At 38.5% G+C, this 57,671-nt stretch carries 36 protein-coding genes (2 of these 36 cut by a window edge); 13 read left to right on the forward strand and 23 right to left on the reverse strand.

Translation table 11 applies throughout. The annotated features are described in order from the left end of the window. Nucleotides 1-1,187, forward strand: partial view of a T9SS type A sorting domain-containing protein gene (locus IPI15_RS17645; protein WP_287405087.1) — the 3' portion only. Its footprint begins 814 nt before the window's first position; the window shows 1,187 of its 2,001 coding nt (coding positions 815-2,001); the start codon falls outside the window, past its left edge; the stop codon is at nucleotides 1,185-1,187. A gap of 51 nt (nucleotides 1,188-1,238) precedes the next feature. Here IPI15_RS17645 and IPI15_RS17650 read toward each other — a convergent pair whose 3' ends face one another. Together IPI15_RS17650 and IPI15_RS17655 are read right to left on the reverse strand one after the other, a co-directional pair. Further along, nucleotides 1,239-1,850 (reverse strand): response regulator, encoded by a 612-nt coding sequence (locus IPI15_RS17650; protein WP_287405089.1) that lies wholly within the window; start codon nucleotides 1,848-1,850, stop codon nucleotides 1,239-1,241. 56 nt (nucleotides 1,851-1,906) lie between these two features. Continuing rightward, a complete protein-coding gene (locus tag IPI15_RS17655; protein WP_287405090.1) occupies nucleotides 1,907-3,877 on the reverse strand; it encodes a sensor histidine kinase in 1,971 nt (656 codons plus the stop codon). 482 nt (nucleotides 3,878-4,359) lie between these two features. Between IPI15_RS17655 and IPI15_RS17660 the strand changes: the two genes are divergently transcribed. From IPI15_RS17660 to IPI15_RS17685, 6 genes are all read left to right on the forward strand, one after another. Next, nucleotides 4,360-13,401: a BspA family leucine-rich repeat surface protein gene (locus IPI15_RS17660; RefSeq protein ID WP_287421636.1), complete on the forward strand. Its 9,042-nt coding sequence runs from the start codon at nucleotides 4,360-4,362 to the stop codon at nucleotides 13,399-13,401. Nucleotides 13,402-13,578: 177 nt separating this feature from the next. Continuing rightward, a complete protein-coding gene (locus IPI15_RS17665) occupies nucleotides 13,579-15,351 on the forward strand; it encodes a hypothetical protein (protein ID WP_287405094.1) in 1,773 nt (590 codons plus the stop codon). Nucleotides 15,352-15,503: 152 nt separating this feature from the next. After that, nucleotides 15,504-15,680, forward strand: a complete 177-nt coding sequence (locus IPI15_RS17670; protein ID WP_287405096.1) for a hypothetical protein — start codon at nucleotides 15,504-15,506, stop codon at nucleotides 15,678-15,680. 37 nt (nucleotides 15,681-15,717) lie between these two features. Further along, complete coding sequence (locus IPI15_RS17675; RefSeq protein ID WP_287405097.1) at nucleotides 15,718-16,284, forward strand: RICIN domain-containing protein; 567 nt, start codon at nucleotides 15,718-15,720, stop codon at nucleotides 16,282-16,284. A 55-nt stretch (nucleotides 16,285-16,339) separates the two neighbouring features. After that, nucleotides 16,340-21,373, forward strand: a complete 5,034-nt coding sequence (locus IPI15_RS17680; RefSeq protein WP_287421637.1) for a PKD-like domain-containing protein — start codon at nucleotides 16,340-16,342, stop codon at nucleotides 21,371-21,373. Nucleotides 21,374-21,734: 361 nt separating this feature from the next. Next, nucleotides 21,735-22,682, forward strand: a complete 948-nt coding sequence (locus IPI15_RS17685) for a YihY/virulence factor BrkB family protein (protein WP_287405100.1) — start codon at nucleotides 21,735-21,737, stop codon at nucleotides 22,680-22,682. Nucleotides 22,683-22,836: 154 nt separating this feature from the next. Here IPI15_RS17685 and IPI15_RS17690 read toward each other — a convergent pair whose 3' ends face one another. The 9 genes from IPI15_RS17690 to IPI15_RS17730 form a co-directional block, all read right to left on the reverse strand. Continuing rightward, nucleotides 22,837-24,543: a DUF885 family protein gene (locus IPI15_RS17690; RefSeq protein WP_287405102.1), complete on the reverse strand. Its 1,707-nt coding sequence runs from the start codon at nucleotides 24,541-24,543 to the stop codon at nucleotides 22,837-22,839. Nucleotides 24,544-24,682: 139 nt separating this feature from the next. Further along, a complete protein-coding gene (locus IPI15_RS17695; protein ID WP_287405104.1) occupies nucleotides 24,683-26,332 on the reverse strand; it encodes a tetratricopeptide repeat protein in 1,650 nt (549 codons plus the stop codon). A gap of 43 nt (nucleotides 26,333-26,375) precedes the next feature. Continuing rightward, nucleotides 26,376-27,290: a PstS family phosphate ABC transporter substrate-binding protein gene (locus IPI15_RS17700; protein ID WP_287405106.1), complete on the reverse strand. Its 915-nt coding sequence runs from the start codon at nucleotides 27,288-27,290 to the stop codon at nucleotides 26,376-26,378. 1 nt (nucleotide 27,291) lies between these two features. Then, complete coding sequence (locus IPI15_RS17705) at nucleotides 27,292-27,528, reverse strand: hypothetical protein (RefSeq protein ID WP_287405108.1); 237 nt, start codon at nucleotides 27,526-27,528, stop codon at nucleotides 27,292-27,294. Nucleotides 27,529-27,610: 82 nt separating this feature from the next. Further along, the gene (locus tag IPI15_RS17710) at nucleotides 27,611-28,450 is read right to left on the reverse strand and encodes an energy transducer TonB (RefSeq protein WP_287405109.1); all 840 of its coding nucleotides are present in this window, start codon (nucleotides 28,448-28,450) and stop codon (nucleotides 27,611-27,613) included. 73 nt (nucleotides 28,451-28,523) lie between these two features. Continuing rightward, nucleotides 28,524-29,081 carry an ExbD/TolR family protein gene (locus tag IPI15_RS17715; RefSeq protein ID WP_287405110.1) on the reverse strand — a complete coding sequence of 186 codons (558 nt, stop codon included), beginning with the start codon at nucleotides 29,079-29,081 and terminating at the stop codon, nucleotides 28,524-28,526. A gap of 30 nt (nucleotides 29,082-29,111) precedes the next feature. Beyond that, nucleotides 29,112-29,744 (reverse strand): ExbD/TolR family protein, encoded by a 633-nt coding sequence (locus tag IPI15_RS17720; protein WP_287405112.1) that lies wholly within the window; start codon nucleotides 29,742-29,744, stop codon nucleotides 29,112-29,114. A 61-nt stretch (nucleotides 29,745-29,805) separates the two neighbouring features. Continuing rightward, entirely contained in the window at nucleotides 29,806-30,618 is an 813-nt protein-coding gene (locus IPI15_RS17725) for a MotA/TolQ/ExbB proton channel family protein (protein ID WP_287405113.1), read from the reverse strand. Between the two features lie 423 nt (nucleotides 30,619-31,041). Then, on the reverse strand, nucleotides 31,042-31,770 hold the full coding sequence (locus IPI15_RS17730; RefSeq protein WP_287405115.1) for a M48 family metallopeptidase: 729 nt from the start codon (nucleotides 31,768-31,770) through the stop codon (nucleotides 31,042-31,044). Between the two features lie 530 nt (nucleotides 31,771-32,300). Between IPI15_RS17730 and IPI15_RS17735 the strand changes: the two genes are divergently transcribed. After that, complete coding sequence (locus IPI15_RS17735) at nucleotides 32,301-33,947, forward strand: patatin-like phospholipase family protein (protein WP_287405117.1); 1,647 nt, start codon at nucleotides 32,301-32,303, stop codon at nucleotides 33,945-33,947. Nucleotides 33,948-35,168: 1,221 nt separating this feature from the next. On the opposite strand, the gene IPI15_RS17740 is transcribed toward IPI15_RS17735, so the two are convergent. The 11 genes from IPI15_RS17740 to IPI15_RS17790 all read right to left on the reverse strand — a co-directional run bounded on the left by IPI15_RS17740 (nucleotide 35,169) and on the right by IPI15_RS17790 (nucleotide 48,958). Continuing rightward, nucleotides 35,169-37,694 (reverse strand): TonB-dependent receptor, encoded by a 2,526-nt coding sequence (locus IPI15_RS17740; RefSeq protein ID WP_287405119.1) that lies wholly within the window; start codon nucleotides 37,692-37,694, stop codon nucleotides 35,169-35,171. Between the two features lie 33 nt (nucleotides 37,695-37,727). Then, nucleotides 37,728-38,402, reverse strand: coding sequence for a ribulose-phosphate 3-epimerase (rpe, locus tag IPI15_RS17745; protein ID WP_287405121.1), 675 nt, complete (start codon nucleotides 38,400-38,402; stop codon nucleotides 37,728-37,730). A gap of 446 nt (nucleotides 38,403-38,848) precedes the next feature. Continuing rightward, on the reverse strand, nucleotides 38,849-39,250 hold the full coding sequence (locus tag IPI15_RS17750; RefSeq protein ID WP_287405123.1) for a hypothetical protein: 402 nt from the start codon (nucleotides 39,248-39,250) through the stop codon (nucleotides 38,849-38,851). Between the two features lie 4 nt (nucleotides 39,251-39,254). Beyond that, complete coding sequence (locus IPI15_RS17755) at nucleotides 39,255-39,671, reverse strand: EamA family transporter (RefSeq protein WP_287405125.1); 417 nt, start codon at nucleotides 39,669-39,671, stop codon at nucleotides 39,255-39,257. 30 nt (nucleotides 39,672-39,701) lie between these two features. After that, nucleotides 39,702-40,289, reverse strand: a complete 588-nt coding sequence (locus IPI15_RS17760) for a hypothetical protein (RefSeq protein WP_287405127.1) — start codon at nucleotides 40,287-40,289, stop codon at nucleotides 39,702-39,704. Further along, complete coding sequence (locus IPI15_RS17765; RefSeq protein WP_287405129.1) at nucleotides 40,286-41,344, reverse strand: ATP-grasp domain-containing protein; 1,059 nt, start codon at nucleotides 41,342-41,344, stop codon at nucleotides 40,286-40,288. Before IPI15_RS17765 ends, IPI15_RS17760 begins: the two co-directional genes overlap by 4 nt. Before the next feature lie 30 nt (nucleotides 41,345-41,374). Then, nucleotides 41,375-42,094 carry an NRDE family protein gene (locus IPI15_RS17770; protein ID WP_287421638.1) on the reverse strand — a complete coding sequence of 240 codons (720 nt, stop codon included), beginning with the start codon at nucleotides 42,092-42,094 and terminating at the stop codon, nucleotides 41,375-41,377. Continuing rightward, complete coding sequence (locus tag IPI15_RS17775; protein ID WP_287405132.1) at nucleotides 42,066-42,560, reverse strand: hypothetical protein; 495 nt, start codon at nucleotides 42,558-42,560, stop codon at nucleotides 42,066-42,068. The genes IPI15_RS17770 and IPI15_RS17775 overlap by 29 nt, the downstream gene beginning before the upstream one ends. A gap of 265 nt (nucleotides 42,561-42,825) precedes the next feature. After that, nucleotides 42,826-43,254 (reverse strand): type II 3-dehydroquinate dehydratase, encoded by a 429-nt coding sequence (locus IPI15_RS17780; protein ID WP_287405133.1) that lies wholly within the window; start codon nucleotides 43,252-43,254, stop codon nucleotides 42,826-42,828. A gap of 1 nt (nucleotide 43,255) precedes the next feature. Continuing rightward, on the reverse strand, nucleotides 43,256-45,454 hold the full coding sequence (locus IPI15_RS17785; RefSeq protein ID WP_287405135.1) for a RecQ family ATP-dependent DNA helicase: 2,199 nt from the start codon (nucleotides 45,452-45,454) through the stop codon (nucleotides 43,256-43,258). Nucleotides 45,455-45,691: 237 nt separating this feature from the next. Beyond that, nucleotides 45,692-48,958, reverse strand: coding sequence for a S41 family peptidase (locus tag IPI15_RS17790; RefSeq protein ID WP_287405136.1), 3,267 nt, complete (start codon nucleotides 48,956-48,958; stop codon nucleotides 45,692-45,694). A gap of 492 nt (nucleotides 48,959-49,450) precedes the next feature. On the opposite strand from IPI15_RS17790, the gene IPI15_RS17795 reads away from it, so the two are divergent. The 4 genes from IPI15_RS17795 to IPI15_RS17810 all read left to right on the forward strand — a co-directional run bounded on the left by IPI15_RS17795 (nucleotide 49,451) and on the right by IPI15_RS17810 (nucleotide 55,785). Beyond that, nucleotides 49,451-49,879, forward strand: coding sequence for a hypothetical protein (locus IPI15_RS17795; RefSeq protein WP_287405137.1), 429 nt, complete (start codon nucleotides 49,451-49,453; stop codon nucleotides 49,877-49,879). A gap of 12 nt (nucleotides 49,880-49,891) precedes the next feature. Beyond that, entirely contained in the window at nucleotides 49,892-51,289 is a 1,398-nt protein-coding gene (locus IPI15_RS17800; protein WP_287421639.1) for a T9SS type A sorting domain-containing protein, read from the forward strand. Between the two features lie 335 nt (nucleotides 51,290-51,624). Further along, nucleotides 51,625-55,212 carry a T9SS type A sorting domain-containing protein gene (locus IPI15_RS17805; protein ID WP_287421640.1) on the forward strand — a complete coding sequence of 1,196 codons (3,588 nt, stop codon included), beginning with the start codon at nucleotides 51,625-51,627 and terminating at the stop codon, nucleotides 55,210-55,212. Nucleotides 55,213-55,290: 78 nt separating this feature from the next. Continuing rightward, nucleotides 55,291-55,785: a hypothetical protein gene (locus IPI15_RS17810; protein WP_287405141.1), complete on the forward strand. Its 495-nt coding sequence runs from the start codon at nucleotides 55,291-55,293 to the stop codon at nucleotides 55,783-55,785. 161 nt (nucleotides 55,786-55,946) lie between these two features. Here IPI15_RS17810 and IPI15_RS17815 read toward each other — a convergent pair whose 3' ends face one another. Next, on the reverse strand, nucleotides 55,947-56,744 hold the full coding sequence (locus tag IPI15_RS17815) for an FkbM family methyltransferase (protein ID WP_287405143.1): 798 nt from the start codon (nucleotides 56,742-56,744) through the stop codon (nucleotides 55,947-55,949). Nucleotides 56,745-57,183: 439 nt separating this feature from the next. Between IPI15_RS17815 and IPI15_RS17820 the strand changes: the two genes are divergently transcribed. Further along, nucleotides 57,184-57,671 carry the 5' portion of an alpha/beta fold hydrolase gene (locus tag IPI15_RS17820; RefSeq protein ID WP_287405661.1) on the forward strand. Its footprint extends 241 nt past the window's final position, so only the first 488 of its 729 coding nucleotides appear in the window; its start codon is at nucleotides 57,184-57,186; its stop codon lies beyond the right edge, outside the window.

The following is a 57,671-nucleotide window of genomic DNA, read 5'->3' on the forward strand; positions in this document are numbered from 1 at the left end:
AAAACATCTACAGGACTAGGGCTTTATTTATTCATGCCGATCACTCCATATTTATTGGAGGTGAGCATGGTCAAATTTTTAAGACAAAAAAGCCAACAATACCACTTTCAGTTAAAAATGGAAGAGTTGGTTTCTTAGATTATGTCGTAGCTCAAGGTGATAGAATTGTGGCTATGTCCTCATTTGGAGTGGTTGTATATTCAAATGATGGCGGAGAAAACTGGGCAGAAAAACAATTAACAAATGATAATATTGGAGGATTGATATTTGTGGGCGATCGACTTATGGGAATGGACAACCATGGTCTCATTGAGTTTGATGAAAATTTTGATGTGACAATTAAGGCAGCATTGGACCATTGGGCATCTGACATGGAATATTCACAGGTAATGAATACATTGTATTTAACAACAGCTAATACATTGATGATGACTTCCGACGAGGGATCTACACTACAAACCATCTTTGAAACAGATAATGACCTTTCCTCAGTCAGTGTTGACGATGATGGAATCGTGTATGTTGCTACAAATAAAGGAGAGATATTTTACAGTAAAAACAATGGTTCCTCCTGGAATTTACTTTATCAGTTGGCAGATGAAATTAATATTAATGACATCCAGTTTGATGATGTCAACAATGGATATCTTATAACAGCCAATTATTGCGGATATCTTACTGATGAAGGTGCAACATATAAGAAAGGTAACGGACCGAGTTACATATCGAATATAGTTAAAAGAAAAGACGGGCACATCATTATACGATCGAATACAAGTGATATTAGTGCATACGGTTTTATACCAAACTCTGCAGCTTACAAAACATTGGCTGAAGATTGTTTTGCCGCATCTACAAATGCATGTTTTGATGAAACATCAAAATATTTATACATCATAGGTTCCGGCTTGACTATAAAGAGAACTGAATTGGCTTCATTGGCGGTAAAAGATCATGATCTTGGAGTCATTTCTACACAGCTTTATCCCAACCCTTCGAATGGAATGATCTTTACGGACAAGATAGCTTTAGGAACAAAGATAAGATTTATGAATGCAGGAGGAAGTGTTTGCAAAATTCTAGTAAATAGCAAAAATGCAGATTTAACGGCTTTGGCAAAAGGGGTATATCTTGCCCAATGGGTTGAAGGAAATGTAGTGAAAAACCAAAAACTAATTATTCAATAATGCCATATATGTTTGGGAAAGGGTTTTTAAAGATACCTTTTCCCCAAATATTTATTTTTGATTAACTAGTAATTTCAATACAGCTTGAGAGCGATTGTGGACGTCCAACTTTTGAAATATATTTTGCAAATGAGTTTTCACAGTATTAATAGAAATAAAATGCATTTGTGCGAGAGAAATATTAGTAAAACCTTTAGCCATGTCAAACAAAATTTCATATTCCTTGGAGGTAATTGGTTCTGTAATAGTGGAGTTTAATTCTTCTAAAGTGCGATAAGGACTTTGATTATGTGCTTTAAGTCGGTGTAAAATAATTCCAACTGAAGCTATAATGTCTCTTGTTTTGTATGGTTTTATAATGTAACCTTCGGGGAGTAGTTCCTGAGCAGCACTTAACGTTTGTTCATCGGAAAATGCTGTAATAAACATAAACGGAATTTGATATTTATCTTTTAAGGTGCGGGCGATGTCCAACCCTGAGTCTTTATGGTCCAGTTCTATATCGAGTAAGGCTAAATCTATCGTATGCTCTTTTATGATGTCATAAGCATCTACACTGTCATATGCCTGCCCCGCTATCGTATATCCCTGAGAGACCAATATGGCGGCGAGATCCGCATTGATCAGTGGTTCATCCTCTACTATGAGTATTCTTTGGGACATAAAAGTACTTGATAGATTATTTACTAAATATTTAATATTACTAAATAAAAAATAGTTTAAGCCGCCAATTTTTTTCCTTTAACTGTAATAAATTTGAGATAAAAAGCTGCTCCATTGCTGTCATCCAGCACAAGTTGACCTTTTAATTTCTTGGCAAACGCAGAGATCATATTGTTACCAAAACTGTTTGATGTGGCAAATTGTTCTTTATTGAACAAAAGTCCATTATCTTTTACTAAAAGAGATATTTCGTTGCCATTTTTTTTCAAAGCTATGTGAATTTTAGGATTCGGACTATTCGGAACACCATGTTTGAATGCATTCGAAATTAATTCGTTCGTTATTAAACCCAAAGGCACCATCTCATCCACATCGAGCATAAAATTATCAATATCTAAGGTAACATCCACATTTTTTTCCTGGGCATTGTATGAATAAATTAACTGGTCTATGAGCTCACTAAAATATTCATTCGTCCCGATGGCCGTCAGATTCTCTTTGGTGTATAAATGCTGATGTATTAAGGCCATGGAATTAACCCTATCTTTTCCTTCATTTATTGCTTTCAGCGCATTTTTGTCATCTATATAATTACCTTGCAAGCTTAATAAACTGCATACCACCTGAAGGTTATTTTTGACACGGTGGTGTATTTCTTTAAGTAAAATATCTTTTTCTCCCAATGTTTTTGATAGTTGGTGATTATTTACTTCAAGCAAACCGTTGGTTTTTTTAAGCCTGGTCATTAAATAAATGGTAGCGATGAAAAATAAAAATAGAAGTGCCAATAATCCTGTCAATATCCATTTATCACGAGTTGCTTTTTTGAGATCATTGGTTTTTATTTCATCCATTTTATTCAGAAAAGCAATTTTATCCTCCTTGATTTTGGTCTCATAACGCGTCTCAATATCGCGGAGATAATTGACCTTATCTGCATTTGAAAGTGAATCTTTGACCACCATATAACTTTCAAGTGCTAACAATGCCTGATCACTGGATTTGTTTTTTTTATTCAATAAATATTTCTGATACAGATACTCAGATTTGGACAAATCATTAAAATCCGAGGTATCGATTTTGTTGTGAAATTTTAGTGCGTTTTCACTGTCTTTTTTTTCAGTATAGAGATAGGATAATTTCTGATTGATGTTCGGTATAAAATCCGGTAACTGCAAAAGATTTGGGTTGTTTTTCAATTTTAAATAACTTTTTATTTTTTCATCCACAGTGCCGCCAAATTCCATTGGTAAACCGTGAATACTTGGCTCTTTGCCTTTCTTTTTATAGAGCTCACAATATTCATCAAGGTATTGGTCGTACAAATCACTTTTGTTCAATTTAGAAGTAATTGACAACAAGCTGTATAATACAACTCCATGTTCACTTAATTTCCCTTCTACCTTAGTTATTGAATAAGCCTTATGAGAATATTTGTAAGCCTGGGTCAAATCATTTTGTTGTTCAAACATGTCCGATAAACTCTCATATAAAATCCAATTGTTGGTGGCATCGTGCTTGTCATTCCATGATTTAGACAAAGCGAAATAAAACATCATTGAATCCACCTTTCCCCACTTTTGATAATATCTGGTCAACTTGAAGAGCAGTTCACCATACAAAAGGCTTTCGGTAGAAGTAGATTTTTTTAGGCCAAGCAAACTCAGATTCACAGCTTCCCGATATTGTTTGTTCGCATTTTTTATGTTGCTTAATTCCAGGTAAAATTTAGGGATTTTTTCAAAGTAATTGAGTTCTTCAGCCAACTTGAGGCCATCAATTATCAATTTTTCTGTTCCTTTCATATCATAACTCCTGAAAACCAGCTTGCTGTACATGATGATTGAATCACATTTTGCTTTAGATGGTGTAATGTTTTCAAGTTTTTTTTGTGCCTGATCGAAAGTCATTCTTGCCATTTGTCCATTTAAAATTAATGGCAGGATGATAATGGACAGGATGATCCACATTTTTTGAACAAAGCCTAAGCGACGATTTAATATTTTATATAAGGATGTATCTATCATTAATTTCTATATAAAGGAGCTAATTTATCTAGCAAGTTACAAAATTATATTTCTATTTAAAATCCATTCCGGTTTAACCACTCGTGAATCTTTCTCTTTAAGTATCCTCCTGCATAAGATGTAATATCAGAAACACTCTGGAATGGATTATTTCTATTTATTATTCATCCAATTTTACATATCCAAAATGACGAAATCATGATTCCCCAAACCCCAAACCCCAAACCCCAAACCCCAAACCTCAAACCCCAAACCTCAAACCTCAAACCATCAAACACCCCAAATATCATACTAATAGGTGAGAAATATTTTTGTGTGCAAACATAATTTTGAGACTGCACAAAAAATGTCAAGAGATGGATCTTATTTTTTATCAATTTTTATCAATAAGAAAAACATTAACCGATAATTCGCTGCAGGCATCATTCTTTCATATTATTCGCAAAACTTTAAATCTTATAACTAACTCAAAAATCAGCAACATGAAAAGAATTATTAAAAACTCTTTATGGTTATTCTGTGCTATTGTTTTATTAGCAACAAGCAAATCATATGGTCAAAACTTTACAACTAAGTGGTTATTTCCGGTAGCGACTTCATCGATCACTTTCGATGCGTTCACCACAGGTGCAGTAACATATACATGGGTGGCAATTCCATCAGGTAATTCCGGAAATGGATCTTTTACTAGTTTGGTTGGTGGGTCGGTCACACTTTCAGGATTGTCCATTATGGCCAATGATGAGGTAACTTTATCCATGACTCCAGGCAGCCTTAGGACATTTCACCACATAGTAAATTCATTTGATCTAATATCCGTAGAAGATTGGGGAGGTGTCGAATGGAGCAGTATGAGTAATATGTTTAGAAATTGTGAAAATTTGACAAATTTGCCTGTTACTGCGCCAAACTTATCGAATGTCTTCAGTTTATCTCAAATGTTTTATACTGCTTTATCCTTCAACCAGGACATTGGTAATTGGAATACATCACATGTTACAAACATGGATAATATGTTTTATGGTGCTACTGCCTTCAATCAAGATATAGGCAATTGGAACACAACCAACGTTTTGATTATGAGGGGCTTGTTTTTTGGTGCTACTGCCTTCAATCAGGATATAGGCAATTGGAACACATCAAATGTTACAAACATGGATAATATGTTTTTTGGTGCTACTGCCTTCAATCAGGATATAGGCAATTGGATCACATCAAATGTTACAAACATGAATAACATGTTTTATGGTGCTTCTGCTTTCAACCAAGATTTAGGAAGTTGGACATTATATCCCACTGTGTTGTTAGTACAAATGTTGAGTAGTTCAGGATTGGACTGCGCTAATTATTCTGCTACACTCAATGGGTGGAGAGCCAATAATCCAACTGTTATGTCTAGAGTTCTAGGGGGAACAGGTATGCAATATGGCACGAATGCAGCAGCAGCCCATTCGGAACTTATATCTATACAAGGCTGGACCATAAATGGCGATGCACCTTCTGGTGTAGATTGTGGGTCGGTCAATGGCCAATCGTTTACAACCAAGTGGTCATTCCCGACAGCGACCACATCGATTGCTTTCGAAGCACTCACTACAGGGAATGTTGGATATACCTGGTCTGCAAGTCCGTCCGGCAATTCCGGAAGTGGGACTTTTACTAGTTTGGTTGATGGATCAGTCACGCTTTCAGGATTGTCCATTATAGCAAATGATGAAGTAGCTTTATCCATGACACCTGATAATCTAAGGAGATTTCATACCATAGCCGAGGCAAGTAGTCTAAAATCAGTCGAAGATTGGGGAGCAGTCGAATGGTCAAGTATGAGTCGTATGTTTCAAGGTTGTACTAATTTGACCCAATTACCCTTAGCCCCGCCTGATCTATCTAATGTGACAGATATGTCATATATGTTTTCAAATGCTCCTAATTTTAATCAAAATTTAGACAATTGGAATACTTCAAATGTCAATGATATGAGTTTTTTATTTTCCTATTGTACTTTATTCAATGGCCAAATAGATAATTGGGCTACAGAAAATGTCACTAATATGCAAGGCATGTTTTTTTTAAATGAAAATTTTAATCAAAATATAGGTAGCTGGAATACTGTAAGTGTCACAAATATGTATGCCATGTTTGGATTAGCGACATCATTCAATCAAAATATAGGTAATTGGAATACGTCAAATGTTAATGCGATGGGTACCATGTTTTATGGTGCCTCAAACTTCAATCAGGATATAGGTAATTGGAATACGTCTAATGTTACTACAATGGTAGACATGTTCGCATATGCTTCCATCTTTAATCAAGATATAGCCAGCTGGAATACATCGAATGTTGACAATATGTATGAAATGTTTACCCAAGCATCTAATTTCAATCAGAATATAGGAGATTGGACATTAAATCCTGCGGTGACTTTGGTAGACATGTTGAGTAATTCAGGCATGAATTGTTATAATTATTCTTCGACAATTAATGGTTGGAGAGCCAACAATCCAACAGTGACGTCTAGAGTACTTGGTGCAACTGGTTTGCAATATGGCACCAATGCAGCTACTGCCCATGCGGAACTCATATCCAATCAAGGCTGGACGATAACCGGGGACAATGCCAGTGGAGTATCTTGTGAATTAATCCTATGTGATGTTAATGCTACTGCTTCAGCATTACCGAACCCACTATGTGTCGGCTCTACCTTAAATTTGAGTGCCGGAGGAGGGGAAACTTATCTATGGTCCGGGCCAGATGGATTCACCTCAGTTGAGCAAAATCCGATAATATCCAATGTGCAAACTGACAATTCAGGTGATTATTTTGTCACTGTAACTGATATCAATCAATGCACCGACTTCGCTAGTGTGACAGTAACAGTGAATCCTGTCGCCGATGTTAATCCTATAGACAATCAGGTGCTTTGTAATAATGAATTGACCCAACCTGTAACATTTTCCGGATCAGTGCCGGGCACCGTTTATACCTGGGTAAATAATACACCTTCGATAGGCCTACCCGTGTCCGGTATCGGCGACATTTCCACCTTTACAGCAATAAACACAGGCAGCACCCCTGTCACTGCTACAGTTACTGTATATCCTTCATTTGGAGCTGGTGGTAGTTTTGCTTATATTACAAGCACCTATGATGACAATGTGTCGGTGATCAATACTACATCCAATTCAGTTATAGCAACGATTGCGGTGGGAAATTATCCGATCGGAGCTTCAGTGACCCCTGATGGAAGTAAAGTTTATGTGGCGAATACTGACTCAGACGACGTGTCGGTGATCAATACCGCCACTAATACAGTAACAGCAACGATTGCGGTAGGAAATGGTCCTGCCGGAATTTCAGTTAGCCCGGATGGTACGAAGGTCTATGTGGCAAATTTTTCTTCTCACACTATGTCTGTGATCAATACTGCCACCAATTTGGTTACAGCTACGATTCCTGTAGGACTTAATCCATACGGAATTGCGGTAAGCCCCGACGGAACAAAGGTTTATACGGCAAATTATAGTTCTGATAATGTGTCTGTGATCAATACTGCCACGAATATGGTTATTGCCACGATTCCGGCAGGAGATACTCCATTCGGAGTTTCAGTACATCCTGACGGAACGAAAGTTTATGTGTCAAATAGAAATTCCAGCGATGTAACTGTCATTAATGCAGCCACTAATACAGTAATAACATCTATTGCCGTGGCAAATGGTCCAAATGGGGTATCTGTGAGCCCTGACGGAACGAAAGCTTATGTGGCAAATTATTTTTCTGATGAAGTGACTGTGATTAATACAGTCACTAATAGTGTTACTGCAACGATTGAGGTGGGAAATGGCCCAATCGGAGTTTCTGTGAGTCCTGACGGTACGAAGGTTTATGTGGTAAATACGAGTGATGACGATGTGTCTGTAATCAATACCGCCACCAATTTGGTAATAGCAACAGTGGCAGTTGGAGAAAACCCGCAGGTTGTTGGGAATTTCATAACAGCCGGGGATGAGAATTGCAACGAAGTTCCAAAAACTTTTACAATAACAGTTAACCCAACACCGGTCGGCTCAGCTTATCCTCAAACTGTCTGTAGTGGATCCGTTGCAAATGTGGCCTTGGTCTCGACTGTTGGTGGTACTTCATTTACCTGGACAGCTGCGATACAAACTTCACCGGTGGGTGGTACGATTACAGGATTCAGTGATTGCAGTTCTGCTTGTGGCACTGCGATTGTGCATACGCTGACAAATACCGGCACGTCCTCCGGAGTAGTTCGATATACCATAACTCCATCAGCCGGTGGATGCATAGGAATTCCATTTACAGTAGACGTGACCGTAAATCTTGGATTCGACATCAACCCTATTGACAACCAGGTGTTGTGTAATAATGAATCGACCCAACCTGTAACATTTTCCGGATCAGCACCCGGCACTATTTATAATTGGGTAAATAATACACCTTCTATTGGACTGCCCGCTTCAGGAACTGGGGATATTTCATCATTTACAGCAATAAACACAAGCAACACACCATTATCGGCCACAATTACAGTATCGACAGAAGGACAAGTTGAAACGTTTGCATATATCCCAAATAATGTATCGAATGATGTATCAGTTATAAATGTTGCTACAAACACTGTGGTGGCTACAATACCGGTTGGAGATAGCCCTATAGGAGTAGCTATTAGCCCAGACGGTACAAAAGTTTATGTAACCAATAACTTTTCGAATTTTGTTACTGTTATCAACACAGCTACAAATTCTGTAATAGGCACCATTAATGTTGGCGATTATCCGAGTGGCATAGCTGTGAGTCCCGATGGTTCACAAATTTATGTAACATATATCTATTCCAATTTTATATCTATTTTCAATACCATTTCAAATGCTCTAACGGCGACAGTCGCTGTTGGTGTTAGCCCGATTGGTGTAATAGTGAGCCCTGATGGAACAAAGGCTTATGTAACCAATTCCAATTCAGACAGTTTATCAGTAATTAGTACATCAACTAATTCAATATTAGCAACAATTGCAGTTGGCGATACTCCAGTTGGTGTTTGTAATAGCATGGACGGTACATTAGTTTATGTTGCAAATCAAATTTCAGATAATGTATCTGTTATCAATACCAATACAAATACTGTAACGGCTACAATCAATGTAGGAGATAGCCCGGTTGGCATTTGCACAAGCTCTGATGGAACATTAGTTTATGTGTCTAATAGAAATTCTGCTAATGTTTCTGTAATTAGTACGGCTACCAATACTGTCATTGCCACCATCCCTGTTGGCCTGAGTCCTTTTGGAATATCAGCGAGTCCTGACGGAACGAAAGTATATGTTTCTAATTTGGGTTCTGATAATGTTTCTGCAATTAGTACAGCTACCAATACTGTCATTGCCACTATTCCTGTCGGTGTTTACCCTTATAGCTTCGGCAATTTCATAGGAAATGTTTCGGCTTCATTTTGTCCCGGCACACCTCAGACCTTTACTATCACTGTCAATCCTACTCCTACCGGCTCAGCATCTCCGCAAACGATCTGCAGTGGAACAACCTCAAGTGTGGACTTAAATTCGACTGTCGGCGGTACCACATTTAGCTGGACAGCAGCAATACAAACATCACCTTTGGGTGGCACGATCACAGGTTTTAGTAATTGTAGCTCAGGATGTGGTACTTCAATTGTGCAAACCTTGACAAATTCGGGTACTTCATCAGGTACAGTTCGATATACAGTAACACCAACAGCTGGCGGGTGCACAGGAACTCCATTTACAGTGGATGTAACCGTTGGTCTTGGTGCTGATGTCGATCCGATAGCCAATCAAGTAGTTTGCAACGGCTACACTACCGTACCGGTTATTTTTACCGGATCAGTGCCGGGAGCTACTTATAACTGGGTTAATACTACTCCTTCTATAGGACTGCCGGCTTCTGGCACAGGTGATATCTCATCATTTACAGCATTAAATACAGGTAATTCGCCGGTAACAGCTGCGATAACTGTAACACCAGTAGTGAACGGTATTGAGATGGCTTATATTCCTAACTATCAAGGTGGTACCGTTTCAGTTATGAATATCTCAACAGGTACTGTAGTGGCTACGATACCTGTAGGAACGCTCCCATATGGCGTATCTGTAAGCCCTGATGGATCGAAAGTTTATATAACTAATTCCAACACGGACGATGTATCTGTTATCAATACATCGACAAATACAGTCATTGCTACGATCCCTGTGGGAAATAATCCCAAAGGTATTACTGTGAGCCCTGATGGTTTGAGAGTTTATGTCACAAATGATGTTACTGATGATGTGACGGTCATTAATACCATAACAAATACAGTAATTTCTACAATTCCAGTCGGGGAGAATCCTTTGGGAGTCGCCTTGAGTCCGGACGGGACGATATTGTATGTGGGTAATCGACATGATAATAATTTATCTGTAATAAATACAACAACAAATACGCTTATCACAAATATTTATGTTGGATTAATGCCTTCAGGGATTGCAGTCAGTCCTAATGGATCCAAAGTATATGTGGCTAAGAACTTCGCGGATAATGTATCAGTTATTGATGCATCTTCAAATACTGTCATTGTTAATATACCCGTTGGATATAGTCCCAAAGGTGTAGCTATTAGCCCTGATGGCACTAAAGTTTATGTGGTTAGTGGATCTGGTTCGGTTTCAGTTATAAACACTGCCACAAATATGGTAATTAACACCATTCCTGTAGGTTTGAGTCCAAATGGAGTCTCTTTGAACGGAGATGGAAGTCAACTTTTAGTAGTCAATAAAACTTCGGACAACGTTTCCATAATTAATACTGCTACTAATAGTGTGTCCGGAACTGTATTTGTCGGAAATGGTCCGGAGAGTTTTGGTAATTTTATCACGAGCGTTTCAAGTGCTTCTTGTCCTGGAATACCTACCACTTTCACGATTACTGTCAATCCTTCCCCTTCCTATACATTCTCTGTCGATGGTACAAACTATTCAGATGGAGATACGATCTTCGCATGTGACCTTCAAATGTTGGAATATGCGATTTCATCACAAGAAACACTGAGTTATACCATCAGAAAAATATCTAATAATAACTTGGTAAATGAGGGAACAACAAACGATGTCTTCAATTATCAGGCTACCCTTGCAAAAGCAGGATATTTTGAGATTAGTGTAGTAAATAATTCAGGATGTACGGCTATAGATACCTTATATTTATCAGTGGACGCACTTCCAATAGCGATAGCAACTGCTACACCAAATCCAATTTGCACAGGCGCTACTTTGCAATTAAATGCAACAGGTGGAGCAACCTATGCATGGAGTGGGCCCGATTCGTTTAGTTCAAACTTACAAAACCCAACCAGAGCCAACTTTACAATTGCTCAAGGTGGAGTTTATACAGTTACGGTCACTAGTTCCGGGGGTTGTACATCCACAGCTACAGTTAATGTAACTGTCAATCCGACACCAAATGCAATCGCCACACCGGCAGCTCAAACGATCTGTTCGGCAACAGCTATCGCAACAATCGTCCTTACAGGTTCTGTAACTGGAACGACCTATGCATGGACGAGAAACAATACAGCTACAGTAACAGGCATCGCAGCAAGCGGATCAGGAAACATCTCGGGAACTTTGACTAATACTACAAGTGCGCCTATCATAGTGACCTTTACGATCACACCAACAGCCAACGGTTGTCCTGGAGATCCAATTACTGCAACAGTGTTAGTCAATCCAACACCTACGGCAGTAGCCTCTCCTTCTGCACAGACGATCTGTTCCGGAGAACCTATTACTACGATCGTCTTGTCGGGACCGGTAAGCGGAACTACATTCGCATGGACTAGAAACAATACAGCAACAGTCACTGGTATGGCTGGTTCCGGAAGTGGCAATATATCAGGATGGCTAACCAACACGACGACTGCTCCCATCACGGTAACCTTTACGATCACGCCTTCAGCGAATGGTTGTATAGGAGCGCCGATCACAGCAACCGTTCTGGTTAATCCGACTCCTGTAGGCACAATATCAATAGCTCCAAATCCTGGTTGTGTTGGTTCTAGCGTGCAATTTTCTGCTACCGGTGGCGTATTTTACAACTGGTCAGGGCCACAAGGATGGACTAGCGCACAGCAAAATCCAAGTATCTTACTATCAACTTACCAACAGGCAGGCGTTTACTCCGTAACGATCACCAATGCTCAAGGGTGTTTTGTGGTTCTTACTGACAAGCTGGATGTCTTATATCCACCAGTAGCGACAGCTACTTACGAACAGTCTACGGCCTGCACAGGAAGTACACTTTTACTACATGGCACAGGAGCAGGATCATATGCATGGTCAGGACCAGCAGGATTTACTAGCAATAAACAGGATCCTGAGATACTAAATGTAACAGCTGCCAATACTGGATTATACACGCTTATCGTTACCAGTCCGAATGGATGTACAGCTGCAACCACACTTAATATAACGATCAACAATCTTCCATCTCTTTCTGCCAATCCGATATTGACACAAACATGTGAAGGATCTACGATTCAATTGTTTGCTGCGGGTAGTGGAAGTTTTGTATGGAATGGTCCTGCGACATATACGTCAACCGATCAGAATCCTGTCATCGTCAATATTCCGATCCATTTGTCAGGTACATACACTGTTAATTTGACAGCAAGTACAGGATGTGTTTCTACAGCATCAGTCACTGTTAAAGTATATGACCAGATCCATGCTATTGCAACTGCATCTGAAGATACGATCTGTCAGGGACAGAGCTTACAATTGCACGCTGAAGGTGGTAGTACTTATCTATGGAATGGACCTAATGGATTTAACTCCACAGAGTCGGACCCGAGGATAGACCTCATCACTCCTGCTGCTTCCGGCAAATATTATGTCTACATCAGTAACGAAGGTGGATGTTGGGGATATGCTGAATTAACGATCGTCGTCAGACCGGCCGCCAATTTCATTGCTTATGCCACACCGAATCCTGTCAACGAGAACAGCCCTGTGCAGTTTATCGCCAGCAGCAATGGTGTAGCTTATTCATGGTCAGGACCACTTGGATTTACCAGCAATGTTCAGAATCCTTTCATCAAGAAAGTAACGCGCTACATGGCAGGTGTGTACACCGTGACCATCACCAATGAAAATGGCTGTCCAAGCATCGTCAACGTAGTTCTAAGAGTAATCTACACGAACAAAGGTGGAAATACCATCGATGGCGATGGATTAACTACCAGATCAGAAGTAACGGGCACGGTCTATCCGAACCCAACCAATGACTTGTTGTACTTCGACACGCAAAGCTCTGAATCGATAGAATATGTCATCTATGATGTCAACGGCAAGATGCAGGTAGTTCAAAAAACGACGTCAGACAGATACATCTCTACCTCACAGCTACCGAGTGGCGTCTATCAAATCAGTTGGAAGGCGAAGGATAGCGAAGAGTGGATCGTGAGTAAGTTTGTAAAGATCAGGTAAATTCAATTAGCTGAATTAATAAATGACCGGGATGTGATACTACATTCCGGTCTTTTTTTTGTAGGTCATATATTTTTATTTCTTCATTAAATTATAGCTCCCTAATGTGGAATTTCTTCTTTTAATTGCTAATAAAAAAAATATTTTGTAATGTTGTTGAATTAAAATTATTGATCAGTGAGACACTGTATCTTGTTTCTTTTATTCATTTACTGCATTAAACTGCATGCTCAATCCGACGAGCAGGTCCGTCAAATCTATGACCATTTAGCTCAAAAGGAAGTTTATTATGACTCAGGGATACTGATTTATTTGGAAGATTTGAATTTAATAGATAGCGCGGGAACAAAAAAGGTGTTTTTTGACAAACTATATGATTTAATAAAAAAAGAGCCAAATGCACAGGTCATGATCCTGGCTTTGTCTTTAGATAATTACCATTCGGCAAACAGACTAAATGTATATGGAGGAAATTTTGATGATTTATCGAAATTAAACAAGGCATTAAAAATTGCTATTTCTCAAGAGGATGAATTATTGTTGTCAGCGTTTTTCAGTATTTATGGCATCACTTTGGAATTGATAAAGCAGCCTCAGATAGCCTTGTTTTATTTTACTAAAGAGCACCAAATTTTGAAAAGATACAAAAATCAGTATAAATCACTCTATGAAAAGAATTGCTTCAACCTGACCAAGGTACTGTATCAAATATCTGAATATCAACATAGTATTGAGTTTGGTAAATTAGGATTAAAACTATCGGAACAAAGACCGACTTTCTTCAAAGATCTGCAAAAAGTCTATTTACTGGATCTAATAGGAGCATCTTACAAAAATCTGGGAAAGGCAGACAGTTCAATTATTTATTATCAAATATTAGCTGACCAATTAAAAAAATCCCCTGATTTAGATATTTATCAGCAGCAACTTTGGAATTCGATCGTCAATGGAAATATCGGAGAAAATCTGTTAAATCTTGGAAAATTTGATGAAGCCGCACCTTTGGTCAGGGCCTATTATAATTTTAACCAAAAAAACAAAGACATCTATAACATTTTCCTTTCTACTAATTTATTAGCAAGACTTCAAAATATCAAAGGAAATATTCAGGAGGCAAAAAGACTTTTTAAATCTGTGCTATCAGACCCGGCTGCACTTAGGAAGTCAGATCTTGTGATTAAAGCTTGCGACGGCCTGTCCTCAGTTTATGTAAAAGTTGGGAACATTGACAGTGCTTTATATTTTCAAAAAATGTCTTTACAAGAAGCTTCTAAGGTTAGTAAGATAATCTATCAGTCCGGTCTGGATGCCGCTGAATCAAAGATTGAATTTGAAAAAGTGCAAAATGAACTGGATCACTCGAAAAAAATAATTTCCCAGGTCAAAATATCACGCAACCTTGCAATACTTTCTTTGATCCTCGCAACTTTCCTGATAATTACATTTTATGTATTAAACAGGAATAAATGGCGGTATAAAATTGAAGAGCAAAACCTACTTCAACAAATGGCCGAGCAAAAAATCAATGACTCCAAAGCACTATTGGATAACATGACTCACAGCCTGATCGAAAAAAGTAATATGGTAGAGCAACTTGCGCATCAAATACAAATCGTTGAAAATGCGGAGAGTTCATATAATCTAAAGGAACAACTCACTGATATTGCCATCACCAGCGACGTGGGGTGGGATCGTTTTTTCCATAGTTTTGCCACTGTAAACCCTAGTTTTTTAGGAAAGTTAGAACGCATGACGGGAAGTTTGAGCCCGGCAGAACTAAGACTGACGGTATTGATCAAAGTAGGATTAAACAATTCACAGCTCGCATCTTCCCTTGGAATTAGTTCGGGTAGCGTGGTAAAAAGTAAATATCGCCTTAAGCAAAAGTTGAATTTAAGTACCAATGATTCTTTAGAAAGCTTTTTACACGAACTATCTTCTTCAAAATAGTTATAATACAAACTCGAAATAATTTTTAGTTATATTTTAATTTATTAAAATTGAAATATATAAACTATTGATTTAGTGCAATGTGGATAATCTATGTCCGCATAATGTCCACCTTCCCAAATCTTACATAAAGAATTGTCCTCCAAATGTCCATGCCTGAAATTTGGCATTTGGGTGGTGTCGCCCATAATTTTGGACAAAATCTTAACAATGAAAGAACGATATCAATCGGTCAGTTTCTGGAGGACAATTTTGACAATAGTGATCATCTTAGGTCTGTTGGTCGTCATCGTGTTCTTGTTTTTTCAGTTGCAAATCGAGCAGAGTAAGATTTATTAATGCACATTTTTTTTAAAAAAAATTATCATGAGACGAAACGCAACAATCCACATTCAAAACAACACAGGCTATGATCTTCTACTTGTTAGTTCAATGATTGAACATGGAAATTTTCAACATGGTGGGAAACTTTATTTAAAGGAATCTCCTAAAAGCGCTGACATTGATGAGATATTCAGTATAGCGAGTGTGCACAAATGCTTGGATGTTTCAGGAGCCGGTACAGAAAATGGTACCAATGTCATCATCCATCAATCAAATAATGGCACCAACCAAAAATGGAAATTAAGTGATGCAGGTGAAGGCTATTTTTATTTTGAGCCTCTAAATGCCAATGGTATGGTGCTTGATGTTTACGAAAACAAAACACAAGATGGTTCAAAGATAGCCATAAATGAAAAAAATGATGGTGATAATCAAAAATGGAAAATTTTATCCACCATTATTGATTCTGGCTTATTTATTATCTCTCCTAAAAGTGCTCCCGATTCTTGCCTGGGCATAAGTGGAGGAAAAATGGATAATGGAACCCCCATCATTTTACAAAGTAAAAATAAGGGCAGTAATCAGCTTTGGTATTTCACGAAAATATAAAGTGACAATAATGCACAATTATAATTATTAACTATTCACAATTAAATCTTTTTTCATGAAAAATATCATTAAAACAGTAATAATACTGCTATCCTTAGCTTTTATTTCAAATAATTCGTTTGCGCAGCCTTTTTATAAAATTCCTGGAACTAATACGGGAAATTTTTCGGCAGGTGGCATTAACATTGCTGTGACAAAAATTAATCCGGCTAGTCCTGGAATGTGTGGACTAGATGCTGCTATAACATACAGAGTTATTTCTACAAATGGTTCCTTCATCTTTAACTTTAATATGCCAATTAGTGGCATCAAATTGTATGGCACAACAAATAGTGCCGGATCTCAAGTACAAATTATTGTCAACGGAACTCCTTATGTATTACAGCCTTCTAATTTATCCTCATATCAAAGTTGTGATGCTAATTATCCGGCGGGGTTTATTTCAGCAGGTTATTTCATGGGTGCTGCAGGAATGTTGACTATATTTGAGCCTGGTATAACACAAATAGAGGTTAAAAATATAGGTTCAGTGCCATGGTATTTTAATGCTGATATATTACCATTAACAACCACTTCAAATACACCCCTCTGCTCCGGAGAAACATTAAATCTTACCGCCGACTTTGGCGCAGTAAGTGGGGCAAGCTATAGTTGGTCCGGACCTAATAGCTTTACTTCCACACAGCAAAATCCTGATATAAGTAATGTGACCACTGCTGCAAGTGGAACTTATACAGTGACCGCAACTGATGGTACCACTATCTCTACCCAGACCCAGGTTGTAGTAGTCAATCCAACTCCCGATGCAGTAGCTACTCCATCGACCCAATCTATTTGTAGCGGTAGTTTGATTGCATCAATTGGATTAACGGGTTCCGTCTCCGGAACGACCTTTAACTGGACAAGAAACAATACAGCAAGCGTCACCGGCATCGTAGCTTCCGGCAGTGGTGACATCTCCGGCACTCTGACAAATACAACCAATGCACCTGTCACTGTGACCTTTACAATCACACCGACAGCCAATGGTTGTGCAGGCACCTCTATTACAGCAACTGTAGTAGTTAAACCTAAACCAACGATAAATCCTGTTTCCAACCAAACATTATGCAATGGCAGCAATACAGAAGCTGTAAGCTTTACAGGCCCTGTAGCCAATACAGCATATAACTGGACGAGCAGTAATCCCGCCATTGGCCTTTCCGCAAGTGGCACGGGCAATATCCCGGCTTTTACAGCAGTAAATACCGGTACGGTGCCCATAACATCTACGATAACAGTAACCCCTTTTACTGCCGGTATGGCTTATATACCTAACTATGTTTCAGACAATGTATCGGTAATCAATACGGCCACCAATGCGGTGGTGGCAACCATTGCGGTCGGCAACCAACCTTATGGTGTAAGCAACAGCCCCGATGGCAGCAGGGTGTATGTGACCAAAGTTGGTTCAGACAATGTATCGGTAATAAATACAGCCAGCAATGCAGTGGTGGCAACTATTGTGGTCGGCGATTCGCCTTATGGCGTAAGCACCAGCCCTGATGGCAGCAGGGTGTATGTGGCCAACGCTGTTTCAGGCAATGTTTCGGTAATAAATACAGCCACTAATACGGTGGTGGCAACTATTGTGGTCGGCGATTCGCCTTATGGCGTAAGCACCAGCCCTGATGGCAGCAGGGTGTATGTGACCAACGCTGTTTCAAACAATGTTTCGGTAATAAATACAGCCACCAATGCAGTGGTGGCAACCATTGCGGTCGGCAACCAACCTTATGGCGTAAGCACCAGCCCCGATGGCAGCAGGGTGTATGTGACTAACTTTGGTTCAGACAATGTATCAGTAACAAATACAGCCACCAATACAGTGATGGCTAACATTCCGGTTGGCTATAACTCCTTTGGCGTAAGCACCAGCCCTGATGGCAGCAGGGTGTATGTAGCCAATCCTGGTTCAAACTATTTATCAGTAATCAATACGGCTACAAATACAGTGGTGGCAACCATTGCGGTCGGCAATTTCCCCATTGGCGTAAGCACCAGCCCTGATGGCAGCAGGGTGTATGTGGCCAATTATCAAAGTCACAATGTATCAGTAATAAATACGGCCACCAATGCAGTGGCAAACATTGGGGTAGGCACCAGGCCAGTCGCATTTGGTAACTTTGTAACAGCCTCTGGCTGTACCGGCACACCTATTTCTTTTACCATCACAGTTAATCCTACTCCTACTGCGATCGCGACACCATCCAACCAAACTATTTGTTCAGAAGCTGTTATCTCACCGATATCTTTGACAGGAGCTGTAACAGGTACTGCGTATGCATGGACTAGAGATAATACAGCATCTGTCACCGGCATTGCAGCCTCAGGGAGCGGTGACATCACTGGATCACTTACCAATACAACCAATGCACCTGTCACCGTGACCTTTACAATCACGCCGACAGCCAATGGTTGTCCGGGAGCTGCAATAACTGCAACAGTTTTGGTCAATCCAAATCCGAATGCAGTGGCCACACCTCCAAACCAGACGATCTGTTCTGCAGCTTCTATTTCAACGATTGTAATTTCGGGCGCAGTAAGCGGCACGACATATGATTGGACGCGTGACAATACAAGCTCAGTAACCGGCATCGCAGCCAGTGGTACCGGTGAAATCTCAGGAGCACTAACGAACACAACCAATGCGCCAATCACCGTTACTTTCACGATCACACCGACAGCGAATAGTTGTGTAGGAGCATCTATCACCGCAACGGTCCTTGTAAACCCAACTCCAAATGCTGTGGCCACACCTCCAAGCCAGACTATTTGTTCAGCTGCAAGTATCAGCCCGATTGTGCTGACAGGAGCAGTCACAGGCACCTCCTACGCATGGACACGCAATAATACAGCGACCGTCACAGGTATCGCTACAAGCGGATCAGGCAATATCTTGGGCACACTTACCAACACTACCTCCGTCCCCGTCACCGTGACCTTTACGATCACACCGACGGCCAACGGATGTGGTGGTGCTCCGATCACTGCAACAGTTTTGGTCAATCCAACTCCGAATGCAGTGGCGACACCGGCATCTCAAACGATCTGTTCTGCAACTGCAATAAGCACCATTGAATTAACAGGTTATGTCACTGGAACCACATATGCATGGACACGCAACAATACTGCAACTGTCACAGGTATCGCTGCAAGTGGATCCGGTAACATCTCAGGTACTTTGACCAATACTACATTCGCACCTATCACCGTGACCTTTACGATCACACCGACTGCCAATGGTTGCACAGGCCCTGCCATCACAGCAACGGTACTCGTCAATCCAACTCCGAATGCAGTAGCCACACCATCCTCCCAATCGATCTGTACCTTCAATTATATTACACCGATCATACTAACAGGAAATGTAGCGGGAACTACCTTTAACTGGAACCGTAACAATACGGCCACTGTGACAGGTATCCTTGGATCAGGGAGTGGCAATATAAGCGGTATCCTGATCAATACAGGCATAGTACCGGTCACTGTGACCTTTACGATCACACCGACAGCCAATGGTTGTCCGGGACCTGCGATCACAGCCACTGTCATCGTCAATCCGACACCGGTAGGTACGATTAGCATCGCACCAAATCCTGCTTGTGTAGGAAGCACCGTACAATTGAATGCTATAGGTGGAGCGTTTTACGACTGGTCAGGCCCACAGGGTTGGACGAGCAATCAGCAAAACCCGACGATCCTGCTTACTAGCCACCAACAGGGTGGAACATATACCGTGACGATCACCAATGCAGCCGGATGTCCGTTGGTATTGAAAGATACATTACAGGTTAACTATCCTCCTATAGCAGAGGCTACCTATGAGCAGAACACAGCATGCACAGGCAGCACACTACTTCTACATGGCTCAGGAGCGGGAAGTTATGCATGGACAGGGCCTAATGGATTTTCAAGCAACCAAAAGCATCCACAGATAGAACATGTGACCTTGGCCAACAGTGGAATATACACATTTACGGTAACCAGTCCGAATGGATGTACGGCCACCACAACACTGAACATTACTATCAATACACCACCGGCACTATCAGCCAATCCTACATTGACACAGACGTGCGAAGGTTCTAAGATCCAGTTGTTTGCCACGGGAAGTGGAGACTTTGTATGGACAGGTCCTGCGACATATACGTCGACTGAACAGAACCCGGTCATTCAAAACATTCCGATGCATATGAGCGGAACCTATACGGTTCAACTTACTGCAAGTACAGGATGTACTTCCATATCATCTATCGAGGTGAAAGTTTATGATCAGATACATGCTGTTGCTACAGCCTCAGAGGACACGATCTGTGAAGGGCAGAGCTTACAGCTGCATGCAGAGGGAGGAAGTACTTATCAGTGGAATGGACCGAACGGCTTCACCAGCAACGAACAGGGCCTGAGGATCGACAATATCACACCGGCCGCTTCGGGAACCTATTACGTGTTTATCAGCAATGAAGGTGGATGCTTTGGTTACGCAGAACTTACCATCGTGGTAAAACCATCAGCAAAATCCTTTGCCTATGCCACACCAAATCCTTTCAACGAAAACAGCCCTGTGCAGTTTATCGCAAGCAGCAATGGTGTAGCTTATTCATGGTCAGGACCGTTAGGTTTTACAAGTAACCAACAGAATCCTTTCATCAAGAAAGTAACGCGCTACATGGCAGGTGTCTACACCGTGACCATCACGAATGAAAATGGCTGTCCGAGCATTGTCAAAGTCATCCTAAGGGTATTGTATACAAACAAAGGTGGAAATACCATCGATGGTGATGGCGATGGATTAACTACCAGATCAGAAGTAACGGGCACGGTCTATCCGAACCCGACCAATGACCTATTGTACTTCGACACACAAAGCAATGAAGCGATAGAATATGTAATCTACGATGTCAATGGTAAGATGCAGGTAGTTCAGAAGATGACCTCCGACAGATACATTTCTACGTCAAATCTTGCAAGCGGTGTGTATCAAATCAGGTGGAAGTCCAAAGACATTGATAAGTGGATCGTGAGTAAGTTTGTGAAGATCAGGTAAGAGTTATTAATAATAACTCAAGTTTCGGTAGTAAAACTAGATTAAATTTAAGAATAATTAGAATCTTAATAAAATGTTAGATGGTAGAAGCTTGTCCGCCAAACAAGGCGGGGTAGATTTTAGATGGCTTTTCCTCAATTAATGGTAATTTTTATCTTATAAATCAGATAAGAGGAGAAATATTAATCAATTAACTAAATACCTTCTACCATCAGCCATCTACCATTGTTGGTCAACTACCGAAACTTGAAATAATAATTTAAATCCGGACCATTGTTGAAGTGGTCCGGATTTTTTATTTGGAGCGAAACGATGACCTTTCCCTTTTTTTTAATAATTTTAGCAATAATAATTGGAACAAATGGGCAGCTTTTTCGAAACTCCTTTTTTTAAGATCGCGAAGAATACACTTTTCGACTTCATTGACGACAAAGGGTTAAAGCTGAGTGCAGCACTAGCTTACTACACCATATTTGCACTCGCACCTTTACTTTTATTGGTCATATCTCTGGTAGGAATTTTCTATGGAAAAGCAGCGATCGAAGGACGAGTTTTCGTCGAACTAAATGGCTTAATAGGGGTCACTGCAGCGCTACAGATCCAGGAAATGATCAAATCCATCCAACTATCTGATCAATCAACTATGGCGTTTACCATAGGTCTAATTACTTTATTAATCGGTGCGACCAGTATTTTCGTAGAGATTCAGGATTCAATTAATATTATCTGGCGTGTAAAAGCCAAGCCCAAAAAAGGCTGGCTTAAACTCATCATTGACCGTCTACTTTCTTCGTCGATGATCATAAGTCTTGGTTTTCTATTGGTTGTTTCACTCCTTGTTAATGGTGCTTTGCTTGCAATGATGGATAGATTATCAAATGTATTTCCTGAATTAACAGTATTACTCGCCAATGTGCTGAATACTGTCATCAGCTTTGTGGTCATCACGATCCTCTTTGGAACAATATTTAAAGTGCTGCCGGATGCGAAGATCATGTGGAGAGACGTACGCATGGGGGCATTTTTTACAGCCTGTTTATTCCTGTTGGGCAGATTTGTTATCGGAATCTATATCTCTCGCACTGGCGCAGGCTCTATGTTTGGAGTCGCAGGATCTATAATCGTGGTCATGGTATGGATCTATTATACTGCTGCCATCCTTTATATGGGTGCAGAGTTCACCAAAGTATATGCAGAATATAAAGGACGTCACATCAAGCCTGCAGAATATGCTGTCTATGTAGAACATAAAGAAATAGAAAAGGAAGTCAAGGAATTGCCGCCACAACATGAGGATTTGCATGAATAGGAAATTATAATTCTATTTAATAGGAATAGAATTGTCCACTTTGAAAATGAGTATTTAGATAAAGTGAACTTTTGGCAGAATGAAGTCTAGTTTCTAATATATGCCTGAATTAACTTGTTTTCATTTACCACAATTATCTTCAATAATTACACTCCTATTTTCCATAGAATTTCCATCCAGAATTATAATCTTTTTTGATGGGAAGATCTAGTAGTATATTCCTCAACATCTCGATCGGCATGGCATTTTGCTGCATCACCGCATCATTGAATTGCTTGACAGTCATCTTACCACCCTTTGTCATTTCATTTTTCAGGGACATAAACTCTAATCCACCCAACATATAGGCAACTTGATACAAAGGACCGTATCCGCCTGCAAATGATCTCCTGACTTCTGCTTCCGCATTGGCTCGTTCATGACCGACTCTGTCCACAAGAAAATCTATACATTGCTGTGGCGTCCACTTACCCATGTGGTAGTTCAAAGAAAAGATGATCCTGGCGCAACGGTGCATTCTCCAATACAACATTCCGATTCGATCCTCAGGACCCCTTGCAAAGCCTTCATCCCACAATAATAGCTCCCAATACAGCGCCCAACCTTCTGTCCAGAATGGCGTATCATACCTTCGATAGGTATTCACCCGTTCATTCATAAAATGCTGTAAATAATGTCCCGGCAATACTTCATGATGCACGACAGCACGACAAAAATGTGGATTATTGCCCCTCATACTCATCAACTTTGCATCATAATCCATGGTATTCGTAGGGTAGGAGATGGCAAATTCCTCTCCGCCATAGAAAAAAGGATTGTATAATTGCTGCTGCGGTGACATCATAGCTATCCGCCAAGTCTCATTCGCAAGATCAGGTAAGGTGATGAGGTCTTTATTTTTTATAAATTCTATGGATTGATTGTATAATTTCACCATTTCTGCCGCCTGGCTTCCTGGAGGAACAGCGCTTTGTTTCACTTTTTCCTGAGCAGCTTTCCAATCATTGCCAAAACCCATATCAGTAGCAACTTTTAATAATTCTTTGTCGCACCAGGCAAATTCTTTATTGGCTATGGCGATCAACTCCTCTGGTGTGTAATTAATGATTTCGTATTTTAATTGCCTTATCAATTCATCTTTGCCGATAGGAAATCCCACGATTCCAGTGCTATCCTTCACTGGTGCATTTTTCTCTGCAGTGACGGTAAATGTTTTAGCATAATCTTTCAATGCAATATCCAGCTCCTTATAAAGATCCGGAACCCACCAGGTATACATTGGGTCGTAGCCCGAATAGAAACGATTGGTATTCTTTAAGGCGTCAATTAGACCATCAATGATGTTGTTAGCGATTCTTGCCTGAGGTACATTAATACTTTTACTAAGATCAGCTTTTGACTTTAATACTTTTATGTCTTTGATAGCTTTTGAGAAATTGGAAGCGACCAATTGTGCATTTAGCATTCCAGCCCTTCGCTTGCACTTTTCAAGTGAATAAATACTATCTGCGAAGGGAAACCAATCATTCATGCTGCGATAGTCAATACTCTCTTTGTCAGAATCTTCAATATCGCCATTCAGGTTTCTTTTGAATAAAGCATAATCAGCCTTGCAGCCCTGTGGCAATTGTTTAAAATCTATTTTAGCCAATTTCTCAAGATAAGACTGGGCTAACGTCTTAAAGCGTTGATTTCTTTCAGGTGAAAAACCAAAGATGTACACATTATTGAGCGCATCAATATCTGCATAATAATTACTAATGATCTTAGGCATTTCCAGACAAGGGACATAAGGAGTTTCCTGAGCGCTGGCTGTGACTAGAGAAACAAAGAAGAAAATTAATATTGGCCATTTTTTCATAGAAAAATATTTTTTTCATCAAAATATGACGAAACTGGCTCAATATAAATATTTTTTAATGCACTCAAAGCTTCATCTATGGACAAAAAAAAGGAGCGTTAGTTTCCTAACGCTCCTCATGCTGTTTTTAGAATTTAATCTAACCTTTCTTGGTAGATTTTTTAGGTGGGTTCGTAGTTACATCAGTTAGGAAGTTAAACAACTTCATCACTTGTTCATTATTCGCATCGATCTCCAGAGCCTGGTCATTATAGGACTGCGCCTTAACGTAATCTTGTTTTATATTGATGTTATAAACCGTAAGCCAATTAAGTGCTTCGAGTATATCTTTACCATTCTTAGCTTTATCAATATTTCCTTTTGTAATTACCATTTCGTAAAGTGGCACAGCCATTGCTCCTTTATTAATTGTATCAAGTAAAGCTGCATTTCTGGCCAACCAAAGATGTCCTGCTAGCTCGTCTGGCAATTTATTGATTATTCCTTGTGCCGCTTCCATTCCTCTGACATAATTTCCTCCAAGATAATCTGCTCTTGTTGCATAAAAATAATCAGCTGCAAGGTTGGTAGATTTAGCTCTGGCGAAATAGAAGAATCCCGCTTCATCATATCTCTTCTGATTGTACAAAGAGTCAGCTATTTCTTTAATAACTCCTTCTTTGGTTGAATCCATTTGGAAAGCCATTAGATAACTAGATCTGGACATACTGTCGTACTTAGCCATAGATAAACTGTCAGAGCCCAACTTATCTTGTATTTTACCAAGATAGATGTAGTCTTCTGCAAGAATTTTCAAAGTATCATGATTGCTGAAGAAATTAGTCAAAAGTTGCTCAGCCTTATCATATTTTCCTGTCTCATAATAAGAATAACCCAATAATCTGTTGATACCTACATATTTACTATCCTTATCTGCAGCCTTCACTTGATTCATTACTTGGACTCCTTTTTCATAGTCTTTTGCAAAATATAGTATGTTTGAATATTGAATATTCTCGATCAATGTTGGCTTAGTTGAAGCAATATATTTACCATAATTTTCCTTTGCTTCTTCATATTTACCGGCATCATAATAGTATTTACCAAGATCTTTATATGCCAACATATAATTAGGATCTGTCTCAATAGCCTTTCTCAATTCAGGAACTCCAAATTCATAGTTTCTTGCTCTTATGTAAGTCGTACCGATCTTATAATGTGGCACCGCACTGGTCTTGTCCAATTCCATTGCATATTCGTAATTGGTCACAGCATTACCTGCATCATTTTTAGCACTATATGCATCACCAAGAATCATTCTGGTGGATGCATTGTTCAAAGAATAATCATCAATAGCAGTTTTTATATAAAATATTGCCTTAACCGGATTTTTCTTTTGGCCGAACAAGAAATACTCACCTACGGTTCTGTATAAAAACCCTTTAGCTTTTTTCCCTTTTCTGATGGCCTTATCTATTGCAGAGGTAAGATCCTCAGCATTGGCACCTGCAGCTAATTGCTGAATCACGTCTGCAGTTTTGCCATAAGGACCATTTGCATCTGCGACTTTTATACCTTCCAATACTTTAGCTGCCTCTGTATAATTTTCTGCTGCATTCAGGAGATTATAAAGTGAAAATTGATTACCCAGATTTGCAGGATCCGCACTAACTACTTTCTGTGCCATTTCTACTGCATCTTCCGCTTTGCCATATGACAATAACTTGTATGCGGACTCTATATCCTGAGCTCCCATGGAGAAAACCAGCAACATAAATGCGCTGAATAATTGAATTTTTTTATACATCATTTTTCGATTAATTTATGGTTATCAATTTGTATTATAAGGGTCTTTAGTTTGTATTAACTTCTATCAAACGGATAGGAGAATTGGCAGGCACTAGTCCATCTTTCAGGATTATTCGTTGTCCTTTATCTGATCCTACAAAAGTAGCGAATCCACTTCCCAGTCCATTGTAAGCCTCATCCACTATCAAAGTAGTAAACCTCAACAATGGATAATTTCTGGAAGCCACATAAGCCTGGTAAGGTTTGTATGCTTTATCAAATGCTCCTTTCGAAATGCCCAATGGTTTGATCGTGGCAGGAAACTGTTGATTGGCATCTGCATCAAAACTACTGATCAGATTAACACCAATGAAACCTATACTTTTCTCATGACTACCCACATATTCCAATACTTCTTGTTGATTCTTCAATGCAAAAATAGATTTGCTCATCGGGCTACCTTTCAGCACTGAGTCCTGCAGAAAGCTAATGATACCACTTCCGGGATTGTCTATTACTACTTCTATATTCTTTCCATCCGGCCAGGTAGTCAACTTTCCTGATAGGATGTCTTTTAACTGAACCAGATCAAGTACATCCGTTTTGTTTTTTGGATTGGCTATGACTGCAATTGCGTCTGTAGCTATACGAATCGACTTGGGATCATATTTTCTTGCTTTATATTTTGAAAGTTCTTTTTCATTTAATTCCCTTCCAATTACAATGGCTCTTGCACTGTCTGTTAGCAATTGTTGAACTGCATATGCTTCTGGAACATAATCCACAGTGATCTCAACATCCTTATATTCAGATTTGAAAACTGTAATCTCACTGTCAACCATAGTCTTGTATGTTTCGTCCACGGCAATATGAATCTTACCTTTTGTCGGCGTATCACGGTTTGCTGTTTTATCAGCTTCCTTGCAACTGTTCAGAAACAGTGCAGTTAAAACCAGTACCAAAACATTCAAGAATTTCATTTCAATTTAATTTTGAGTCGGATTTGAACTTTAGATAGACTCTTATGAGTCTGAATAATCCATATACGACAAGAAGGCCTCCAAAGATTTTGAGCATTGGTCCTTCATCACCCGGTATTGTAACAAAGTTTGTAAGTATACCAATTCCCAAGCCTGTAAAAAATATTCCTATAATTAATGCCAGGACTGTTCCTAACAGCTGGTAGGAAGTAGTCAATGGATTATTTCTGTCTTTCAAATTACGACTTTTACTAAAAACAAAATAGCAACTGGTTTGAATCCCACATTGCTATTTCTTATTATTTATTTAACAAAATACGTTATTCTTCCAACTTAAATGTTACCGGAAGTGTATATTGTACCCTAACGGATTTACCGTTCTGACGACCTGGCTTCCAATTTGGCATTTTTTTGACCACTCTATTAGCTTCATCTCCGGCTCCACCACCTACAGCATCTCTTACAACTCTAACGGAACTGATAGAACCATCTTTCTCAACTGTAAACTGCATGATTACCTTTCCTTGCAAACCATTATTTCTTGCTTCAGAAGGATATTTAAGGTTTTCGCCGATCCATTTGTACATAGCACCTTGTCCTCCCGGAAATTCTGGTTGTTGCTCAACCACAGTGAAGACTTTATTATCATCTTCTACTTTAACTGCGACCACTTTTTCCTTTTGTTCTACCAATCCTATGGCATCAGATTTAATATCAATATTTACTTTAGCATTTGGATCTCCTTCTACTGTTTTAACACCGGGATCTTTTTCTTCAAGATCTTTTACATCTGTCACTGCAGTCTCATTAGCTACTACTTCTTTGATCACAGGTGGAACATACTGAACAGATGCTCTTTCCGGTGGTGGTGGAGGTGTAGGAGGCGGTGGTGGAGGTGGCTCATTCTCTTTCATTGGCGGTGGTGCTTCGAGATCCGTCAGATTGACTTCTACATCAGTATCGCTCGCCATCAGATCAGCAAAACGGTCCTTAAGAATAGAATAACTCAGCACAGCAAGTGCTATAAGTACTCCTACCAATAAAGCTTTGGCTACTGCATTAGGATATCGTCTACGAAGATCATAAGCCCCATACTCCTTATTGCGACCATCGAAAATGAGATCGAGCATATCCGCTTTTAATATTTCTTCACTTTTCATTTTACCTTTTTATTTTATAACGCAAAGTTAAGTTATAATGTTTCACAATACAACTTATTTCTACGTTATATTTTTAATTTATTGCAGGTTCTGGTGCACCCGCATTTTTAAACTTATCAAGTAATCCTAATTCCTGAGGAGTAACAGGCACCATTGTATAGGTTCCTACCTTATCGATAGCCATTTCATCAAGCATGTCTATTACATTTTTGTAGTTGGCGTCATCGGTAGGTTTGATAATGATTACTACTGATTTTATTTTATCAGTAGGCAATACTGACGCTTCGACACTTTTTTTCTTATCAAGAATAATCTGTCGAATGTCCTGATAAGTAGTGTTTTTGATCTCAGGGCTTCCAAGTCCTTCATAATACCAGATGGTATTATTTGCACCTAGAATCAATGTCATTACCTTGGCAGCAGGAATCTCCGGTGGAGGAGGATCTCCATCTTCTCTTTCTACCGGCATATTGATCTGCATCGCCTGAGGTTTATTCATAGTCGTAGTGAGCATGAAAAAAGTGATCAACAAGAATGCCAAATCCACCATTGGTGTTAGATCTACTCTGGTTGATAGTTTCTTGGTTTTACCTTTATCTCCACCACCACTGGCGGTATCCATTTGTGCCATAAGAATCGGCTATTTATAAAAGTTAAAATTTTATTTCTCGTCTTCCGGTTTATTCGGATCTGCTTTTAAGCTAGTAACAGCGTAGAACTTATGTCCCTGTACTTTTTTATTAGCTAAGGTGGCAAACACTGCACGCACTACAGGATATTTTGCACCTCCGTCGCCTTTTATTGAAAGCCTGGCTTTAGGATTACTAATCCTGCCATATGCTACCCATTTAAACAACTCATTATTATCAGTAAGCACCGTATCTACGGGTATGCCAGTCGATTTGAATTGTTTTTGTTCAGCAGGGGAATATTTCAATAGAGCTTTAAGCTGATTGAATGGTACACCGATACCTGAACTTAGTGAAAAGTTTCTTTTCTCTACCGCTGTTAAACCTAGATTCTTATCCCTATTGATCGTCTCAATAAGATCAAGTTTAGTTTGAACACCGTCCATGTCGAAAAACACCCTTCCATTTTTGTCGATCGTGATCATCATAAGGTCTGTTTCTGCTATTTTAGTATCAGAAATAGATGCCGGTGTCATCACTTCTACAGGATCTGGTGGCTTAAATTTAGTTGCCAACATGAAGAAAGTAAGTAGTAAAAATGATACGTCACACATGGCCGTCATATCTACTGCGGTACTTTTTCTGGCTATTTTATGCTTAGGCATATAATTTATTTATCTGTTAAAGAATTGTCTTTCAAATAATTAAACGTCTTATGGACACTAATTATTTATACTGAGAAGCAAACTGCTGCTGCATGCTATAACCTGCCTCATCAATTCTGTAGGTCATACCGTCAATTCTTGTAGTAAAGTAGCTATAAGCAACGATTGCGATAGCTGAAGTAGTAATACCCAAGGCAGTATTAATCAAGGCCTCAGAGATACCATTGGCAAGAGCAGAAGCATCAGGTGCACCTGTAGTCGCCATACCTGCGAATGCACGAATCATTCCAAGTACTGTACCGATCAGACCTACAAGTGTAGCAATGGTAGCGATAGTAGCAATAATCGGAAGATTTTGCTCTAATGAAGGCAGTTCAAGAGAAGTTGCTTCCTCGATTTCTTTCTGAATCGCAGCTATTTTTTGATCCTTGTCCATTCCTGTTTCGCGAGACATTTTGTCATAAGTAGTAATACCTGAACGAACGACGTTTGCCACAGAGCCTTTTTGTTTGTCGCAAGCTGCAATTGCTCCACTTACATCACCTTTTGAAAGTGCATATTGAACATTTCTTACGAATTTATCTACTGGACCATTTCCTGATGCTCTAGAGATAGAGATCATGCGCTCTACAGAGAATATAATCGTGATGAAAAGTAAACCTAAGAGTACAGGAACGATAAAACCTCCTTTATAGACCATACCCATGTAGTCGCCTGCAAGTGGATCTTTTGTATTATCGCCATCTTTGAAGTGACTGGCAGCTCCGAATACAAACTTATAGATTAGGTAGCCCAGCACAAATGCTGCAGGAAGCACTATTAAAGGGAGAATAGAGCCTGATTTTGTTTCATTTTGCTTTGGTGCGTTTGTCATATAAAATATGTTTTAATTTTTTAACAATGAATATTTAAGTCAAAGAATGAGTAGCAAATATATTTTTTTGATTCCATCTAAACAAAATAATTTTTAGAATTTAATTAGAGTTAAAGTTAGATATTCTTTCAATTCTCCACAAACAGTATAATTATCAACGTTTTACAGTTTACACAAAATATTATTAATGCTGAAAATTAATTATTTTTAACATCTTAAAGAAGTAAGTTTTTAGCCAAAAACCGAATATTATTCGATATAATAAGGTATTTGATCGAAATATCACGATGTAGGATATTCACCCAAGCCAAATATTATTCTGAATGAAATTTTACTCCTAATAATTTCACCCTTAGAAGATATACGTATTGAAAGTGAAAATTTAGATACTTTCCATGTTTTTTTGGTAAAAGTAAAAACGGTTCAGAAAAGCAATGTGCTGCCATGTACCTTCAGCCAGTGATGGTGAGCTTTCATAGATACATCATGAGCAGCCACAAGTCTCCAGAATTTTATTGAGTGATCTTTATGTACTATATGCGCCAGTTCATGGATGATGACATGGTCAAGGATGTCAGTGGGGGCAAGTAATAAACGATTGGAGATCATAATGTCATTCCTGCCGGTGCAGCTACCCCAGCGACTGGAGGCGCTTCTCAAAGTCACATTGCCCAGTTTTCCCTGTATCGTGCGGCCATTGATAGAATGGATACGCTCCTCCATTTCTGCAGCAAACATTTTAGAAATGACACTGGGTATATATTTCTGCTTGGCCTCCGTGTCATGCATAATAGATTGAGGAATATCAAAAATCAGTTGATTACTATTCTTTTTACCTCTGATTGTCGTTCCGGTTCTATTGGCGAGAATGATAAGTTCATATTCTCGGTCTAAGATTTTAATTTGATTTCCTTCCAAAGCCCCCGATAAGGCATGTTTGAATAAATGTGGCTTCTTCAATGCCAACTCATTCAACCATTTATTCATCGAAGTTACCGCTGCTTCCATGGCAGCTTGTGATGTGCCACGCGGTATAGAAATTCGTCCTTTACCATCCTTATAAGTCATGCGGATGTTACGCCCCGGGCTTTTGGCGATTTTGACCTCAATGGGTCGGTCATTGATATTGATAAAATAAGAGGTTCCAGTCATAAATATTAAGAAAGTAAACGAAGAAAGGGGGAAGTTGTTCAAGAATCAAAGGGTGATCGGGTGATGTGTGATCAAGTGATAAGGTGATCAAATGATCAGGTGATGGGTAGTCTGTATTCAAAAATCTCAAAATAATTAGAACTGTTACATCGGTGCTAAAATTTTAATTGAAGATTAAAATCTCTTTGTGGCCTCTCTTAAATTATAATGAGAAGATTTTCTTTTTGTGGTTATTTTATTTAAATAAAAAAATTCTCTCAAATCAGCTTTAAATCTTTGCACCATTGAGCAATTTATTGGTGTTATTCATTTTGAAGTTATTGTCCTCTGTGATATAAAATGGGTGATCGGGTGATGTGTGATCAAGTGATAAGGTGATCGGGTGATTTGGTGATCATGTCACTTTGTCTCTATTATCTAGTTTCTAGCGTCTAGTTTCTGATTTCTGATTTCTGATTTCTGACTTCTGATTTCTATCTTTTTCGTACTTTTATTTCATCCTAAAATAATGATTTAAAATAGAAAATAAAATGCCTGAATCAAATTGCCCTACTCATCCATTCAATAAAATAGCACTGAGCTTTTCAGGTGGAGGCTATCGCGCAGCATCATTTCATCTTGGCACCATGTCTTATTTGAACAGATTGAATTGGGGAGGCACTCCACTCCTCAATCAGGTCAAAATGATCTCGACTGTGTCTGGAGGTACGATTCCGGGAGTGATCTATGCACTGCAAAAACAAGAAGATAAAACTTTCGAAGAGATATATAACTTCTTATTAGACCGATTGGAAAATCTGGACCTCCTGAAGGAGAGTTTTATCAAACTAAGTACGGAAGGTATCTGGAATAACAAAACTAAGAGGCGTAATATCATCAATGCCTTCGCTGAGATTTACGATGAGCATTACACTTTCGGTAAGACACTCGAAGAATTCCGACATTTGGATTCTCATCTCGAAGCATTAGTATATAACAGCACAGAATTTAACAATGGTCTTAATTTTCGCTTCAGAAACAAAGGCAAATTCAATGGCAGTGCCCGGGTGATAGTTCCTTATGCGGTAGCAGTAGAAATTAAACTCTCTGATGTGCTTGCCTCTTCCTCTTGCTTTCCAGGCGGTTTTGAGCCCATGTTATGGCCAAATGATTTTGTGCATGCTGATTCAATTAACTTGGAAAAACACGCCAAAAATAATAGAACTGTCGGCCTCATGGATGGCGGCATCTATGACAATCAAGGGATTGAAAGTGTGTTGAAATACAATTCTAAAGTAGGTGAACCTTACTTTGACCTTGTCATTGTCTCTGATGTTTCCTCTCCTAATATGTCCAGTTTCAAAGCTACTAATGTTGATGATACTTGGTTTTCAAAGAGGACTTTTCAGGATTTCATCAAGTACAATGTGCGATTTAATTGGATATTACTTAGCGCTATTATTGCTTTAATGTGCCCTCTAATTTTTGGTCTTGGCAATGAATTTTTACAAGGAATTTGCAGTGGTCTTGCATTTTCTCTAATCGCTGTGTTAATTTTTAAAGTTTGGGCAATCAAAAAAGTCAGTAACAAGATTAAATCATCAGTTGAAAAATTAGTCGGTCCTAATTTCGATTTTTACAAAAGCAAAATCGGTCCACTTTCCATTGCAAGAGTGCCTTTCGGAACGCTTTCAGTTCTATTAAAAGATCGCATTTTTTCTCTATCTATTCTCATGCAGGAAGTGTTTTTAAAAGTGGTTCGCAGACTGAATTACAATAAATTATATGTGGACAACGATTACAAACTGCGCAGAATATCCACTTTGATCAAATGCCTGACAGAAGAAGATTTTCCAAAATATAAAAGTAGTTTACCGGATAACTCCACCATTACCTATGATAATTTTGTTGGTCAAAGGATCGCACAGACGGTCGCTGAGGCATCTTCATTTGGCACTACCCTTTGGTTTACAGAAACTGAAGGCATGAATAATGTATTACACAAGTTGGTCGCTACCGGTCAACTAACCATGTGTTTCAATATGATGATCTACCTAAATAAATGGATCACGGATGACGATGGTAATTTCGATAGATTGTCTACAAAAGATCAGATTCAGATGCGGGAGATGTTGGAGCAATGTAAGGGGGATTGGGTGAGATTTAAAAAAGATCCTGAGTTTATGGTGGGGAGGTGAGCAGGTGAGAGGGTGAGAAGGTGAGAATGGTGTAAAACTTCATGATATAGTTCTTTTTGGTTAACCTTTTATATCACAAATGTAATATTGCAATATTACGATAAGCCAGTCATAATAACGCTTTTCATAATTCAAATTACCAATTACCAATTACTGATTGCCGATTACTGATACCACAATAATCAAGGCACTCAGCTCAATCTTCGCTCATTACCCATTACTCATTACCAATTACCTATGAAAAGTGAGAAGTTGAGAAGGTGAGAAGAGGGTAAAACTTCATGATATAGTTCTTTTTGGTTAACCTTTTATATCACAAATGTAATATTGCAATATTACAATAAGCCAGTCATAACAACGTTTTTCGTAATTTAAATTACCAATTACTGATTGCCGATTACTGATACCACTATAATCAAGGCACTCAGCCCAATCTTCGCTCATTACTCATTGCCCATTACTCATTACCTATGAAAAGTGAGAAGGTGAGAAGGTGAGAAGGGTGTAAAACTTCATGATACAGTTCTTTTTGGTTAACCTTTTATATCACAAATGTAATATTGCAATATTACGATAAGCCAGTCATAACAACACTTTTCGTAATTCAAATTACCAATTACCAATTACTGATTACTGATAAAATAAAACAGCTTGCCAATCTTCGAGCAAATTACCCATTACCCAATATCATGATACAGTTCTTTTTTGTTAACCTTTTATATCACAAATGTAATATTGCAATATTACGATAAGCCAGTCATAACAACACTTTTCGTAATTCGAATTACCAATTATCAATTACTGATTACTGATAAAATATAACAGCTTGCCAATCTTCGAGCAAATTACCCATTACTCAACATCATGATATATTCTTTTTGGTTAACCTTTTATATCACAAATGTAATATTGCAATATTACGATAAGCCAGTCATAACAACACTTTTCGTAATTCAAATTACCAATTACTGATTACCAATTACACCTTATAATCAAGGCACTAAGCCCAATCTTCGCTCATTACTCATTACCCATTACCTATGAAAAGTGAGAAAGTGAGAAGGTGGAGAAAGCGAACAGCGAGCGGCGAACAGCGAACAGTATGTCCAAGATGGAAATCTTTCACCTAATTTGTTAGATTAGTTAAATGCGTGAACATTACTCATTACCCATTACTTATTTAAAGAGCGTCCCATTCAACATTCAACATTCAACATTCCTTCACAGGTCCATCCTCAACTTCAGATTAAATCTCCTTGATGTCAGATTGACGGGGAAGAAATAATAAATGTTGTTAAAGTCTTTTACCCAATTGACTGATGCGACGTTCTGAACATCCATTAGGTTAAATACTTCTAAACTTATCCAGGTCTTTCGAGTGAATTTGAATAAATTATGTGGCTTTTCATCGCGATTTATTTCGTCCCAAAGTTGGTAGGAAAATCCAATGTCAACTCTCTGATAAGTCTTGAACCTAACTGCATTTCTTTGGACTAAATTCTCGCCAGGAGGTCCGAAAGGCAGTCCTGACCCAAAGTTTAACTGCAAGTGAGTCCTGAAATTTTTGTTTTTAGGTAAATAATCCTGAAAGTACAATGACCCTGCAAATATCCTTGAAGTCGGTCTAGGTACATAGTCCACAGGTTGGCCGGTAACATCCTTATGCTGTACGCCATATATTTTTTCCTTTGTATCAAGGAAAGATAGATTTAACCAACTTTCAAAACCTGAAACAAATTCACCATTGATCCTGAAATCAATTCCCTTTGCATATCCTTTGCTGTCATTATTTCCACTATATCTCACGCGTACATTGTCCACATTATAAGATATTTGATCCCAAAGATCTTTATAATATACCTCAGCAACGATCTTTAATTTGACAGGTTCCTTCTTTCCTGCGATAAAATCATAAGTTATTCCTCCAATGACTTGAGCAGATTTTTGAGACTTGATATTTGTATTCAAAGTCCCATCCAATCGCCGCATTTCACGATAGAATGGCTGCTGTTGATATATTCCTCCTGCCACCTTATACGTGATAGGATTTTCTCTACCCAAAGGCCTAACCAGAAACTGTGCCCTTGGCGAAACTATAAATTCATCATTGAAGCTCCAATAACCCACTCTTGCTCCGATGGTCGTTTGAATTTCATATTTACTTAATTTCTTATAGGTAAATGTCTCTTGACCAAAAGCTGTAAATCTGGTCGAAGACACATCATTGACTGATTTTATCACACTTGCCAACTGATATTCTTCCTCTGCATTGGGCAATGAATAGCCGGCACTATCTGTCCTTGCCCACTCGTTGAGCCTATCTTTGAAATGTTCCTGCTGTACCTTGATGCCTCCATAAAGAAAATGTGAAGTTTCATATCCTTTGTCATCATTAAACCTTGGGATCTCAATACCCGCCTTTAATTCACCATTGAGGATGATATTTTGCAATCTGTTTCTGGCAAAGCTGTGTTGCACTCCATTGCCCAGCACTCCAATCTCTTTCGGCTTACCACCTTCCAGATCTAGTTCGAGCTTTGTCACCTGGAAATAGGATAAAATGTCAAACGCTTCCACCTCATCTGCATTATATACAGAAGTCAGAAACTTTACAAAGGAAGGATTTTGTTTTTTGGCTGGGACAAAATTGAGTGCCAGGCCACCCATATTGTTTTTAAATTTGTCATCTTCCTTACCCTCAAAGTCCGCACTGAATTTGTTTGGAAAGAAGAATCCTCCAGTCACCACCTCAGATTCTGTCGGTGTAAAATTATATTTAGCCTGATTGATATTCCCAATCAATGCAAGTTGCCAATTCGGTTTAAAATCATAGGTCACATATGCCTGAAGATCAATGAAATTGGGCAAGTATTCACCTTTGGTGTCCAGTGAACCAAGGATATATCTAGTGGTTTTGTATCTCGCACCCAGTAGATACCTAACCTTGCCACCTTGTTTCTTTATAGGTTTAAAACTTCCTTCCAAATGTGCTGAAGCACCCAGCATACTAGCCATGAATGAACCCCTTGTTTCTTCAGGTCTTTTATACTTGATATCTAATACCGATGACAATTTATCGCCATATTTTGCTTCAAAACCACCACTGGAGAAAGCCAAATCGCGTATCAAATCAATATTCGGAAAGGAAAGCCCTTCTTGCTGACCTGCGCGGATCAGCTGTGGTCGAAAGATCTCAAAATCATTGACATACACTAAATTTTCATCATAATTTCCACCACGTACATTGTATTGTGAGGTTAATTCTCCACCTGATCCTGAAGTCGTACCAAGAGCGATCGAAGGCAATAAACTTTCAAGATTGCCGGATACGGAAGGCAGTAATTTGAATTCCTGTACATTGGCCCGGACCATATTTTTGTCCCCAATAGATTCTGCATATATAGTCACACCCTTACCTGCATCTTTGAGATTGAGACTAATATCAAGCTTCTTTACTTCCCCATCTTTTACAGGGTCCAGCTGTACACTCGCCAGATCGTAACCCACTCTGCGGATGATGACAACAAGACTGACACCAGGATTAACGGACAACTGGAAAAATCCATTTTCATCTGTTTCTACTCCTTTTTGAAGAGACTTTTCATAGACAAGTGCGCCTTCTACACCCTCTTTTGTTACCTCATCTTTGACATAGCCTATGATGTAAGTGTTGCTTTCCTGAGCATTGGCACGAAAAAATTGAAGTAAAAAAATGGTCAATAAAATGACACGAGTATAAAAAGTCATCCAGATAATTTTTTTGAACAGGATTAGAAGGGATTATCTAACCTCTATATTGTGTGATGTGACGGTTTTTAACAAATGAATTGTCTCAGTTGGATTTTCTGAAGAAAAGACCGTGTTTCCGGCTACTAAAACATTTGCCCCTACTTCTATTAATTTGCCGGCATTTGAAAGACTGACGCCACCATCTACTTCGATAAGGGTTTTAGCGTTTCTACGATAAATCATTTCCGATAACTCTCTTACTTTCTCGTATGTTCTCGGAATGAATGACTGCCCACCAAATCCTGGATTGACTGACATCAAGATGACGAGGTCCAGATCTTCAATTATTTCTGACAATGCGCTGACCGGAGTATGTGGATTAATAGCTACTCCTGCCATTGCTCCTGTATGCTTTATTTGTTGGATGACTCGATGAAGATGCACACATGCTTCATAATGAACGGTGATATTGTCAGCGCCGGCATCACGCCATTGTTCGATATATTTTTCGGGATTGACAGTCATCAAATGCAAATCCAACGGCTTTTCAGCCAGTTGATTGATGGCGTCAATGACAATAAAGCCCATCGTAATGTTAGGAACAAAAACACCGTCCATGACGTCGAGATGAAACCAAGCTGCTTCACTTTTATTCACCATTTCAATTTCATCAGCCAATTTCGTAAAATCAGCTGAAAGCATTGACGGGGCTATAAGTCTATTCATTGTTCTTTTATTTTTATGGGCGTGAAGATAAGGTATTTGTATGGAAGATAATGGGTGATGGAAAAAAGAGTTTATAGAGTTAGAAGTAAGACGATTTTATGATAAGAATTTGGGTTATGAGATTTAGAACGAATCAATTAGTAGCACGAATATTTTTTGGTGTAAAATAGGTCTGGATTTATGTAGCCATCTGAGAGTATGTTTTCATTTATCCTAAATTGTAAGTAAACGTTAATCTTTACGCAGTTTCGCCATTCTTATTAAAAGTAATACTATTATTTCCCAGATCCGGTAGCCAACATCCTTCAACTTCAAGCTATAATCTCCATTGCAAATAATCAAAACAATCTTCGCCTCATTTTCAATTTTCAATTCTCTTTTCCTAAGAATTCAAACTACTCTAGTCACTAATAAGAAGTCAACAACCAACAGCCGAAACAACGCATCTACAATGATTCCAGCGTTTTAAAGAATTGGATATGTTGCTTTTTAAAGATTTTTTGCATCATTTTTTTAACAGGTAGTGGTGTTTCCATATGGATCTTCTCTTTGATGAGGCTATGAGGGCCAATTTTACTAATTTCAAAAACCATTTCAATCTTGGTTACTTTCATCACGATGGCCTTAATCGTCACGCTCATGCCATCTTGGCCTAATATTACTTGCGCAGGATACGTGAATGACCAGGGAACTGGCCCTATTTGAAGTGTCTCATACACTATAAAATGTTGCCTTCCCAATGGTTTGATCTTAGAGATCACAGGATGTATAGAGGCGAATTTATCCATGTCGGTGAGATAGTCGAGAATGAATTCAATAGATTTTGAAGATGTATGTTCAAGTTGCATATTTTTATTTTAGGATCAACACTATTGTTCCTCCAATGATAAGTGCAGCACCAAGTCCGGTTTTCCAGGTCAGGGATTCTCCAAGAAAGACTGCCGCTATAATGATGGTCAATGCAAGACTTAGTTTATCCACGGCTGCTACCTGAGATACCTTGCCCATTTGTAACGCTTTGAAATAAAAGATCCATGAAAGTCCGGTGGCAATTCCAGAGAAACCCAGGAAAAACCAAGTATTTCTGCTTAAGTTTCCAATGTCCTTTGCTTCGTTTCTAAAAAATACGATCAACCAGATCATCACCAGTACCACTATTGTTCTAATAGCTGTCCCCAGATTTGAATTGACATTTTGCATACCAACTTTGGCAAATATGGCAGTAAGGGCAGCAAATAAAGCAGAAAGTAAAGCATAAATCCACCACATAAGAAAGCGTTTTATAAATATGTAAGATGATCAGCTCTTAAACAGTTCCCACGTCATATACAAAGCTGTAACAAGGCATATTATCCCAACAATCTTTTTTATAATATGCAAATTTAGTTTTATTAGACTGATGAGTTTATTTCCGTATACCACGTAGATCATCAACATGCAAAAGGCCCCGAGTACATTAAATGCTGCAAAAAACAATAAAGATCCGATATCTCCATTGATGATTTGATTCTCTATCAGGATGATGCCCCAGAACAGCCAGAATGGCACTTGTTGTGGATGTATTATGGCTGACCAGTAACCACGCCTTATAATGTTCTTACGTTCTGTTTCTATATCTTTTGGTTTTTCAAATAGCGCCCAAAAACCGAGAATGAGAAGAAAAGCTATGGCAATATATTGAGCGATTATGATGACCTTTGGATAAATCATGAGATATTGCATGAAATATAATGATCCGAAACAGTAAATGAATTCAAAAGTCAAAATGACAACAAGATATTTGGTCAATGCTGATTTATTGCCATGTTTAGCGAGTTCCAATACTCCAAGATTAATATTGGCGATCATCAGATAACCCCAGAATCCAAGTAAAAAGCTGATGATCATGAGGCTGAATTTACTTTTAACTTATAAGCCTTTTGTCTTCTTAATAGATCTCTGAATTCAGCAATAGTCATAAATTTTTCACCTTTCCGTGCATTGGCCATACTTACTTCCCAAAGCTTTTTGTAATGAAAGAAAATATCTTTTTGTCCTTTCAATAGTGGATAATCCGGCTGGTAAATATGAGCAGGCTCTGCACCTGCACCATTAAGTTCTACAATAGCAATGTTTTTTCCTGCCTTCAAATCTTCCAGGCTTTGACATTTTAAGTCGTAACGTCCATAATAAAAGCCATCTATTTGTTTGCTTATATGGTCAAATACATCTATTAATGACTCATCAATGATATGATTATAATCAAAAAAAGTGGCGCCCCGGCAATGATTGCCAAGTGGTACTAATAACTTTTCTTCACCAATTAGCAAAACGCTGTCCATTTCTGCTGCATGTTGTTCTTTCAAGGCATCTAACCGGAGCAAGGCTCTAGGGTTGGCCATGATTAGCTCTTTCAATGTACTTTTTCCGTTGCCATTCGCTTTAAGCAATTCTTTAAAGCAAACGGACGATACAGTTCCTCTCTCCTGATCAGGAAGTCTGTAATAAAAGACACTTAACTCAACGGGCATGTCCACAAATGATTGAATAAGAAAGTCCACCGGGCTTTTTTGAATATAAACTTTCAATTGCTCTGCCGATTCAATTTTTTTAATTGCCCAGCCGCGTTCTCCGCGATCAGGTTTGGCAATGAATGGGTATTTAATTCCAGAATTTTCAAGGGCTATAAATGTATCTTCTACTGTATCATTTTCTGAAACAAAGATTGTTTTTGGGAAATATTGGGGCGGTATTAATTTGAAAATGCTCCACTTTGACTCAAACATCATGCCGCCGGACTCTATGGTAGGATTGGACGTCGACCAAAAGAAAAAGGAACCGGCACGTGCAGATAGATATATGTAATAAATGGAAAGTGGAAAATAAACTACTGACATCGGCCAGTATTCCCAATGCAGAAGCTTGATTAAAAATGGATTGCTGTTGATAATCCTTCTAATCATCAAATTACGGAATAATTAAAAGGATAGGTTTCAATGAATTTCATGTGGCTGCTGTTTAATATTGAGATACGTTTCAAATGTATTTTGATTGACTAAGTCATGAAAAACCATTTCAAAATTAGCACCATTATGATGTATTGTCGTGATGCTGATAGTCTTGACCTGTGGTCGGTCCAGTATTATTTTTGGACTATCCTGAATCTCATCTTTGTGCCAGGCAATTATCTTTTCTTTCTGTTCGATGAACATTTGAATATTAGATAGGAAATATTCAGCTCTTGATTCAGCTACCTTTTGTTCGTATAAAGTCGAGGATGACCAATTGTGCGGCACATCTTTATCTAAAATTTCTACATGTTTTTTTACTTCATCCCAGCGGAAGACCTTGATGTTTTCCTGATCAATGATTATCAAAGTAAAAGGTTCGATCTCGTGAAAATCTGAAGCTTCAAAACAAGCTATTGCATCAATATTTGTAAGGAATTCAAGAGTAACTTTACCTCTACTTTTGCGGTACAATGGTTTTTTTACATGATTTTCAAAAGCACCATTCATTAGACAAACCATTCTGCCGGCTTCATTGATGCCGATCCAGGTGCCTTTGACCGTCGCGTCGATGGGTGCCATTATTTTGACACCATCAATTTCCATCGGCTCCGGTTGAAATGTGGCAGCTCTGAGTGGACTTTCGTCGCGGTTATTGACTACGAAAAAGCCTTGTTTAAGAGGAAGGTAACTCAGCGTGCACATGCTTCTTATATTTAATAGTGGCATCAGCATAACCGAAATGTTCGCTCATGTGCATAGTTGGTTTAAGCTCAAGCAGACCAATTTTTAAAAGTGCTTGATGGTGTACCAGATGGTCGATATTATAGAGCACTTCCCGATAATAAGAAGACTTAATAGCACCCATCGGCAAATCACTCTTAATAAAATCCTGCATGACATTTAATTCAAAATCCGGGTGGTCCATATCTTTTTTTACTACTTCAATAGCTTCAATACTAGATAATATATTGGATTCTAAGGCAAGATCTCTTATGCGATCATCGTAATTAACCTTGCCAGAAGTTATACTTTTCACCAGGCATTGGAAATGTTCCACTACATGACGTGTATGTTGGCCGATGGTGGCTCCATCGAGCGTTTCTATAGGTGTGGTATATTGCGTATTATTTATCTGAGCGAGGCTTTCTTGAAGTTGACCAAATAGCATATGTGCTTTTTTGAATATCATTGAGTGTAATTATATTTGGTAAATAGGCTTTAAGGCTATATATACGAGGGAAATTGAAAAAGCTTACAAAAATTCTTTAAAATCTAAACTGATACATATTTTTAACAAATGATTATAATATATCTGAAGTAAAGATATAAATAGAATCACTTAAGCTGTGAATAATAAAACGTTGCAAATTAAAATAATCTTCTTTCCTAATCTTATATCGCTTTTAGATACGTACAATCGTATGTAATTGGATTTATTTTGCCAGATTTTTTAAAAAGTACTCTACTCCGAGCCTATATCCATCAAGGCCTAAGCCACTGATCATTCCTACACATTTGGAAGTGAGATACGAATCATGCCGGAAAGGTTCTCTGGCACTAATATTAGATATATGTATCTCTATAGCTGGACTCTTGACAGCAGAGATCGCGTCAGCAATGGCTATTGAAGTATGTGTGTATGCTCCTGCATTGATGAGTATGCCATCCGCTATAAAACCAATTTCCTGAATGTCGTTAACGATCTCACCTTCTACATTTGATTGATAATAAGAAAATAGCACTTCGGGATATTGAATGGCAAGCTCAGCAAGAAAATCATCAAATGACTGCTTCCCATATACATTTACCTCTCTCATGCCGAGAAGATTGAGGTTTGGACCGTTTAAAATAGCAATGTGCATATTAATTTGCCATTTCTGATAAGAATACAAGCCTCATAAGTTCAATCTCCTCCCAAGTGATATCAAGATCTTTGAGAGCAGCAGTCGCAGTCTCCAGATTGTCTGTTTCTGCATTCATGAAATAATCAAAAATATCTTCCTTGACATATTCATCGATGAGGTCTTCAGTATAATAAGAGAGGTCTAGTTTAGTACCTGAGGTTACGATCATGTATAATTCCTGATAGAATTCATCTCTGTCGAGATTATTGGCCTTGGCGATGTCTTCCAAAGGTATTTTCTTATCAATTGATTGAATGATAATGACCTTGATCTTCGATTTGTTGACGATCTGTCGGACCATAAAGTCCATAGGACGCTCTATTTCATTGTCTTCAACGTATTTGGAGATGACTTTAATGAAAGGGGCACCGTATCTCTCGGCTTTGCCTTTACTTACACCTGTGATACTCGCCATATCCTCCATTGATACAGGGTATTGCGTCGCCATATCCTCGATAGAAGGATCAGTAAAGATCACAAATGGTGGTACTTTATGTTTTTTGGCTTCCTGCTTTCTTACATCATCGAGTAGTTTGACCAGAGCTTCATCAAGGGCTGCGGTACCTCCCCCGGATTCATCATCAGGCGTAGTATCTTCAGGAAATATCTGATTAAGCGGAATTTGAATCAATGAAGGTTCTTTCATAAAGTCATGACCAAGATCTGATATTTTCATCAGGCCATAATTGTCAATGTCTTTAAATAGATAATTACGAAGTAATGCCTGTCTGAATATCGAATTCCAGAAATTTTCATCATACTCTTTCCCGCATCCGAAAGAATCGTATTCTGTAAATTTATATAACTTAAGCTGTTGAGTAGGATTCCCGGTAATGAAATCAACCAAGACCTTGATGTTATAACCCTCGTTGAGTTCTTTGGTTATTTCTAATGCTAGTTGCATTTCTTCTGTGACATCTTTTAATTCTTTAGGATGACGGCAGTTATCGCATTTTTTTTCACAACCTTCTGCATCAAATTCTTCACCAAAATAATGCAATAAAAACTTCCTTCTACAAGCAGAACTTTCTGCATAAGCTTCTACTTCCTGGAGCAATAAAGCACCCATCTCCCGCTCAGCTACAGGTTTGTCTCTTAGAAATTTTTCCAGTCGTGTAAGGTCTTTTACCGAGAAAAACGCAACACAATTTCCTTCAAGACCGTCTCTTCCTGCACGTCCTGTTTCCTGGTAATAATTCTCAATACTTTTGGGTATATCATAATGGATGACAAAGCGCACGTCAGGCTTGTCTATACCCATACCAAAAGCTATAGTGGCGCATATGACATTGATGTTCTCCATGAGGAAATCATCTTGTGTCCTCGCTCTTTGTTTGGCATCCAAACCGGCATGATAAGGAGCTGCTTTTATACCGTTTACATTAAGTATATCAGCCAGATCCTCAGTGGTCTTTCTATTTTGTACATATATAATACCTGAGATCTTTTTATGTCCTTTAATGAATTGAAGCATACTCTTAATTGTCTGCTCCTTGGACACTTTAGGTCGGATCTCATAATAAAGGTTGTCCCGATTAAATGAGGAAACAAAAGTATTTTCATCATCCATGTCCAGGATCTTAACAATATCTGATCTGACCTTTGGTGTGGCAGTGGCTGTAAGTGCTATCACCGGAATTTTAGTTCCGATAGCTTCTATCATCGTTCTGATCCTTCTATATTCAGGTCTGAAGTCGTGTCCCCATTCAGAGATACAATGTGCTTCATCCACTGCAACAAAAGAAATATTTGAATTGTGAAAGTAATCCAGATTTTCCTCCTTAGTCAAAGTCTCCGGTGCTATATATAACAACTTAGTCTTACCATCATCAATGTCTTGTTTGACTTGTTTGATCTGCCCTTTATTAAGCGATGAATTGAGGAAATGCGCCACATTGTCTTCCTTGCTGTAACCCCTGATAGAGTCCACCTGGTTTTTCATCAAGGCGATAAGCGGTGATATGACGATGGCAGTACCTTCCATCAGCAGTGCCGGAAGTTGATAACATAGTGATTTACCTCCGCCGGTTGGCATCAGCACGAATGTATCTTTGCCTTCTAGCAGGCTTTCAATGATTTCTTTCTGCTGGCCTTTAAACTTATTGAAGCCAAAATATTTCTGTAATGCAACTTGTAAGTTGTCTTCTTTAACGTCCATTAGTTAGTTAAAAATAAGAATATGAAAGAAAAGGGTCACGACCCTATATTTTAATATCCAAGATAAGATAATTTTCTTTAAAAAAATAAAAATCTTAAAAGCAGAAAGAAAGAGTTACTTCAGGTAGTGAGAATGACAATATGAATCAGGCTAATTCATCTTATAAAAACTGAGTATAAAAAAAAGGAGGTAGGCTATTACCGCCTGACCTCCATTTTTCTATTTATAAGACAAATTTTATCTCGTTTCAGGGGCGGGCCTCTGAGGCATTACAAAAGGTCTGACTTTCAATAACCGCATTGCTTCATCTATCGCTCTATCCAATTGTACATCGATACCTTTGGAGAAAGCACCCAGATCTTCATCAACAGGTATATCAGGATCTACACCATGTCCTTCCTTAAACCATGTGCCATCCAGGTTGTACATTCTAAATGTAGGTGAAGTGATATTACCTCCATCTATAAGTTGTGGAGCACCACTAATGCCGATGAGACCACCCCATGTTCTGGTTCCAACTAAAGGACCCAAGCCTCTCTTTTTGAAATAATCAGGAAAAGCATCGCCTCCTGATCCGCTCCATCCATTGATCAACATCACTTTTGGGCCAAAATGACCTGCTGGTGGCCATTTCCAGGATTCTCCATCTCTTGTCGCCCAGTATACTAGTGGCTTCCTGTCAAGCATTTCAATAAATCTGTCAGGTATCTGACCACCATTGTTAAACCTTTCATCTATGATGAGGGCCTTTTTATCCATCTGTGCATTGAACATTCTCATTAGCTCATTTTGACCATCCAACCCTGTACTAGGTACATATATATAACCGACATCGCCATTAGAAACTTTATCCACATGGCTTCGCATGTTTTCTATCCAAGCCAAATTACGCAGTCTGGATTCATCGCTCATCGTTTTTACTACTGCTTTTTTTGCTCCTGTCCACGATGGTTGGTTATTATAGGTTAATTCCACCGTGGTGTTGTCTAATCCGTCAAAAGCGGCAAAAGGTTCACCATCTGTAGTAATAGGAATACCGTTAACAGCAAGTATGTAATCACCTTCTTTTATTTTTACACCAGATTGGTCCAGCGGCGAACGAACTTCTGCATCCCATTCCGCACCACGGATAATTTTTGCGATTTTGTAGTATTTGCCATCTGCTGCCCAATTGACACCCAGATACCCTGTACCATGAATCTTGCCCTGCTCAAGATCTCCACCACTATTATATGTATGTGAAGCGTTTAGTTCCCCAATCATTTCACCAAGAATGAAACTGACATCATTTCTGTTGGCTGCTCCTTCAAGCATTTTTAAATAATTGGTTTTTACACCTTCCCAGTTTACACCATGCATGTTTTTATCATAGAAATAGTCCCTTTGTATACGCCATGCATCCATGAATAATTGCTTCCATTCAGCTCTTGGATCGATGGTGGCGATCATAGATTTTCGGTTGATTGGCTTTTCAAATTTGGCTCCTTCTGAAGGATCTACGACAGCATATTCCCCTCCTTTTTCTACTAAGATTTTACTTTTGTCGGCACTTATCAAATAATAACCAGCACCATCCATTACCAACTTTTCTTCTTTCTTTTCGAAATCATAAAACTTGAGAGCTGAACTGCCACCATCGCTTCCTGTATTTGGATATCTCATAAACAGGATCTTTCCTTTCATCGGATTGATGGATCCAATGTTGCCTGGAATAATTGGAAGTATCTCCATCCTCCGCTCCATATTGTCCAGATCTATGTCGATTTTTGCTACTTTTTCAGGTTTTTTAGTTTCCTCCTTTCCTTTTTTATCCTTTTTAGCGTCTTTTTTCTGCTCTTCTTCCTTTTTCTTTTCTTCTTTGGTTGCAACTACATCATCTTTTGGCGCCAGGAAAGCGACAGAATCTTTACTAAGTGTAATGACACCGATCTGACTCGAATTGTTATATACAAATGTGTTATCAAAATCACTATAATTAGGATTGAAGACTTGACTTGTTGTCATAAATAAATATTTACCTTCCGGGTCGAACATAGGATTGCTGCAATTGTAAAATCCGTCTGTCACTTTGCTAGCCTTTTTGCTATCGAGATTATATAAAAATACTGCCTGATGAGAATTTGGCATGTCTCTGCTGTAGGCCATCCATCTGCTATCGGAGGACCAGTCACATGTAAATCCCTGAGTGCTTCCATGAGAAAATTGCAGTAACTCATCCACAGCATATGTAGAAGAATTGGAAAGGTCGAAGATCTTAATTTCACCTGCATTGTCTATAAAGGATATTTTTTTAGAATCAGGAGACCAGTAAGGTGTATATCTGAAGCCTGCACCATATGAGGTCAATTTCTTTTTAGTTCCTTCCGCTCCAGCTTCCATTACATACAGTTCGTATTCACCTGTAGCATCAGACCAGTAAGCAATGTTCTTGCCGTCAGGAGACCAGGCAGGCGTGCGCTCAGCAATTCCCGAAGTGTTGGTAAGATTGCGCGTTACTCCTTCCTTGGCCGGTAAAGAAAATACATCTCCTCTTGATTCTATGAGTATGCGCTTACCATCCGGGCTAATATTCACATTCTGTATGTAGTCTTCCACAGATTCAGAACGCGGCATTAAGGCAGACATATCAGAAGTAATGTTTACAGAAATAGTTTTATTTGATTTGGATGCAATATTGTATAAATGTAATTTTCCTCCTTGTTCAAAGACAATATCACCATTGCCAAGAGATGGAAAATGGATGTCGAAATCTTTGTAAGAAGTAATTTGTTCTATGCGCTTATTTGTGATATTGTATTTCCACAAATTCATGCGTTCCTCATTGCCACGGTCTGATATGAAAAAGATTTCATCATTGTGCCACATTGGAAATTCATCCCCACCTCCTTCTTGCGGAGATAATCTTTTACTTGTATTGTCTGTAAGATTATATATTTGAATGGTTCCTTTCGTGCCCCCTTTGTATCTTTTCCATGTCCTGAATATTTGCGAAATGTAGACTACTGCCATTTGATTTCCATCCGGACTGAATGCACCATATTCTGCATATTCAAAAGGCATTTTTTGATCAGGACCACCTTCTTTAGGAACCTTATAAAACTGGCTGAATCGCATCTTACCACTCTCTCTTAGCGAACTAAAAACTATTGATTTGCCATCGACAGACCAGTCGATTACCTTGTCACCATAACCGTGTGAGGTAAGTCTTTTTGGTATTCCGCCATTTGAATTCATGACATATACGTCCATATTTCCGTCATAATTGGCAGAAAATGCAATTTCTTTACCATCCGGAGAATATTTTGGAAAAGATTCCAGTCCGGGAGGTGAGCTCAACTTTATTGCCTGCCCACCAGCTTTAGGCACTTGCCAAAGATCATTGGCATAAGTAAAAATGATATTGTCCTGGGATACATCAGGAAACCTCATAAGAGATGCGTCAATCTGAGCATTAACAGAAGTAAATCCCATTATGAACAGGACGAAAGAAAATAGTTTTTTCATGATAATTGAATTTGAATCTTTGCTTTTACGTAGGGAATAGTCTATAGAATAGCCCATGATGCACCAAATTTAATTATTAATTTAAATTATACTAAAAGATTTAGATAAAGTCATCTAAAAGACAGATAAAAAGGTAGAATGTAAATGATACTCAGTAAAAAAGCTCGTTTTTCAATATTTTCTAAATTTTACTTGCTAGGTAAGTTTAAAGAACTAGATAGTTACTAATGGTTGTGGAATGTCAAAGAATCTCTCTGGTATCTTCTTGAAGTTCAGGAGATCTCTTACCCTTCTTTAATGTATTACATTTCATCTCAAGTTATTTTTTTGATTTAGAGCAATAGGTGTGGAATGACTTCTAGCTTTAGGGTGAGTGATAACAAAGGTTTTCTAAAAATATTTACGCCCGGCCTTTTGTATTTTATTAGCTTTATGCTATAAAATTCAAACTTGACTAAATATTCAATTATTTTGATTTTGAGCGTTCTGCTTATGAATTGCTCAATAAGAAAGAATTCTATAACTTACATAGAAGATTCTCCCCAACTAATTTTCTTAACCTATAAAGTTTACAATAAAGACAATAAGTACAGTGCCGTTCTTGTGGACTCTATCACAAAACCCGGAAAGCTGAAGGATAATGACAAGACTCTGGCAGTCAACATTTCTGGTAATTATCAAATTAAACAATCAGACCAAAAATCCAAAGAACTTTCCAGCATTTATGTTGCTGATGTCCTTACTAAATCTGTCGAATATGCCGATGATAAAGGCCAATTTCAAAAGAGAATCTTTAAGCTTGACAGCGCCTTCATATCAGTTCGAATGGATCTTCTTCCAGCCACTAGTGTGATCACTCTGTCCAGGATTAATGATGATCTCAAGAAAAAAGTCCTGACCAAAACTACTATTCATAAATAAAAACCGATCTAAATGAGATTATTTTTGGCCATTGCCTTTTTGTTTTTCATGAGTCTTGCATGTGAGGCGCAGTCTTTTAAGGTAGATACCATCTTCTTTTCAGGAAAATCTGAGAAATTCATCAATATAGTAATTCTACCTGACGGTTATCAAGAATCAGAGTTGGCAAAATTCAAAACAGATGCTGAAGCCTTTGTCAATGTTTTCTTCACCGTGCAGCCGTTTGATCGATATAGCAATTATTTCAATGTATTTATTGTCAATGTACCTTCTAATGAAAGTGGTGCAGATCATCCTGGCACAGCTACTGACGTTACAGAACCTGCCCATGAAGTGCAAAGCGTAGATAATTACTTCGGTTCAACTTTTGATTATTTTGATATTCACAGACTATTAGTCCCCTTGGAAGAGGGAAAGATATTCAGTGTTTTGGCCAATAATGTTCCACTTTATGACCAAGCTATAATTCTTGCAAATACACCATATTATGGAGGCAGCGGTGGTACTTTTGCTACGGCTTCCCTTCACAGTCAATCTATAGAGGTAACTATACATGAGTTGGGACATTCCTTTGCAGGACTGTCAGATGAATATTATGCAGGTGATTTTTATGCCGGCGAGAATGTTAACATGACAAAGGAAACTGATCCAGAGAAAGTAAGATGGAAGAATTGGATCGGCACCAATGAAGTAGGTATTTATCAACATTGTTGCAGCGGCAATTCTGCTCAGTGGTATCGTCCACACCAGTCTTGTAAGATGAGGATGCTGGGTGCTCCTTTTTGTTCAGTATGCCAGCAGGCTATTGTGGAAAGAATACATCGACTTGTTTCGCCTGTTAATCATTACTATCCTGAAAGTTTGGATTTGGTCATTGAAAATGAAACCATAGATTTTAATGTTAATCTCATCAAGCCCCAACCGAATACACTCCATAGTATATGGGAGTTAAATGGAGAAATCACAGGAGTAACAGGTGAAGAATTTTCTCTGAACGGAAGTGAGTTGCTGCCTGGTCTGAATTTCCTGGCTGTCTATGTGGAAGATACCTCTGAATTGATTAGGGTCGATGGGCATGACCAGATTCATCTGTCTTCTGTGGTCTGGAGTATCGACAATAATAAGTTAAGTACAGACAAAGTCCAGGCAAGTGCGTATGATATTTCTATAAAATTATATCCCAATCCGATATCTGATGTTCTGAATATCACTATAGAAAGTGATCTTCCCAAAGGTCGAAAATTTACAATCGAACTGTATGATATTACAGGGAAAAAACTCAAACATTTTTCTGCAACTAATAATGATAATACCTCAATCAATTTAGACGAATTTGCTTCCGGTACATACGGAGTAAATGTCTATGATGGAAAATTGAAAGTAGGATCTAAAAAAATAATTATAAAGTAAACTATAAAAGAATTAGCAGATCATAAGTCATTTTTTAACCTTTTCCCCCTTGAACTTGCTTTTTTAGTATTTATCGAAAATGTTTATTTATAGAAACCACATTTGAAATTTTTTTTAGTCAATTGCTTTGCGTTCGTTCGGCACAACCAAGGTTATTAGGAGATATTTGGCATTTTTGCAGTACTTTATAAAATCAAAATGTAGTATTCTTAAATTTAAAATTTGTATTTATCATAATGTTCAAAACATTATTCTATAATTGTCTTTATATTTTTCATAATAATATTACCTTAGCGCCAATATCCAATAATTCGTTTCTATAAAACATTCTATCAATGAAAAAACGTTTCCTTTTTCTATTATTTTCAATATTTGCTTTGGGCAGTTTGAAAGCGCAACTACCAAATGGTTCGCAGGCTCCAGACTGGATTCTTACAGATTTGAATGGCAATACACACCATTTGCAGGAATATCTTGATGCCGGTAAAACGGTATATATAGATATGTTTGCTACCTGGTGCGGTCCTTGTTGGAATTATCACCAAACGCATACTTTGAAAAATCTTTACGAACAATATGGACCTGACGGAACTGATCAGGTTATGGTTTTTGGAATAGAATCAGATATATCCACTCCTACTAATTGTCTGTATGATCAGAACTGTCCTTCATCTCAAGGTGACTGGACAGCGGGTGTACCATATCCAATCATAGACATAACGGCTACCAATGGACCTAACATGCCAAATAATTATGCCCTGAGTTATTATCCAACCATATATGGAATCTGTCCAAATGGTCAGATCACTGAAGTAAGTCAAGTGGGTCTCGCTACTTTGGTAAACTTTATGAATAACTGTCCTCAGCCTCCACCTTTGGCGATGAACTATCAAGTAACTGATATTCATTGTAGTCTATCCGCTTCAGGTGCTATAAATCTTTCTGTTTTTGGGGGTAAATCACCTTATACGTACGCTTGGAGTACCGGTGCAACCACTCAAAATCTAAGTAACGTGCCTACAGGTACATATTCTTGTTTAATCACAGATAGTAAAGGTGATCAAATTACGACAGGAAATATTACCGTTGACGGGCCGACCAGCCTTATTTCTATTGCCAGCCAGGAGGCTATACAATCTACTTGCGAGCAATCTAATGGTAGTGTAAGCGTTTCTGCTACAGGAGGCGATCCCGGTTATACCTATTCATGGAGTAATGGAGCTTCCACGCCAAGTATAAATAATCTATTCGCGGGCACCTATTCTGTCAATATTGTTGATGCTGAAGGATGCAGTGTTTCTGCATCATTAGAGGTTTATAATATTCCTTCTCCAACTGTACTGATTTCTGACAATGGCCAACAACTAAGCTGTACCAACCCTAGTTTGGTTATTAGCTCTGCAGGTTCTTCTACTGGGACTGAATATACATATAGTTGGACCACTTCAAATGGTTTGATTATTTCAGATCCATTATTGACAAATATTACAGTAGGCGCGCCGGGACTTTATGTATTAACTATATATAATACATCATTAGGTTGCTTTAATGCCAACTTTATACAGATCAACGGTGCTGTAGGACTTCCGATAGCTAATGCAGGTAGCAATGAATATCTGCCGTGCAGCGGTGGTGAAGTTTCATTGAGCGGCAGTGCTTCCTCTACAGGAAACAACTACACTTACCTATGGACCACTACAGATGGAAATATTCTTACAGATCCTACTGCTGTAAACATCGATGTAGATCAGTCAGGCACTTATGTGCTGCATGTGACAAATACTACAAATGGCTGTGTGGCTTCAGATGAAACAGTTGTAGAAGTGGATAATAACGTGAATGTAACCTCTAGCGTTTCTCAGATCCAGTGTAATGGTGCCGCTAATGGCAGTATCACTATCAATGAAACAAACTATAATTATACCTGGTCGAATGGAGCTACAACTTCATCTATTGAAGGGCTTTCTGTAGGCTCATACCAGGTAACTATCACTAATAATGCCGGATGTGTTTCTACGCAATCTTTCAGCATTACTCAGCCGGTAGTGCTTACTTCTACTTTTAGTGGAACGGAGGCTACAAGTGCTAACAGTAATGACGGAACGATTACTGCCAATCCTTCTGGTGGTACAGGACCATATACTTATGTTTGGTCTTCAGGACAAACGACTAAAAAGATCACAGGGTTATCACCGGGTTCCTATTCTGTCATCATCACTGATGCTCATGGATGTTCTACTCAAGGTGCATATGCTATAAATGTTCAAGGATGTACACTTAGTGCTGCGCCATCAGTAACAAATGCCAGCTGTTATGGCGCTCAGACCGGTTCCGTAACACTTGATCTTTCAAATGTAACCGGTACACCAAGTATTCTTTGGAACACAGGTGCAACTTCTGCCACGCTTGAAGATGTAAGTGCAGGATCATATTCTGCTACTATTCAGGATGAAGCGGGATGTTTGACAGTAGTTAATGTCATTATTTCTCAACCTGACGAAATTGCTTTGTCTGCGATTTCATCTAATGGACCTCAATGTCCTCAGGACGAAACAGGTACAATAGAAATAACTGCAGAAGGTGGTTCTGGAACATTTACATATCTATGGAATAATGGATCTACAGAAAGTTCTATTGACGGTCTATCCGCAGGGATTTATACGGTAGCGATCACTGATGGTTCAGGCTGTAGTACTTCAAAAGAAATTAATCTAAAGTCTCAGGATACAGAAAAGCCTTCGCTTAAATTAAAAACTACAGAAATAGCTATCGAAGCTAATGGAATAGCATTGCTTGACTTCCCTAAAATTGATGATGGAAGTTCAGACAATTGTTCAGACTTTACCGTAACAATGGTTCCTTCTGAGTTTGATTGTAGTTCTCTTGGCGTTCAATCAGTAGAAGTAACACTCATAGATGGAAGTGGCAATAAAACTATTAAAACAGTTGATGTGACTGTAATAGACAATACTGCTCCTAGCTGGAACAATTGTCCTTCAGGTGAATTCCTTGCAAATAGCTGTAGCGGTTTGGTTGATTTGGATCTATCTTATAATGATAATTGTACAGAAGTGCTTTTTGAGCAGATCAAAGGGTTGGCTCTTGATGTAGAGTTTCCACTTGGAAACACGTCTCAGGAATATGTCATAATTGATGCCTCTGGCAATCAAAACACTTGTGCATTCAATGTTCACCGTGATCTGGAATTGCAATTGAACGCTACACACAAAAATTCTTCTTGTAACTTACTTGGTTCTATTGAGGTCACTCCTGATGGTGGTTCTAACCCTATCAGTTATGAATGGGAGAATGGATATGATGGATCAAAACAAGATGTTCAGCCTGGTACTTACTTAATCATAGTGACCGACGGTTCAGGATGTGCTAAGGAAACTTCGATCACGATCGATGGACCTTATGTATATTCAGTAGAGAACTCAGAAGTAGTAACACCTCAGTTAGGAAGTAATGATGGATCTATTGGTATAGAATTGAATGGTCCTTCTGATGATCTTACTTTCGCATGGACTAAAGATGGCGTGGCTTTCGCATCTACAGAAGATATTTCTGATCTGGAGTCGGGTATTTATGTGCTTAATATCTCAGATGCAAATGGATGTACTTTTGGACCATATACTTACGACCTTACACCTTCAAGTGTTTATGATGCGAATTTCACTTCTAAACTTAGTGTATATCCTAATCCAACGGCTGATGTCTTAACTGTCAAATATGATGGCAAAGAAAGTCAAATGTTTGTTCAGATTATCGATGTACTAGGAAGAAGAGTATCAATGAACAATTTGAACCTTGTAGGTGGAAAAGTTCAGATATCTACTCAATCTCTAAGCAATGGTACTTATAGAATGATCTTCGATAATGGCTCTAAAGTCGCTGTTAAACAATTTGTAGTTATTAAATAATTTTTTATATTAGATGTATTATAAAAACTCCCGGCTCAAACCGGGAGTTTTTTTTATTGTACAAAATGAATAAACAATATGATTGAAAAACCTGATTTTATAACCTTAAGCACCATTGCTAACAGTCCGGAAGGTACGATTGAAGATAATTCAAATCTCTACTTTCCTTTTTTAGAATTGGACGAATGGGTATTTATTATTCCGGCTGCTGCAGATATAGATCAATGGCATCCATCAATCATTAATTTTGAAGGAAACACTTGGGTACTTTTGTTTACCGATAGCACTATGGCACATAATTTCGCTAAATTGAATCCAGAGGAGTTCTTGAGTAAGGACGGATCCATTCTTTACATCCCATTAAAGGTAAAAGATGCCCTTCACATGATATATGATCTTCATGCAAAGGGGCTATTTGGTATGCAAATCAACTACGGACTTCCTGGCTTCTATATACCCATCTCCAGTATGCCCAACGTAATTGACTATTTGCTGAGAACAAAAACTGTTCTTTCGGCGATGGAATTGCCGGATTTATTCGCACTGAGTGTGCTACCGAATAAGCCAATTTAGGAATTGAAAATTGAGAATTGAAAATTTGGTAAAGGATGTAGAGAAATAATGATAGCTGATGGCCAATCACTTAAATTTTATGACCCGTAGCTTATTATATTTGGAAAACATTCGCAGTTCATGGAACTTGCTATTACTCATTACTCTTCACTTATAACTCATCACTTATATGCATAAATATTCAAAAGTAGATCCATGCCCATCATTGTTTTCCTTTCAATAAATGGATATTTTGATGTAAATGCCTCCGTAATATGATACCTGAAACCACTAACTTTGAGAATGTTAAGAAGCTCTCCTAATTGTTGAGTCTTATCATCCATCGAATGATATTCAATAAAGATGTTTTGTGCTTTATGGAGTTGACCCGCACAATCTTTGATCACATCATACTCTGCACCTTCTATATCTATCTTAAGAAAATCAATGACATCGAATTCTTCAAGAAGTGATTTGAGTCGAACCGATGGAATCTTAATAATATTATCATGAGAGGATTTGTCTTGAGTAATCATGCCTGACGCACCACCTTCTATTTGAAATTCGATAAATCCATCTTGTGTCCAAATTGCTTTAGGATGGATGTCAATATCAGTCAAGTCAAATTCATTAATATTGTGAGTCAAAATCTCGCAAATTTGTGGATCAGCCTCAAAAGCAATGATCTTTGCTTTTGGATATTTTTGTTTAAAATACAAGACTGAAAGACCGATATTAGAGCCACAATCTATGATAAGCGGTGAGTTATTCTTAGAAACAAATTTATATATTTCATCTACAAACATTTCCTGATATACACCGAGGAAGGAACCTGAATCTGGAACTTTGATCTTTTTGCCAAAGAAATTTAATTCAAATGGTTGGTATCGCTGCATCTTGTGCAGTTTGTATTTGTCATACAATCCAATTCCTCTGGCTTTGAAATAGCGGATATGTTTATCAAGATTTTTTAATTGCATTGCTGTTTCATAATATTTTCAACCTTATAACGCAAAGGTATTAAAAATTCAGCTGCTTCCTGTTTATCTATAATCAAGCCTGACTTCCTTTTGGCCGAAAGATCTTTTAAGCAGATTTTATTTTAAGATCTATTGGATACATTCACTGAACGCAACCATAGGAGATTTCCCGCCGTCTCAGTATTTTGTCTGGCAAGCTTCTAATTTCTAATTTTTAACTTCTAATTTATAATTGAGTAATTGCAATACTTATAAAGCTTTCTTTCATTTACTGCAAATTGAATTATTATCTTATTTATAAGATCAGCAAAACATAGATTGAATTTCCTCATTCTTGAGATCATTTCCAGTGATATTATGTTTTATCTTTGTTGAATAAAAATAGAAAGCCATCGATTTAGTATATAAACATTACGGAGAGACAGGGCCTGACATAGTCATTCTTCATGGACTGTTCGGCACTTTAGATAATTGGCAAACGATTGCGCGGAAGCTTGGCGAGCATTATAGGGTGACAGCATTTGACCTGCGCAATCATGGTCGTTCACCTCACAGCAATACCTTCAATGTGTCTATAATGGCTTCTGATGTCTATGAGATGTTTGGGCCTTTAGGAATTGGTTCTGCGGTCATTATAGGCCATTCAATGGGTGCGAAAGTGGCGATGTATTTTGCATTGGCATATCCGGCAGTAACAGATGGATTAATCTCAATGGATATGGCACCGAAAGAATATAAAAGGGGACATGACGACATATTTGATGCTTTAGAAGGTGTCGATCTGGACTCAATGTCTACACGTTCAGAAGTAGAGCAGGCATTATCTTCTACTATTAAAGAGGATGGCACCATACAGTTTTTAATGAAAAATCTTTCACGTAACAGCGAAGGGGAAGGATTTCATTGGAAGATGAACCTTCCTGTGCT

It is taken from the genome of Candidatus Brachybacter algidus (assembly GCF_016707225.1).
Lineage (GTDB): Bacteria > Bacteroidota > Bacteroidia > Chitinophagales > Saprospiraceae > Parvibacillus > Parvibacillus algidus.

What these genes read in the sequence shown, in the direction of transcription:
- IPI15_RS17650 (WP_287405089.1), bottom strand. Translation starts at nt 1,850, where the DNA reads ATGTCCCAAAGAATACTCATAGTAGAGGATGAACCACTGATCAATGCG.
- IPI15_RS17655 (WP_287405090.1), bottom strand. Translation starts at nt 3,877, where the DNA reads ATGATAGATACATCCTTATATAAAATATTAAATCGTCGCTTAGGCTTT.
- IPI15_RS17660 (WP_287421636.1), top strand. Translation starts at nt 4,360, where the DNA reads ATGAAAAGAATTATTAAAAACTCTTTATGGTTATTCTGTGCTATTGTT.
- IPI15_RS17670 (WP_287405096.1), top strand. Translation starts at nt 15,504, where the DNA reads ATGCCTGAAATTTGGCATTTGGGTGGTGTCGCCCATAATTTTGGACAA.
- IPI15_RS17675 (WP_287405097.1), top strand. Translation starts at nt 15,718, where the DNA reads ATGAGACGAAACGCAACAATCCACATTCAAAACAACACAGGCTATGAT.
- IPI15_RS17680 (WP_287421637.1), top strand. Translation starts at nt 16,340, where the DNA reads ATGAAAAATATCATTAAAACAGTAATAATACTGCTATCCTTAGCTTTT.
- IPI15_RS17685 (WP_287405100.1), top strand. Translation starts at nt 21,735, where the DNA reads ATGGGCAGCTTTTTCGAAACTCCTTTTTTTAAGATCGCGAAGAATACA.
- IPI15_RS17690 (WP_287405102.1), bottom strand. Translation starts at nt 24,543, where the DNA reads ATGAAAAAATGGCCAATATTAATTTTCTTCTTTGTTTCTCTAGTCACA.
- IPI15_RS17695 (WP_287405104.1), bottom strand. Translation starts at nt 26,332, where the DNA reads ATGATGTATAAAAAAATTCAATTATTCAGCGCATTTATGTTGCTGGTT.
- IPI15_RS17700 (WP_287405106.1), bottom strand. Translation starts at nt 27,290, where the DNA reads ATGAAATTCTTGAATGTTTTGGTACTGGTTTTAACTGCACTGTTTCTG.
- IPI15_RS17710 (WP_287405109.1), bottom strand. Translation starts at nt 28,450, where the DNA reads ATGAAAAGTGAAGAAATATTAAAAGCGGATATGCTCGATCTCATTTTC.
- IPI15_RS17715 (WP_287405110.1), bottom strand. Translation starts at nt 29,081, where the DNA reads ATGGCACAAATGGATACCGCCAGTGGTGGTGGAGATAAAGGTAAAACC.
- IPI15_RS17720 (WP_287405112.1), bottom strand. Translation starts at nt 29,744, where the DNA reads ATGCCTAAGCATAAAATAGCCAGAAAAAGTACCGCAGTAGATATGACG.
- IPI15_RS17725 (WP_287405113.1), bottom strand. Translation starts at nt 30,618, where the DNA reads ATGACAAACGCACCAAAGCAAAATGAAACAAAATCAGGCTCTATTCTC.
- IPI15_RS17730 (WP_287405115.1), bottom strand. Translation starts at nt 31,770, where the DNA reads ATGACTGGAACCTCTTATTTTATCAATATCAATGACCGACCCATTGAG.
- IPI15_RS17735 (WP_287405117.1), top strand. Translation starts at nt 32,301, where the DNA reads ATGCCTGAATCAAATTGCCCTACTCATCCATTCAATAAAATAGCACTG.
- IPI15_RS17740 (WP_287405119.1), bottom strand. Translation starts at nt 37,694, where the DNA reads ATGACTTTTTATACTCGTGTCATTTTATTGACCATTTTTTTACTTCAA.
- rpe (WP_287405121.1), bottom strand. Translation starts at nt 38,402, where the DNA reads ATGAATAGACTTATAGCCCCGTCAATGCTTTCAGCTGATTTTACGAAA.
- IPI15_RS17750 (WP_287405123.1), bottom strand. Translation starts at nt 39,250, where the DNA reads ATGCAACTTGAACATACATCTTCAAAATCTATTGAATTCATTCTCGAC.
- IPI15_RS17755 (WP_287405125.1), bottom strand. Translation starts at nt 39,671, where the DNA reads ATGTGGTGGATTTATGCTTTACTTTCTGCTTTATTTGCTGCCCTTACT.
- IPI15_RS17760 (WP_287405127.1), bottom strand. Translation starts at nt 40,289, where the DNA reads ATGATCATCAGCTTTTTACTTGGATTCTGGGGTTATCTGATGATCGCC.
- IPI15_RS17765 (WP_287405129.1), bottom strand. Translation starts at nt 41,344, where the DNA reads ATGATTAGAAGGATTATCAACAGCAATCCATTTTTAATCAAGCTTCTG.
- IPI15_RS17770 (WP_287421638.1), bottom strand. Translation starts at nt 42,094, where the DNA reads ATGTGCACGCTGAGTTACCTTCCTCTTAAACAAGGCTTTTTCGTAGTC.
- IPI15_RS17775 (WP_287405132.1), bottom strand. Translation starts at nt 42,560, where the DNA reads ATGCTATTTGGTCAACTTCAAGAAAGCCTCGCTCAGATAAATAATACG.
- IPI15_RS17780 (WP_287405133.1), bottom strand. Translation starts at nt 43,254, where the DNA reads ATGCACATTGCTATTTTAAACGGTCCAAACCTCAATCTTCTCGGCATG.
- IPI15_RS17785 (WP_287405135.1), bottom strand. Translation starts at nt 45,454, where the DNA reads ATGGACGTTAAAGAAGACAACTTACAAGTTGCATTACAGAAATATTTT.
- IPI15_RS17790 (WP_287405136.1), bottom strand. Translation starts at nt 48,958, where the DNA reads ATGAAAAAACTATTTTCTTTCGTCCTGTTCATAATGGGATTTACTTCT.
- IPI15_RS17795 (WP_287405137.1), top strand. Translation starts at nt 49,451, where the DNA reads ATGAATTGCTCAATAAGAAAGAATTCTATAACTTACATAGAAGATTCT.
- IPI15_RS17800 (WP_287421639.1), top strand. Translation starts at nt 49,892, where the DNA reads ATGAGATTATTTTTGGCCATTGCCTTTTTGTTTTTCATGAGTCTTGCA.
- IPI15_RS17805 (WP_287421640.1), top strand. Translation starts at nt 51,625, where the DNA reads ATGAAAAAACGTTTCCTTTTTCTATTATTTTCAATATTTGCTTTGGGC.
- IPI15_RS17810 (WP_287405141.1), top strand. Translation starts at nt 55,291, where the DNA reads ATGATTGAAAAACCTGATTTTATAACCTTAAGCACCATTGCTAACAGT.
- IPI15_RS17815 (WP_287405143.1), bottom strand. Translation starts at nt 56,744, where the DNA reads ATGCAATTAAAAAATCTTGATAAACATATCCGCTATTTCAAAGCCAGA.